Source organism: Curtobacterium sp. 22159, from assembly GCF_052045775.1.
GTDB lineage: Bacteria > Actinomycetota > Actinomycetes > Actinomycetales > Microbacteriaceae > Curtobacterium.
Genome location: NZ_JBQEPN010000008.1, coordinates 107,781 through 153,966 on the forward strand (window position 1 = coordinate 107,781; position 46,186 = coordinate 153,966).

General features: G+C 71.0%; 38 protein-coding genes and 1 other RNA gene (1 of these 39 running past the window's edge). 25 read left to right on the top strand and 14 right to left on the bottom strand.

All coding sequences use genetic code 11. From position 1 onward, the window contains the following. The 5 genes from ACTJKO_RS11105 to ACTJKO_RS11125 form a co-directional block, all read left to right on the top strand. On the top strand, nt 1–68 hold the 3' portion of the coding sequence (locus tag ACTJKO_RS11105; RefSeq protein WP_440688617.1) for a helix-turn-helix transcriptional regulator. It extends 889 nt beyond the left edge of the window; only the last 68 of its 957 coding nucleotides appear in the window; its start codon lies off the left edge, out of view; the stop codon is at nt 66–68. A 24-nt stretch (nt 69–92) separates the two neighbouring features. Further along, nucleotides 93–671 carry an RBBP9/YdeN family alpha/beta hydrolase gene (locus tag ACTJKO_RS11110; protein WP_440688619.1) on the top strand — a complete coding sequence of 193 codons (579 nt, stop codon included), beginning with the start codon at nt 93–95 and terminating at the stop codon, nt 669–671. 115 nt (nt 672–786) lie between these two features. Next, complete coding sequence (locus ACTJKO_RS11115) at nt 787–1,854, top strand: hypothetical protein (RefSeq protein WP_440688621.1); 1,068 nt, start codon at nt 787–789, stop codon at nt 1,852–1,854. Between the two features lie 71 nt (nt 1,855–1,925). After that, nucleotides 1,926–2,771, top strand: a complete 846-nt coding sequence (locus ACTJKO_RS11120; RefSeq protein ID WP_440688623.1) for a Nif3-like dinuclear metal center hexameric protein — start codon at nt 1,926–1,928, stop codon at nt 2,769–2,771. A gap of 2 nt (nt 2,772–2,773) precedes the next feature. Next, nucleotides 2,774–3,508, top strand: coding sequence for a zinc ribbon domain-containing protein (locus ACTJKO_RS11125; RefSeq protein ID WP_440688625.1), 735 nt, complete (start codon nt 2,774–2,776; stop codon nt 3,506–3,508). 212 nt (nt 3,509–3,720) lie between these two features. On the opposite strand, the gene rnpB is transcribed toward ACTJKO_RS11125, so the two are convergent. The 3 genes from rnpB to map all read right to left on the bottom strand — a co-directional run bounded on the left by rnpB (nt 3,721) and on the right by map (nt 5,857). Continuing rightward, nucleotides 3,721–4,081: RNase P RNA component class A (gene rnpB / locus ACTJKO_RS11130), an RNA gene on the bottom strand. Between the two features lie 151 nt (nt 4,082–4,232). Continuing rightward, nucleotides 4,233–4,982, bottom strand: coding sequence for a polyphosphate--glucose phosphotransferase (ppgK, locus tag ACTJKO_RS11135; protein WP_440688627.1), 750 nt, complete (start codon nt 4,980–4,982; stop codon nt 4,233–4,235). Nucleotides 4,983–4,993: 11 nt separating this feature from the next. Beyond that, nucleotides 4,994–5,857 carry a type I methionyl aminopeptidase gene (gene map / locus ACTJKO_RS11140; RefSeq protein WP_440688629.1) on the bottom strand — a complete coding sequence of 288 codons (864 nt, stop codon included), beginning with the start codon at nt 5,855–5,857 and terminating at the stop codon, nt 4,994–4,996. Between the two features lie 40 nt (nt 5,858–5,897). Between map and ACTJKO_RS11145 the strand changes: the two genes are divergently transcribed. Beyond that, on the top strand, nt 5,898–6,077 hold the full coding sequence (locus ACTJKO_RS11145; protein WP_440688631.1) for an SPOR domain-containing protein: 180 nt from the start codon (nt 5,898–5,900) through the stop codon (nt 6,075–6,077). A gap of 65 nt (nt 6,078–6,142) precedes the next feature. Here ACTJKO_RS11145 and ACTJKO_RS11150 read toward each other — a convergent pair whose 3' ends face one another. Further along, nucleotides 6,143–6,388 carry a CDGSH iron-sulfur domain-containing protein gene (locus tag ACTJKO_RS11150; protein ID WP_440688633.1) on the bottom strand — a complete coding sequence of 82 codons (246 nt, stop codon included), beginning with the start codon at nt 6,386–6,388 and terminating at the stop codon, nt 6,143–6,145. Then, nucleotides 6,385–7,452, bottom strand: a complete 1,068-nt coding sequence (locus ACTJKO_RS11155; protein ID WP_440688635.1) for an iron-containing redox enzyme family protein — start codon at nt 7,450–7,452, stop codon at nt 6,385–6,387. The genes ACTJKO_RS11150 and ACTJKO_RS11155 overlap by 4 nt, the downstream gene beginning before the upstream one ends. Before the next feature lie 177 nt (nt 7,453–7,629). Between ACTJKO_RS11155 and glnA (ACTJKO_RS11160) the strand changes: the two genes are divergently transcribed. The 5 genes from glnA (ACTJKO_RS11160) to ACTJKO_RS11180 all read left to right on the top strand — a co-directional run bounded on the left by glnA (ACTJKO_RS11160) (nt 7,630) and on the right by ACTJKO_RS11180 (nt 17,081). After that, on the top strand, nt 7,630–8,967 hold the full coding sequence (glnA, locus tag ACTJKO_RS11160; protein ID WP_440688637.1) for a type I glutamate--ammonia ligase: 1,338 nt from the start codon (nt 7,630–7,632) through the stop codon (nt 8,965–8,967). Between the two features lie 22 nt (nt 8,968–8,989). Beyond that, a complete protein-coding gene (locus ACTJKO_RS11165) occupies nt 8,990–11,962 on the top strand; it encodes a bifunctional [glutamine synthetase] adenylyltransferase/[glutamine synthetase]-adenylyl-L-tyrosine phosphorylase (protein WP_440688639.1) in 2,973 nt (990 codons plus the stop codon). 517 nt (nt 11,963–12,479) lie between these two features. Next, the gene (locus ACTJKO_RS11170) at nt 12,480–14,117 is read left to right on the top strand and encodes a glycosyltransferase family 2 protein (protein WP_440688641.1); all 1,638 of its coding nucleotides are present in this window, start codon (nt 12,480–12,482) and stop codon (nt 14,115–14,117) included. Continuing rightward, complete coding sequence (locus tag ACTJKO_RS11175; RefSeq protein WP_440688643.1) at nt 14,110–15,657, top strand: glycosyl hydrolase; 1,548 nt, start codon at nt 14,110–14,112, stop codon at nt 15,655–15,657. Before ACTJKO_RS11170 ends, ACTJKO_RS11175 begins: the two co-directional genes overlap by 8 nt. Further along, complete coding sequence (locus ACTJKO_RS11180; RefSeq protein ID WP_440688645.1) at nt 15,654–17,081, top strand: UDP-glucose dehydrogenase family protein; 1,428 nt, start codon at nt 15,654–15,656, stop codon at nt 17,079–17,081. Before ACTJKO_RS11175 ends, ACTJKO_RS11180 begins: the two co-directional genes overlap by 4 nt. Nucleotides 17,082–17,758: 677 nt before the next feature. Here ACTJKO_RS11180 and glnA (ACTJKO_RS11185) read toward each other — a convergent pair. Then, nucleotides 17,759–19,183 (bottom strand): type I glutamate--ammonia ligase, encoded by a 1,425-nt coding sequence (gene glnA, locus ACTJKO_RS11185; protein ID WP_111225920.1) that lies wholly within the window; start codon nt 19,181–19,183, stop codon nt 17,759–17,761. Nucleotides 19,184–19,324: 141 nt separating this feature from the next. On the opposite strand from glnA (ACTJKO_RS11185), the gene ACTJKO_RS11190 reads away from it, so the two are divergent. After that, a complete protein-coding gene (locus tag ACTJKO_RS11190; protein WP_440688647.1) occupies nt 19,325–19,771 on the top strand; it encodes an RDD family protein in 447 nt (148 codons plus the stop codon). A gap of 281 nt (nt 19,772–20,052) precedes the next feature. Here ACTJKO_RS11190 and ACTJKO_RS11195 read toward each other — a convergent pair whose 3' ends face one another. Next, nucleotides 20,053–20,781 carry a DUF4191 family protein gene (locus ACTJKO_RS11195; protein ID WP_440688649.1) on the bottom strand — a complete coding sequence of 243 codons (729 nt, stop codon included), beginning with the start codon at nt 20,779–20,781 and terminating at the stop codon, nt 20,053–20,055. 126 nt (nt 20,782–20,907) lie between these two features. Here ACTJKO_RS11195 and ACTJKO_RS11200 point away from each other — a divergent pair, with 126 nt between their 5' ends. Continuing rightward, entirely contained in the window at nt 20,908–21,822 is a 915-nt protein-coding gene (locus ACTJKO_RS11200) for a hypothetical protein (RefSeq protein ID WP_440688651.1), read from the top strand. 119 nt (nt 21,823–21,941) lie between these two features. On the opposite strand, the gene sucB is transcribed toward ACTJKO_RS11200, so the two are convergent. From sucB to ACTJKO_RS11215, 3 genes are all read right to left on the bottom strand, one after another. Then, a complete protein-coding gene (gene sucB, locus ACTJKO_RS11205; RefSeq protein ID WP_440688653.1) occupies nt 21,942–23,438 on the bottom strand; it encodes a 2-oxoglutarate dehydrogenase, E2 component, dihydrolipoamide succinyltransferase in 1,497 nt (498 codons plus the stop codon). Nucleotides 23,439–23,487: 49 nt separating this feature from the next. Then, a complete protein-coding gene (gene lpdA / locus ACTJKO_RS11210) occupies nt 23,488–24,861 on the bottom strand; it encodes a dihydrolipoyl dehydrogenase (protein ID WP_440688655.1) in 1,374 nt (457 codons plus the stop codon). A gap of 154 nt (nt 24,862–25,015) precedes the next feature. After that, entirely contained in the window at nt 25,016–26,497 is a 1,482-nt protein-coding gene (locus ACTJKO_RS11215; protein WP_440688657.1) for a leucyl aminopeptidase, read from the bottom strand. 75 nt (nt 26,498–26,572) lie between these two features. Here ACTJKO_RS11215 and ACTJKO_RS11220 point away from each other — a divergent pair, with 75 nt between their 5' ends. From ACTJKO_RS11220 to ACTJKO_RS11240, 5 genes are all read left to right on the top strand, one after another. Further along, nucleotides 26,573–27,505 carry a proteasome assembly chaperone family protein gene (locus ACTJKO_RS11220; protein ID WP_440688659.1) on the top strand — a complete coding sequence of 311 codons (933 nt, stop codon included), beginning with the start codon at nt 26,573–26,575 and terminating at the stop codon, nt 27,503–27,505. A 136-nt stretch (nt 27,506–27,641) separates the two neighbouring features. After that, nucleotides 27,642–28,967 (top strand): MFS transporter, encoded by a 1,326-nt coding sequence (locus ACTJKO_RS11225; protein WP_440688661.1) that lies wholly within the window; start codon nt 27,642–27,644, stop codon nt 28,965–28,967. A gap of 192 nt (nt 28,968–29,159) precedes the next feature. Continuing rightward, on the top strand, nt 29,160–30,452 hold the full coding sequence (locus tag ACTJKO_RS11230) for an RNA polymerase sigma factor (RefSeq protein ID WP_440688663.1): 1,293 nt from the start codon (nt 29,160–29,162) through the stop codon (nt 30,450–30,452). Nucleotides 30,453–30,456: 4 nt separating this feature from the next. Continuing rightward, on the top strand, nt 30,457–31,716 hold the full coding sequence (locus ACTJKO_RS11235) for a MurT ligase domain-containing protein (protein WP_440688665.1): 1,260 nt from the start codon (nt 30,457–30,459) through the stop codon (nt 31,714–31,716). After that, complete coding sequence (locus ACTJKO_RS11240) at nt 31,713–32,486, top strand: type 1 glutamine amidotransferase (protein WP_440688667.1); 774 nt, start codon at nt 31,713–31,715, stop codon at nt 32,484–32,486. Before ACTJKO_RS11235 ends, ACTJKO_RS11240 begins: the two co-directional genes overlap by 4 nt. 65 nt (nt 32,487–32,551) lie before the next feature. On the opposite strand, the gene ACTJKO_RS11245 is transcribed toward ACTJKO_RS11240, so the two are convergent. After that, a complete protein-coding gene (locus ACTJKO_RS11245) occupies nt 32,552–32,776 on the bottom strand; it encodes a DUF7455 domain-containing protein (protein WP_440688669.1) in 225 nt (74 codons plus the stop codon). Between the two features lie 169 nt (nt 32,777–32,945). Between ACTJKO_RS11245 and ACTJKO_RS11250 the strand changes: the two genes are divergently transcribed. Continuing rightward, nucleotides 32,946–35,063 carry a DNA gyrase/topoisomerase IV subunit B gene (locus ACTJKO_RS11250; RefSeq protein WP_440688671.1) on the top strand — a complete coding sequence of 706 codons (2,118 nt, stop codon included), beginning with the start codon at nt 32,946–32,948 and terminating at the stop codon, nt 35,061–35,063. 263 nt (nt 35,064–35,326) lie between these two features. Here the strand turns inward: ACTJKO_RS11250 and ACTJKO_RS11255 are convergent, their stop codons facing one another. Further along, nucleotides 35,327–37,813 carry a DNA gyrase/topoisomerase IV subunit A gene (locus ACTJKO_RS11255; RefSeq protein ID WP_440688673.1) on the bottom strand — a complete coding sequence of 829 codons (2,487 nt, stop codon included), beginning with the start codon at nt 37,811–37,813 and terminating at the stop codon, nt 35,327–35,329. 26 nt (nt 37,814–37,839) lie between these two features. On the opposite strand from ACTJKO_RS11255, the gene ACTJKO_RS11260 reads away from it, so the two are divergent. Continuing rightward, on the top strand, nt 37,840–38,991 hold the full coding sequence (locus ACTJKO_RS11260; protein WP_440688675.1) for an alkaline phosphatase family protein: 1,152 nt from the start codon (nt 37,840–37,842) through the stop codon (nt 38,989–38,991). 24 nt (nt 38,992–39,015) lie between these two features. On the opposite strand, the gene sepH is transcribed toward ACTJKO_RS11260, so the two are convergent. After that, entirely contained in the window at nt 39,016–40,038 is a 1,023-nt protein-coding gene (sepH, locus tag ACTJKO_RS11265; protein ID WP_440688677.1) for a septation protein SepH, read from the bottom strand. A gap of 265 nt (nt 40,039–40,303) precedes the next feature. Here sepH and ACTJKO_RS11270 point away from each other — a divergent pair, with 265 nt between their 5' ends. Next, nucleotides 40,304–40,603, top strand: a complete 300-nt coding sequence (locus ACTJKO_RS11270; protein WP_198658452.1) for a DUF4193 domain-containing protein — start codon at nt 40,304–40,306, stop codon at nt 40,601–40,603. A gap of 122 nt (nt 40,604–40,725) precedes the next feature. On the opposite strand, the gene ACTJKO_RS11275 is transcribed toward ACTJKO_RS11270, so the two are convergent. Further along, entirely contained in the window at nt 40,726–41,157 is a 432-nt protein-coding gene (locus ACTJKO_RS11275; protein ID WP_440688679.1) for a DUF3093 domain-containing protein, read from the bottom strand. Nucleotides 41,158–41,222: 65 nt separating this feature from the next. Here ACTJKO_RS11275 and dut point away from each other — a divergent pair, with 65 nt between their 5' ends. From dut to ACTJKO_RS11295, 4 genes are all read left to right on the top strand, one after another. After that, complete coding sequence (gene dut / locus ACTJKO_RS11280; RefSeq protein WP_440688681.1) at nt 41,223–41,714, top strand: dUTP diphosphatase; 492 nt, start codon at nt 41,223–41,225, stop codon at nt 41,712–41,714. Further along, a complete protein-coding gene (locus tag ACTJKO_RS11285; protein ID WP_440688683.1) occupies nt 41,711–42,433 on the top strand; it encodes a DUF3710 domain-containing protein in 723 nt (240 codons plus the stop codon). Before dut ends, ACTJKO_RS11285 begins: the two co-directional genes overlap by 4 nt. A gap of 29 nt (nt 42,434–42,462) precedes the next feature. Then, entirely contained in the window at nt 42,463–43,218 is a 756-nt protein-coding gene (locus ACTJKO_RS11290) for a DUF3159 domain-containing protein (RefSeq protein ID WP_440688685.1), read from the top strand. A 128-nt stretch (nt 43,219–43,346) separates the two neighbouring features. Further along, on the top strand, nt 43,347–46,163 hold the full coding sequence (locus ACTJKO_RS11295; protein WP_440688687.1) for an aconitate hydratase: 2,817 nt from the start codon (nt 43,347–43,349) through the stop codon (nt 46,161–46,163). Nucleotides 46,164–46,186: the final 23 nt, after the last annotated feature.

Below are 46,186 nucleotides of genomic sequence, written 5' to 3' on the forward strand. Positions count from 1 at the left end.
TCGGGCGCTTCTCCGGCGCGTACGCCACCCGCTTCGGTGAGTACCCGCGGGACACGCTGCACGGCTGACCACCGCGCCGGTACGCTCCGAGGGTGCGCAGACTCCGACCGTGGGTGATCGTCCCCGGCATCTGGAACTCCGGCCCGGACCACTGGCAGTCGCTCTGGGAAGCCGAACGGCGCGCCGCGGCCCCGGGCAGCGTGTCGCGGATCGAGCCGCGTTCGTGGGACCGACCCGATCCGTCGGACTGGGCTGCAGCGATCGGACGAGCCGTGTCGGCGCACGAGGAGCCACCAGTCCTCGTGGCGCACAGCCTCGGCGTGCTCGCGGTCGCGTCCTGGCTGCAGGACCCGCGGAACCCGCCGGTCGCCGGTGCGTTCCTCGTGGCGCCTCCCGATCCCGCCGCGTCGGGGTTCCCCGAGGCCGCGGGCGGGTTCCGGGAGCCGACGGCGGCCGACCAGGCGCAGGCGTCGGCGCGGAGGGTGCCGTCACGACTGATCGTGAGCGACGACGACCCGTACCGCACGGCCGAGCGAGCGATCGGCTTCGCGGTGGCGGTCGGCGCGGAGGTCGTGCGGGTCGGCGCGCTCGGGCACGTCAACGTCGCGAGCGGGATCGGGTCCTGGCCGGCGGGGCGAGCGCTGCTGGAGGAGTTCAGCGGTCGCCTCTGACCGACGGCACGGCCACTCCGACACGCCGTTCACGTTCTCGGCGATATGGCAGGGACTCCGGCGACACACCGCGGATGTCCGCCCAGATGTGCATCGCGATATTTATCCTCCGAACATGGAAACGCAGTCCGGTGCACGCACCCCTCTCGTCGACCCGTTCGGTCGCGAGCTCGAGGAGTGGCTCCGTGACGCTCCGGCGACGCGCGCCCCGTACCTGTCGGACCTCGTGGTCCCACCGGTCACCGGGCCCGTGCAGCGTCCGGACGCAGCGTCGGAGACCACGGTCGAGCCCACCGTCGCCCGCGACCGCCCTTCCGGTGACGCCGACGTCGTGCCGGCCGACGACGCCGCCTTCCGGCGCCCGCGGGACCGTGCCCGGCACGCCGCGGTCTGCGCGCCCTCGTTCCCCGAGCCGCCGGAACGGCTCGCCCTCCGCATCGAAGACCTCGCCGTGGAGGTGTCGGCGTCGAGCGGCCGCACCACCATCGAGCGCATCGTGATCCTCGAGGACGAGGTCCGCCGTCGGGACGAGGACCTCGCGCGCCTCGCCGCCTGGGAGGCCAGCGTCGCGGACAGCCGCGACCCCGAGGTCGAGGCCGCACGGTCGTTCGCACACACGGTCTTCGCGGACCTGCTCGCCGACGCCGCACGGGAAGCGGACCGCCGGGACCGCGCCGCCGCTCGACGCGCAGCCACCGCGCCCGTCGCGATCGTGCGCGACACCGCGGCGACCTCCGCACTGGTCGACGCGTCGGAGGTCGCGGACGCGATCGACGGCCCCGCACCGGTCGTCACCGACCCGACCACCCCCGAGCTGTCCGGACCCGCGCGACCCGCGCTGCGTCTCCCGGTCGTCTCGCCGGTGTCCGCGAACACGCGGCCCACCCCGCTCGTCCAGCCCGCGACCGGGCCGACCGTGATCGACCGCGCCGCCTTCGTCGCAGCGCTCTCGGCGCACGGCGGCACCGCCAGCACCCCGGTGGCGCTGCCCACCGCCGTCGTGCCGGACGCCCCCGCCGTGCCGGACGCTCGCGCGGTGCCCGACGCCCCCGCCTCGAGCACCGGCGCCCCCGCCGGGCGGACCCGCGCCGACGCCGACGAGCACGGTGCGGAGCACGCGGAGTCGAACGGCTGGTGGGCACGGCTCGTCGCGCGCATCATGCGTGCCCTCGGGCGTCGCTGAACCCGAGATCGCCGGTGGTGCGGTCGTCCACAGGCGCCTCGTCGCGCCGGGTGGCTCGGTAGACTGACGGGATGCCGACGCTCCGCGAACTCCAGGCCGTGATCGAAGACCTGTGGCCGGCCGCCGGTGCGGAGTCGTGGGACTCGGTCGGGCTCGTCGCGGGGGATCCCGCACAGCCGGTCGAGCACGTGCACCTCGCAGTCGACGCCGTCCCCGCGACCGCGCGGGAGACCATCGAGCTCGGCGCGGACCTGCTGCTCACCCACCACCCGCTCCTGCTGCGCGGCGTGACGACGATCGCCGAGTCCACGTACAAGGGCAGCGTGCTGGCGACCCTGGTCCGCGGCGGCGCCGGGTTGGTCGCGGCGCACACCAACGCGGACGTCGTGACCACCGGTACCTCCGCCGTCCTCGCCGACCGACTCGGCCTGACGGATCACCGTCCGCTCGACCCCGGCGCCACTCCCACGACCGGCATCGGGCGCGTCGGCGTCCTCCCCGAGCCGACCACGCTCGGCGCGCTCGCGCGGGTCCTGGTCGACCTGCTCCCCGGCACCGCCACGGGCGTCCGCGTCTCGGGTGCGTTCGACCAGCCGATCCGGTCGGTCGCGCTGTGCGCCGGGGCGGGCGACGCCTACCTCCGACACCCCGCGGTGCTGGACGCCGACGTCTACGTCACGAGCGACCTCCGCCACCACCCCGCGTCCGAGTTCCGCGAGCAGGCGCTGCTCGGGGGCGGTCCGGCCCTCATCGACACCTCGCACTGGGCGACCGAGTGGCTCTGGCTCGACGTCGCCGCCGAACAGCTCCGGCAGGCTGCCGGGGTCCGGGTCACCGTGAGCGACCTCCGCACCGACCCGTGGGACTTCGCCGTCCTGCCGGCGGCCGAACCCACCACCCACACTGAAGGAGTCTGACCATGAAGGCAGCACCCGAGGACCAGGTCATCCTCCTCGACGTCCAACGTCTCGACAACGACGTGACCCGCATCGCGCACCGGATCACCGCGCTCCAGAAGGGTGACCGGCTCACCGAGCTGAGCACGACGGCCGCCGGGCTGCGCGCGTCCCTCGCGGCCGCCACCGGTGACGTCGAGGACGCCGAGCGCGAGCTGGCCCGCCTCGAGTCCGACACCGCGACCGCGCAGGCACGTGTCGAGCGGGACACCACGATGCTGCAGAACGTCGCCAGCGCGAAGGACGCCGCGGGGCTGCAGAACGAACTCGAGTCGCTCCAGCGGCGCATCGGCGACCTCGAGACGGCCGAGCTCGAGGTCATGGAGCAGCTCGACGGCTTCCGCGCCCGGGTCGGGGACATCGAAGCGCAGCTCGCCGAGGTCGAAGCCGCACGCGCCGGTCTGGTGGCCGAGCGCGACGCTGAGATCGCCCGGCTCGAGTCCGACCGCGAGTCCGCCGTCCAGAGCCGTGCCGCGGTCGCCGCGAAGGTGCCGGCGGACCTGCTCGCCCTGTACGACCGGCAGCGTGCCCGGTACGGCTTCGGAGCGTCGCTGCTGCAGGGCGGGGTGTCGACGGCTTCCGGCGTGACCCTGACGAACTCCGACCTCCAGGCCATCCGCCAGGCAGCGCCCGACGACGTGGTGCTCTGCCCGGACAGCGACGCGATCCTCGTGCGGACGCCCGAGTCGGGGCTGTAGGCGCGGGACGACCGGCGACCACCCGGCCGACGGGAGGCGCGGTGCCGGCTGGCACCGCGCCTCCCGTCCGTCCGGGCGCGGGTGCGCGTGGTCGTCACGCGCTGAGCGACACCTCACGGGCGCGACTTCGCGTGAAGTGTCGCTCAGCGCGTGAGGTCGCCGCGCGACGGTGCGGCCTCGGCGGCGCCGCGCGGACCGCGCGGCGGTTGGTGCGAATGGGCCGGCCGTACGCCGGGTTCTGTCCCGCCGCTCGCGCGGCGGTGACGGCCATCTCTCTCGGACCGACGTTGCCGTCGGCCTCCAGCGGTCTACCCGAGGACTCAGCGAGCAGCCTCGACGTCCTCTGTCTGACCTTGCTCCGGGCGAGGTTTACCGAGCGGATCCGGTCACCCGGACCCCTGGTGGTCTCTTACACCACCGTTTCACCCTTACCGACGTCGCCGCCGGCGGTCTGCTTTCTGTGGCACTGTCTCGCGGATTGCTCCGGGTGGGTGTTACCCACCGCCCTGCTCTGTGGAGCCCGGACGTTCCTCGGCACTCCCGGGGGAGTGACGCGACCGTCTCACCGACCCATTCGCGGCTCCGAGTCTACCGGCCCCCGCGCGGCGGGAGGTTCTGGTCGCACGACATGCCGTCGGCGACGGAGTCCGGCGGCGAGTCGTGCGACCGGAACGGAACTGAGCGGCAAGTCGTGCGACCGGAACCTTGCCGGCCCGCGCCGCCGCTACTTGCTCCGCGCCGCCAGGGTCGCCGCGCCGATGATGCCGGCGTTGTTCCGCAGGGTCGCCGGGATGATCTCCGCCTGCAGGTCGAGCAGCGGCAGGAACTCCTCGTACTGCTTCGACACCCCGCCGCCGACGACGAAGAGCTCCGGGGAGAGCAGCGCCTCGAGCGTCGAGTAGTACTTCTGCAGACGCTTCGCCCAGTGCTTCCACGAGAGGTCGTCCCGTTCCTTGGCGGCGAACGAGGCCCGGGTCTCCGCGTCGTGCCCGTCGATCTCGATGTGCCCGAGCTCCGAGTTGACGATGAGCACGCCGTCGTTGATGAGCGCTGAGCCGATCCCGGTGCCGAGCGTCGTGACGATGACGAGCCCGTCCTTGCCCTTCGCCGCACCGAACTGCTGCTCGGCGAACCCGGCGGCGTCGGCGTCGTTGACGAAGTGGATGGAGCGGCCGAGCTCCTTCTCGAACAGCGCCTCGGCCTCGAAGCCGATCCACTTCTTCGACACGTTCGCGGCCGACATCGTCTTGCCGTCGCGCACGATCGCCGGGAAGCAGACCCCCACCGGGACGTCGGCCGCGGGAGCGAGCTCGTCCAGGATGGACGCGGCCACGGCGACGATGTCCTGCGGCTTCCCGCCCTCGGGCGTGGCCTTCTTGATCCGGTCCGTGGTGAGTTCGCCGGTGGAGACGTCGACGATCGCGCCCTTGATGCCCGTACCGCCGATGTCGACGCCGACTGCGAGGGTGGTCATGAGTGTGCCTTTCAGGAGACGGTGAGGAGCTCGGCGCCACGCTCGGTGACGACGAGCGTGTGTTCGAACTGCGCGGTCCACGACTTGTCGCGCGTGGAGACGGTCCAGTCGTCGGCCCAGATGTCCGCCTCGATGCCGCCGAGCGTCAGCATCGGCTCGATGGTGAACACCATGCCGGGCTCCATGACGTCGTCGAAGCGCGGCGCGTCGTAGTGCGGGATGATCAGCCCGGAGTGGAACGCCCGTCCGACGCCGTGGCCCGTGTAGTCGCGGACGACGCCGTAGCCGAAGCGCTTCGCGTACGCCTCGATGGCCCGGCCGATGACGTTGACCTGGCGCCCGGGTGCGACGGCCTTGATGCCGCGTCGCAGCGCCTCTTCCGTGCGCGAGACGAGGTCGCGGACCTCCTGCGTGCCCTCGCCGACGATGAACGTGCGGTTCGTGTCGCCGTGCATCCCGTCCTTGTAGGCGGTGATGTCGATGTTGACGAGGTCGCCCTCCTGCAGGACGGTGTCGTCGGGGATGCCGTGGCAGATGACCTCGTTGAGGCTCGAGCAGAGCGACTTCGGGTAGCCGCGGTACCCGAGCGTCGACGGGTAGGCGCCGTGCGAGACGACGAACTCGTGGCCGATGCGGTCGAGCTCGTCGGTGGTCACGCCCGGACGGATCGCGTCGCCCACGGCGTCGATCGCCTCCGAGGCGATGCGGCCCGCGACCCGGATCCGCTCGACCTCCTCCGGCGTGTACGTGTCGCCGAGGCCGTGCTCGTGCGGTTCGGCCTTGCCGACGTACTCCGGCCGCTCGATGTCCTTCGGGACGGCCCGCTGCGGTGAGATGCGGCCGGCGGTCAGGTGTCCGTGTTCGTCCCGGGGCATGCCCACCACTCTAGCCGCGGGCCCCGGGTACGTTGGCCGCATGAGCGACGAACGCATCGAGTCCCAGTGGTGGTTCAACGAGAAGACGCACGCCGTCGAGCAGGGTCCGCAGTCGCCGCAGCGCGACCGCATCGGCCCGTTCGCGACGCGTGAGGAGGCGCAGCACGCGCTCGACCGCATCAAGGCCAACAACGAGCGCTGGGACGACGAGGACCGCTGACGGTCCGATCCGACGGACGGGAGGCGCGGTGCGGGCACGCACCGCGCCTCCCGTCCGTCGCCCGGTCACGTCGCGGACGCGTCCCGCTCGTCGATGCCGGGCACCTCGGGTTCGGTGCGGAACCCGATGATCTTGTGGGTGCCGTCGCAGTAGGGCTTGAGCATCGACTTGCCGCACCGGCAGAGCGCCACCGTGCGTCGGCGCCGGGGGAGCTCCTGGCCGTCCGGGCCGACGATCCGTACGTCGCCCCGGAGCAGGAACGGGCCGTCCGGGTACGCGACGAGCTCGGCCTCGTCGTCGTGGTCCCTCACGCGGCACCCTCGGTGGTCAGTGCGCGGCGGAGCGAGGTGGTGCCCGCCTCCCACGCGGCGAGCACGTGCGCGCCGACCATGCCCTCGACGACCAGGCACGCGGCGGCGCCGAACAGCACGTCGTCGAGCAGCGTCGGGTCCGCCTCGACGAGCCCGCCGGCGAGGTCCCGCCCGGCGATCTGCTCGTGCACGGCGTCTGCTTCGACGTGCTCGTCGAAGTACCACGTGGCGTCCTCGTCGAAGCCGGCGCGCCGGAACCCGTCGCCGTACAGCTTGCTGGGGATCGACGACGTCATCTCGAACGCGGCGAGGTGTCCGACGATCGCCCCGCGCAGTCGGCGGTGGAGGCCGAACAGGCTCATCGTGTTGAGTGCCGCGAGGGTGATCGCGGGCACGAGGTCCACGTAGGCGCCGTACGAGTCGTCGAGTCCCGCCGCACGGAGCGTCCGGGCGAAGATCGCCGAGTGGATCCGCTTCGGGCGTCCGCCGCCGTACTCGTCCGACTGGATCTCGACGAGTGCCGACTTCGCGCGGCCGGACAGGCGGGGGATGGCCCAGCTGTGCGGATCGGCCTCCTTGAGCGTGTAGACGGTCTTCTGCACGAGGAACTCGCGGATCTGTGCCAGGTCGGCCTTCCGGGCGATCCAGCGCGACAGGCTGGGGCCGCTGTCCTCGCCGGTCAGTGCGAAGAGCGCCGCCGACACGGCCTCGGCAGTCGGTTCGGGCCGCTCCGGCACCGGCACGGCCGCGCGGACCGCTGCCTCGTGCGCCCGCTCGAGGACGGCTCGTGCCGCCAGCAGCCCGGCGTCCCACTCGAGGTCGTCGTCGACGTCCGCGATGCCGCCGTAGTGCAGCTCGTAGAGCACGAACAGGGCGAGCTGCACGTCGTCGTCGGTGAGGACGTCCGCGGCCCGGGCGACGGCGTCCTCCGCGATCGACCGCAGTCCGTCGGTGGATGCACCGGCGGTGAGGGCGTCGAGGACGGCGGCGCTCAGCGGCCCGCGGGCCTCCGGCGCCGGCATCGGGGTCTGGGTGAGGACGTCGGCATGGTCGAGGACGGCCATCGGGGGCTCCGTTCGCAGGTTCGTGTCGTGCTCGGTCGACATTGGTCGGGCAACCTGGAGGCGCTCACGGGAAGCGTGTGCCACGCCGCACGACGCGGCGTCGCGCTCGTACGGGCCGGACCACTAGCCTGTGGTGACGGGACCCTGGCGGCCCGCCGAACACGGGAAAGGTCGTGCATGGACAAGCAGACGGACTTCGTGCTCCGCACCATCGAGGAGCGGGGCATCAAGTTCATCCGACTCTGGTTCACGGACGTCATCGGGACGCTCAAGTCGGTGGCGATCGCCCCGGCCGAGGTCGAGGGCGCGTTCGCCGAGGGGATCGGGTTCGACGGCTCCGCGATCGAGGGGCTCACCCGTTCGTACGAGGCGGACGTCCTGGCCCACCCGGACCCGTCGACGTTCCAGATCCTGCCGTGGCGCGGGGAGATCGACCCGACTGCGCGGATGTTCTGCGACATCACCACGCCCGACGGCCAGCCCGCGGTCGCCGACCCCCGGAACGTGCTGAAGCGGACCCTCGCGAAGGCGAGCGAGCGCGGCTTCACCTTCTACACGCACCCCGAGATCGAGTTCTACCTGCTGAAGAGCCGCGACTGGAAGGACGGCGGCCCGCAGCCGGTCGACCAGGCCGGCTACTTCGACAACGTGCCCGGCGGCAGCGCGCACGACTTCCGGCGCCGCTCCGTCCGGATGCTCGAGGACCTCGGGATCTCGGTGGAGTTCTCCCACCACGAGGCCGGCCCCGGTCAGAACGAGATCGACCTCCGCTACGCCGACGCCCTGACCATGGCCGACAACATCATGACCTTCCGCACGGTGGTGAAGGAGGTCGCGATCGAGCAGGGCGTCTACGCGACGTTCATGCCGAAGCCGCTGTCCGGTCAGCCGGGCTCGGGCATGCACACGCACGTGTCGCTGTTCGAGGGCGACCAGAACGCGTTCTACGAGGCCGGTGGCCAGTACCAGCTGTCCGACACCGCCAAGCACTTCATCGCGGGCGTCCTCAAGCACGCGCCCGAGATCACGGCGGTCACGAACCAGTTCGTGAACTCGTACAAGCGGCTCTGGGGCGGCGACGAGGCCCCGTCGTTCGTCACGTGGGGCCACAACAACCGCTCCGCGCTGGTCCGTGTGCCGCTGTACAAGCCGAACAAGGGCCAGTCCGCCCGCATCGAGTACCGCGGCATCGACTCGGCCGCGAACCCGTACCTGGCGTACTCGCTGCTCCTCGCGGCCGGTCTCAAGGGCATCGACGAGGGCTACGAGCTCCCGCCGGAGGCCGAGGACAACGTCTGGAGCCTCACCGACTCGGAGCGCCGGGCCCTCGGCTACAGTCAGCTCCCCGCGAGCCTCGACCACGCGCTGAGCCTCATGGAGGACTCCGAGCTGGTGGCGGAGACGCTCGGCGAGCAGGTGTTCAACTTCGTGCTGCTGAACAAGCGGCAGGAGTGGAAGGCCTACCGCGACCAGGTCACACCGTTCGAGCTCGACACGAACCTCGGCGCGCTCTGAGTCGACCGACGAGCACCACGGCATGACTGGCAGGACGACGACGTCGCGTTCCGAGCTCGCCCGGCTGGGCTTCGCGGAGCTGTCGGAGAGCCTCGCCCGGATCGCCGACCTGGAGGCGCGGTTCGGCTCCGACCTGCCGCTCCCGTTCACGGGTGCCGACGCGTCCTGGGGGGTCACCGCCGACCCGGACGGCGCGCTGCGCGCGTTGGAGCGACTGCTGGAACGCGCGCCCGACGAGGTCCGGCGCGTCCTGGCGGACGGAGCGGCCACCGAGCGGCTGATCCGCCTGCTCGGCGCGTCGGTCGGCCTGGGGGAGTTCCTCCACCGCCGCCCGGCCGAGATCGCGCTGCTCCTCGAACCCGTGTCCGAGCCGTGGTCGCAGGAGCGGTACACGACGTCGTTGCTCGACGCGGTGGACGGTGCCACCGGCGAGGACGCCCGGCTCCGGCTCCGGGTCCGCTACCGTCGGCACCTCGCCCAGATCGCCCTGTTCGACGTGCTGAACGCCGCGCCGACGGACGCCTTCCCGGCCGTCGCCGCCGGGCTGGCCGACCTCGCGGGCGCCGCGCTGGAGACCGCGGTCGACATCGCCCGGCGCGAGGTCCCGTTCCCGGCGGCGGACGTCGCCGCGACGCCGCTCGCGGTCATCGCGATGGGCAAGGCCGGTGCGCGGGAGCTCAACTACGTCAGCGACGTCGACGTCATCTTCGTCACGGAGCCGACGCTCGACCCGGACGCCGGGACGGGTGTCGGCACCGATCGTGCGGTGCTCGTCGCCACGCGGTTGGCGATCGCGGCCACGCACGTGATCACCGACCTGGCGGCGGAGCCCGCGCTGTGGGAGGTCGACGCGAACCTGCGGCCCGAGGGCAAGGACGGCGCGCTGGTCCGGACCCTCGACTCGCACGTGGCGTACTACGAGCGCTGGGCGAAGGAGTGGGAGTTCCAGGCGCTGCTCAAGGCGCGACCGATCGCCGGTTCGGCGGACCTCGGGGAGCGCTACGCCGCCGCGGTCGCCCCCTTCGTGTGGAACTCGGCGAAGCGGCCGGGTTTCGTGGAGTCCGTGCAGCGGATGCGGGAGCGCGTCACCGAGCACATCCCGGAGGCCGAGGTCGACCGGCAGCTCAAGCTCGGCCCGGGCGGCCTCCGCGACGTCGAGTTCACCGTCCAGCTCCTGCAGCTCGTGCACGGTCGTGACGACGAGTCCGTCCGGGTGCGCTCGACGCTCGAGGCGATGGACGCGCTGACCGCGGCGGGCTACGTCGGGCGTCCCGAGGCCGCGCGCTTCGGCCCGGACTACGCCCTGCTCCGACTGCTCGAGCACCGGATCCAGCTCCGACGGTTGCAGCGCACGCACCTCATGCCCTCGGACGAGGACGAGCTCCGCGTGCTCGCCCGGTCGACGGGTCTCGCGCGTTCGGCGTCCGCGCTGGAGGCCCGCTGGCGCGGCGTGAAGCTCGAGGTCCGCGGGCTCCACGAGCGACTGTTCTACCGGCCGCTGCTCTCCGCCGTGGCAGCGAGTGACGGCGACATCGTCCTCACGAGCGACCAGGCCGCCGACCGACTCGGCGCGATCGGCTTCGCGGACCCCGAGGGCGCGTTGCGACACATCCGTGCGCTCACGCAGGGCACGAGCCGTCGGGCGGCGATCCAGCGGAACCTGCTCCCGGTGCTCCTGCGCTGGATGGCGGAGGGACCCGCACCGGACCGGGCACTGCTGGCGTTCCGGCGCCTGAGCGACACCCTGGGGGAGTCGAGCTGGTTCCTCCGCATGCTCCGCGACTCCTCGGGCGCCGCCCACTCGCTCACCACCGTGCTGTCCGAGTCGGCGTTCCTGTCCGGGCTCCTCGAACGCTTCCCCGAGGCGGTCGCCTGGCTCGACGAACCGGACACGCTGCTGCGCCCTCGCCCGATCGAGTCGCTGCTGGCCGAGGTCACGGCGACGACCGCCCGCCACGGGGACGACGTCGACGGGGCCGCCGCGCTCGTCCGGTCCGCCCGGCGCCGTGAGACGCTGCGACTCGGCATGGCCGCGGTGCTCGGGCACCTCGACGTCGACGCGCTCGGGCCGGCCCTCAGTGACGTGACGGAGGCCACGCTCGCGGGCGCCCTCACCCTGGCCCGGCGCGATGCCCCCGCGGGCCTCGAGTTCGGCGTCATCGCGATGGGCCGCTACGGCGGTCGCGAACTCGGGTTCGGGTCGGACGCCGACGTGCTCTACGTGCACCGCGCCTCCCCGGACCTGCCGGCGGAGCAGGCGTCGCGTGCGGCGCAGGCCGTCGTGCGCGAGCTCACCCGACTGACCGACGACGCGATCCACCCGTTGGAACTCGACACCGACCTTCGTCCGGAGGGCAAGAACGGCCCGGTGGTGCGCACGCTCGAGTCGTACGGGGCGTACTACGCGCGGTGGTCCCTCACGTGGGAGGCGCAGGCGCTGCTCCGTGCCCGCGGGGCGGTGGGGGACCCGCAGCTGCTCCGTGACTTCGAGCACCTGGCCGACCGCACCCGCTACCCCGAGCACATCGACGACCAGCAGGTGCGCGAGGTCCGGCGCATCAAGGCGCGCGTGGAGTCCGAGCGACTGCCCCGGGGAGCGGACCCGGCCCGCCACCTCAAGCTCGGACGGGGCTCCCTGAGCGACGTCGAGTGGTTCGTGCAGCTCCTGCAGCTGCAGCACGCGCTCACCGTCCCGGGGCTCCGGACGACGTCCACGCTCGAGGCGCTGGACGCTGCGACCGCGGCGGGCCTCGTGGGAGCAGAGGACGCCGAACGGCTCGGTGCAGCCTGGCGGTTCGCGTCCCGGGCGCGGAGCGCGCTCGTCCTCTGGTCGGGGAAGACCACCGACGTGCTGCCGGTCGACCGCGTGCAGTTGGAGGGCATGGCGCGTCTCATGGAGTACCCGCCCGGGTCGGCCTCGCAGCTCGAGGACGACTACCTCGGGGTGACCCGACGGGCGCGCCAGGTGTTCGAGCGCGAGTTCTACGGCGCCTGATCGGCGACACCTGCCGCGCACGCGACACGCCCGGGACGACGCGTTCCGCAGCGAGATGACACGTCCTCGGAAGTGAATTCCGGGTTACCGGCGCCGTCCCCCGAACTGGGAACGCGTGTACCCCTCGCTGCGGCGCGAGGATGGCCGTTACCGAGCCGTGATCCGCCGGCGGGACGCTGCGCGATCCTGCATCGATCCCACGTCCCCCGGACGGGGGTGATTGCCCTCTGAACGGGGCTTTCCTGCCTGCTCGCCCCGCGCCTCCAGGGTCCGTCGACCCGGCCCGCGGTCCGCGATCTGTTGTCGGGCGGTCCGCAGGATTGCTGTCGGCAGCAGTGCGGACAAGTCGGCAGCACCGAGAGGGGGACCAGCGTGTACCCCGTAACGCGCCCGTAACGCCCCCGGACGGGGGTCGCGTTGCGAGCACGTCCAGGTTCTGCATCAATGGGGACACCCGAACCGGCCCTGATTCCCCGATGAAGCGGAATCTCCACCTCGAACGTTGAAGCAGGGATCGATGTTCACCTTCATTCTGCAGATCAGGCAGATGGTCGACGGGCACCCCGAGTTCTACCTCTTCGCCGTGTACTCCGCGGTGATCTGGTTGCTCTGGTTGCTCAAGGTCGTCCTCTCCGCCCGCTACCGCCCCTTCACCGGCACCTACACCGGGACCACGAGCGTCGTCGTCCCCGTCGTGGACGAGCCGATCGACCTCTTCCGTGACGTGATCGGCCGCATGGTCGAACAGGGTCCCGGCGAGATCATCGTCGTCATCAACGGCGCGAAGAACGAGGCCCTCGAGAAGGTCTGTGACGAGTTCGCCCCGCTCGTCCGCTGGACCCACACGCCGATCCCCGGCAAGCGCAACGCCGTCAAGGTCGGCACCGAGATGTCCACCGGCGACATCACGGTGCTCGTCGACTCGGACACGGTGTGGACGCCCGGCACGCTCTCCGAGCTGCTGAAGCCCTTCGCGGACGAGTCCGTCGGCGGCGTCACCACGCGCCAGCGCATCCTCGAGCCCACGCGGTCGTGGATCACCCGCTGGGCCGACTGGCTCGAGAACTCGCGCGCGCTGTACTCGATGCCCGCGCAGAGCGTGCTGGGCCAGATCGGCTGCCTGCCCGGTCGCACGATCGCGTTCCGGCGCAGCATCCTCATGCGCGTCATGGACCGGTTCATGCACGAGAAGTTCATGGGCGTGTTCCTCGAGGTGTCCGACGACCGGACGCTGACGAACCTCACGCTCAAGGAGGGCTACCGGACGGTGTACCAGTACACCTCGCTGGTGTACACGGACGCTCCGCTCCAGGTGAAGAAGCTGTTCAAGCAGCAGCTCCGCTGGGCCCGCGGGTCGCAGTACAACACCCTGCGCATGCTCCCGTGGATGCTCGGGCACGCGCCGGTCCTGGCGCTGTTCTTCCTCACCGACATCATCCTGCCGTTCATGCTCTTCGGCGTGATCGCCGGCTGGATCTACCGCGGCCTGACCGGGCAGGGCGAGAACCTCTACCAGGGGATCCTGCACCAGTACGGGTTCTCCACCGGCTTCGTCTACGTGGCCGGACTCATGGTGGTCTCGAGCGTGCTGAGCATGGCGATCCGGCAGATGCGGCACCTGGCGGAGAAGCCGAGCGACTTCTTCCGACTGCCGATGTTCATCATCGTGTCGACGTTCTTCCTCATGCCGATCCGGCTCCTCGGCTTCTTCCGCCTGGCGCACGCGTCGGGCTGGGGGACCCGCGCCGGTGCCTATGCCGGCGGTCCGATGGAGGAGGACCCCGCCGACGCCGCGCAGCCGAGCGCCGCCGCGGTCCGGACGCCGGTGAGCCCGATCGACGCGTTCCCGACCGGACCGATCGACGCCACCGACCGGGCCCGCGCCGTCGTGGCCGGCGACCCGACGATGTCCGACGACCAGCGCGCGGCCGACCGGGCCTTCGACGAGCTGTTCGGTCCGGACGCCACCACCAACTCCACCGCGACCGTGCTCGCGACGCGGCGTTCCGCAGCGACCGCGGCGCAGGCCGCCGCTGCGCAGGGAGCGCCCGCAGCGAAGGCGCCCGCACGGACCCGCCGGTACAACCCGTACGCCGCGATCCCGTACTGCATCGGCTTCGCGATCTTCGCCCTGGAGGCCTTCCTCATTGTCTGACCTCATCCGCTCCTCAGGTGCCTGGTGGGCCCAGTCCAGCAAGCACGCCCGACTCACCGCGGTCGGCACCACGGCCATCGTCCTGGTCCTCGGGCTCATCACCTGGAACGTCTGGGTGTCGCCGTCCGGCCCGGTCTCGACCGCGGTCCACCAGGCGCTCGGCGTGACCCCGCCGAAGAAGAAGGTCTCCGCCGCCGAACTCCAGACGAAGCTCGACGCCGCGCAGCAGCAGATCTGGGCGCTCCAGGGCAAGCTCGACTCGTCGACGGCGCAGGCCGGCTCGCGCGCCGGCCAGATCGCACAGCTCAAGTCGCAGATCGCATCGCTCCAGTCCGAGCTGGGTGCCGCCAAGAGCGGCGGTTCGGGAGGCTCGTCCCACTCCGGCGGGTCCGGCACCTCCGTGCAGGCGGCCGGTTCGAACGGCTCGGGCTCGGCCGGGCACGGTTCCGGCGGCTCGTCGTCCGGCGGCTCCTCGTCGGGCAAGGGCTCGGGGAACCACGGTGTGACGAACCCGAACGGTGGGCCGTCGAAGGACCCCGGGACCACCCCGGTGGCCGTTCCCACCAAGGCGCAGATCCTCGCGCAACCGACACGCTGGTACGGCCTCTACACCGCGCAGGCCCCCTTCAACTGGGCCGAGTACGACGAGGTCTCGCAGCAGGTCGGCAAGGCGACGAACATGACCGGCTTCTTCCAGGGCTTCGACCAGGACTTCAACGCCACCGCCGTCCAGCGCTCCTGGGCGAACGGGCGCCTGCCGCTCATGACGTGGGAGTCCGCGCCGGCGAAGTCGGGCAACGACGAGAAGTACATCGCGGGCTACACGAACGCGGACATCATCTCGGGCAAGTTCGACGCCTACCTGACGAAGTACGCCCAGGCGCTCGCGGCGAACGGGCAACCGATGGTCATCCGTCTCGACCACGAGATGAACGGCTCTTGGTACAACTGGTCCGAGGGCACGGCGCAGCAGAACGCCACCGGCTCCTACGTGGCGATGTGGAAGCACGTGCACGACGTCTTCCAGGCCAACGGCGCGAACCAGTACGTGATCTGGAACTGGGCCCCGAGCCGCATCGACAAGCTCGGCAACGACAAGTACCTGCAGCTGTCCTACACGAAGCAGTACTACCCCGGGTCGGAGTACGTCGACTGGGTCGGCATGAGCGGCTACTACCGCACCGCCTCCGAGACGCCGTCGTTCGACACCACCTTCGGCAAGACGCTGGCCCAGCTGCGACAGATCGCGCCGGACAAGAAGATCCTCCTCAGCGAGATCGGCGCCACCGAGACCGGCACGTCCGTGAACAACGGGCAGAAGGCGAAGTGGATGACCTCGCTCTTCGACGGCCTCGCCGACCCCGCCAACGCCGACGTCATCGGGTTCTCGTACTTCAGCGAGACCGCCACCACGATCGTCGACGGCACCCGCACCACCAACGACTGGCGACTCAACTCGCGCGCCGACAGCCTCCAGGCCTTCGTGGACGGCATCGACCGCACCGACACCGACTACGACCTGCAGGAGGTCAAGCAGTGACCGCTCAGAAGAAGACCCCGTCCGTGTCCGACGGCCGCCCCGCACCGGTGATCAGCGTCATCGGGACCGGCTACCTCGGCGCCACCCACGCGGCAGCGATGGCCGAGATGGGCTTCGAGACCATCGGCGTGGACGTCGACCCGGCGAAGCTCGCCGCGCTCTCCGCCGGCGAGGTCCCGTTCTACGAGCCCGGTCTGCCGGAGCTCATCACGAAGCACGTCGCGAGCGGCAAGCTCCGCTTCACGGCGGACATCGCGTCGGCCGTCGCGGCTGCCGACGTCCACTTCGTGTGCGTCGGCACGCCCCAGCGCGCCGGTTCCCACGCCGCCAACCTGTCCTACGTCGAGAGCGCGACCCGTGGGGTCGCCGAGAACCTCACGCACCCCGGCCTCATCGTCGGCAAGTCGACCGTCCCGGTCGGCACCGCCGAGCGCCTCCGCGGCATCGTCCGGGAGTTCGCGCCGTCGGGCATCGACGCCGAGCTCATCTGGAACCCCGAGTTCCTCCGCGAGGGCAAGGCCGTCGACGACACCCTCCACCCGGACCGCCTGGTCTGGGGCGGTGCGTCGCCGGCCGCCGATGCCGTCATCCGCGAGGTCTACGCCGCACCCATCGCCGAGGGCACCCCGGTCATCACCACCGACCTCGCCACCGCGGAGCTCGTCAAGGTGAGCGCCAACGCGTTCCTCGCCACGAAGATCTCGTTCATCAACGCCATCTCCGAGATGTGTGCGATCACCGGCGCCGACGTGTCGACCCTCGCGGACGCCCTCGGGCACGACGCGCGCATCGGCCGGAAGTTCCTCAACGCCGGGCTCGGGTTCGGCGGCGGCTGCCTGCCCAAGGACATCCGCGCCCTGATGCACCGCGCCAACGAGCTCGGCGCCGGCCGTGTCGTGGGGCTCATGCAGCAGGTCGACGAGATCAACATGGGGCAGCGCGAGCGGGTCATCGACATGACGATCGAGGCGCTCGGCGGCTCCGTGCTGAACCGCCGGGTCGCCGTGGTCGGGGCGGCGTTCAAGCCCCTCACCGACGACGTCCGCGACTCGCCGGCGCTCAACGTGGCCGCGGCGCTGCACCTCCGCGGCGCCCAGGTCACGCTCTGGGACCCGGAGGCGATGGAGACCGCCCGGCGTTCGTTCCCGACCCTCACCTACGCGTCCTCCATGGAGGGTGCGATCGAGGAAGCCGACGTCGTGCTCGTCCTCACCGAGTGGGACGACGTCATCGCCGCGGACCCGGTGGCGCTCGGCGACCTCGTCGGCCGCCGCGTGGTCATCGACGCGCGCAACTGCCTCCCGGTGCAGAACTGGGTCAAGGCGGGTTGGACCGTCCGTTCCCTGGGACGGCCCACTCCGGTCACGGGTGCACCCGTGAGCGTCGCCGCGGGGACGAACGACGCGGTGGCCACCGCGCGGTAGTCGCCCGACGCGAAGCGGGGTCCGTGCCGGGGCGGCGCGGACCCCGCTTTCGTGCGCCCCGCGCGAGTTCACGCGCTCAGCGACAGATCACCGGGCCGTCAGCCCGTGAGGTGTCGCCCAGCCCGCGAAGTGGCGGCGCACCGCCTGGAGGCGCGGCGCGCGCGGCCGAGTCTCGGGCTGGGCGACCGACCTCGTGGCTCGGAGCCCGAGTGGTGTCGCGCAGCGCGAGTCTCGGGCTGACGAGCTTGGCGAGTTCACGGGCTCGGCGACAGGTCACGGGCTGTCGGCCCGTGATGTGTCGGCCAGCCCGTGAAGTGGCGGCGCCTGACCGCCTGGAGGCGCGGCGCGTGCCCGGCGGTCCGGCACCGCGCCTCCAGGCCGTCACCGGGTGGCGGGCGCTGGCCGAGTCTCGGGCTGGGCGACTGATCTCGTGGCTCGGAGCCCGAGTGGTGTCGCGCAGCGCGAGTCTCGCGCCGCCCCCCGGCGAGTTCGCGGGCTCAGCGACAGGTCACGGGGCTGGCGGCGCGTGGAGGGCACGTGACCGCCTGGAGGCGCGGCGTGCGTCCGGCGGGCCGGCACCGCGCCTCCAGGCGGCCACCCTCGTGCTCGCGGACGAAGCGCCGGACGCGGAAGGGCCCCGCACCGGAATGGTGCGGGGCCCTTCTGCTCAGCGAGGATCAGACGCCGAAGTAGAGCTCGTACTCGAACGGGTGCGGGCGCTGGGCCAGCGGGAGGATCTCGTTCTCGCGCTTGTAGTCGATCCAGGTCTGGATGAGGTCCTCGGTGAAGACGTTGCCCTTCGTGAGGAACTCGTGGTCCGCCTCGAGCGCCTCGAGCGCCTCGTCGAGCGAGCCCGGGACCTGGGGGATGCCCTTGGCCTCCTCAGGCGGGAGCTCGTAGAGGTCCTTGTCGACCGGCTCGTGCGGCTCGATGCGGTTCTGGATGCCGTCGAGGCCCGCCATCAGCTGCGCCGCGAAGGCGAGGTACGGGTTGCCCGAAGCGTCCGGCGCGCGGAACTCGATGCGCTTGGCCTTCGGGTTCGTGCCCGTGATCGGGATGCGGATCGCCGCCGAACGGTTGCCGGCCGAGTAGACCAGGTTGACCGGAGCCTCGAAGCCCTTCACCAGGCGGTGGTACGAGTTGATCGAGGGGTTCGTGAAGGCGAGCAGCGCCGGGGCGTGCTTGAGGATGCCGCCGATGTACCAGCGGGCGACGTCCGACAGGCCGCCGTAGCCGTTCTCGTCGTAGAAGAGCGGCTTGCCGTCGCTCCAGAGCGACTGGTGCGTGTGCATGCCCGAGCCGTTGTCGCCGAAGAGCGGCTTCGGCATGAAGGTCGCGACCTTGCCCCACTGGTCGGCGGTGTTCTTGACGATGTACTTGAACTTGAGGATGTCGTCCGCGGCGTGGACCATCGTGTCGAACTTGTAGTTGATCTCCTGCTGGCCGCCGGTGCCCACCTCGTGGTGCGAGCGCTCGAGCTCGAAGCCCGCCTCGATCAGCTTCAGGGTGATGTCGTCGCGGAGGTCAGCGGTCTTGTCGACCGGGGACACCGGGAAGTAGCCGCCCTTGTAGGGGGTCTTGTTGGCGAGGTTGCCGCCCTCTTCCTCGCGGCCGGTGTTCCACGCGCCTTCCTCGGAGTCGACCGAGTAGAAGGACTTGTTCTGCGTCACCGAGTAGCGGACGTCGTCGAAGATGTAGAACTCGGCCTCGGGGGCGAAGAACGCGGTGTCGGCGATGCCGGTCGAGGCGAGGTACTTCTCCGCCTTCTTGGCGACCTGGCGCGGGTCGCGGCCGTAGATCTCACCGTTCCGCGGGTTGTAGATGTCGAAGATCATGATCAGCGTGCGCTCGGCGCGGAACTGGTCGATGTAGGCCGTCGTCACGTCCGGGATGAGCTGCATGTCCGACTCGTGGATCGACGCGAAGCCGCGGATCGACGAACCGTCGAAGAGCTGTCCGACCGAGAAGAAGTCCTCGTCGACCGTCGACGCCGGGATGTTGAAGTGCTGCTGGACGCCGGGCAGGTCCGTGAAGCGGATGTCGAGGAACTTGACGTCCGTGTCCTTGATGAAGGCGAGCACCTCGGAGGAATCGCTGAACATGTGTGTCGATCTCCTGGGGGTTGGGTGATGTCGGCAGGGACCTTTCGGCACCCTCCGACGAGGCTATTGACACCGAGTTTCCCGGACGTGACTGCTTTGTTTCGTGCGTGTTACGTCGATGCGGTCGCCTACGCTGGGACCATGGCTCCTTCGTCCGCACCGTCCGCCGCCCACCCTGACGGTTGGCCCGGCAAGGACCTCGGACTGCCGGAGGAAGGCCCCCGGAGCGTCGGCCGCATCGGTCGGCGGATCGTCGCGCTGCTCATCGACGGTGCCCTGGCCGACCTGGTGGCCTACGTCACGGGCGTGTGGTCGCCGGTGCACGGGTCGGGCGACATCGCCCACTCATGGATCCAGATCGCCATCTTCGCCGCCCTGCAGATCCTGTTCATCTGCCTGCTGTCCGGGTCCTTCGGGCACATCTGCGTCGGGCTCCGCGTGGTACCGATGCGTGGTGGCTACGTGGGGGTGTGGCGTCCCGTGGTCCGGACGCTGTTGCTCTGCCTGGTCGTGCCCGCGCTGATCATCGACCGCGACAGCCGTGGGGCGCACGACCGGATCGCCGGGACGGTGCTCGTCCGGCGCTGAGGTGGTGGCGCGGCTCGCGGGGTTGCGCGGGTCGCGCGGGCTGTTGCGCGGTTCGGGCGTCGGCGCGCGTCACCGGTCGCCGGGCGCTGGCCCGCACGGAGCGTTGCGCGACTTCACGGGCTGGCCGACACGTCACGGGCGCCCCTGCGCGTGAAGTGTCGCTGCGCGCGTGAAGTCCCGGCCCTCGGCCCGCCGGCCGCCAGCACAACGCAGGACGCCCCCGACCTGGCACGGTCGGGGGCGTCCTGCGTGCGGCGTTCGCCGCGCGGGGGTCGAGTCGCTCAGCGGGGACGGCCCGCGCGGGCACGCATCGGATCCATGCCCTTCGGGATGGCGGCCGTCGGGCTCTGCGTGAGTGAGTCGAGACGGTTCGCCACCGCGAGGACCTCGTTGCGGTTGAGCGCCTTCTTGAACTTGTTCATGGCGCGGGGCAGCTTGTGCAGCGTCACGGCATCGTCGCCGTCGCTGTCCTTGCCGGTGCCGACGTGCACGACGTGCACGGGGACGTTCGGCACGATGCGCTGGACCTTTCGGCGCTCCTCGTCGACCTGGCGGTTGAGGTTGCCGCGCTGCCCCTCGGTGATGAGGACGACACCCGGGGTGCCGACGGCGCGGTAGACGGCCGCCTGGGAGCGACCGTGCACGGCGACGGGCATCTCACTCGAACGCCACTGACGGCGGAGCGAGTTCGAGAGCACGGCACCGACAGCGCCGGGCTGGCCTTCGATCTGCGAGTACGCGGCACGCTCGGCGAGGCGACCGAGGACGATGAGGAACAGCAGCACACCGAGCAGCACGCCGGCGACGATCCAGAGGATGATTGCGAGCCAGTTCTGCCCGGGCAGGAGCAGCGCGAGGAGGACACCGAGCACCACGGGGACCACGAACGCCAGGGCGAACCACCAGACGGAGCTCGGGTCCGCCCGACGGGTCATCGTGAAGACCTGGTACATCTGCTTGAGACGACCCGGCTCCTTCGCCGCCGTACCTTGTGAAGTGCTGCGTGCCATGCACCCAGGATACGGCCTGCGCCGACATGTCGAGACCGGCGCCGATCTGGCTGTGGGCGAACAGCGTCCTCCACAGATCGGAGGCGCAACCTGCGCCCGGGAACCTCCGGCGCGAGGCTGTCCGGCATGGAGACGACCGCCGACCTCGACCGCTGGTGTGCCCCGGAGGACGAGCAACCGTTCCTCGCGTGGATCGCCGATCGCGCGTCCCTCGGGACGACGCCGACGGGCCGGCACCTCGCGCCGATCGCCGACGTCGGTCGACTCGCCGACGGGCGCCTCGCGGTCGACGTGCTCCGGCCGACCGGCACGCCCCTCACCGCGGCGCTCGACGTCATCGGTGCGCTCACCGCGGGTGTCGCGGTGACCCTCAGCGTGCCGCTGCTCGAACTCGCCGTCGCCGCGCGGTGCGGTGCCGTGCAGATCGGGAGAGCGGGCCTCGACGACGTGATCGTCGACGACGCTGGCGCGATCGTGCTCTGTGATCGCCCGCCCGGCCGGAAGGCGCCGGTCACGGATGCAGACGGTGCGCGGGACGGCGGCGGGTCGAGGGCACGAGGCACGGGCGCACATGGGACGGACACGTCCGCGTCCGCGCCTCCGTCCGCCCACGCGACGCCCGGCCACGCGACGACCGGCCACCGGCGCTCGGACGAGCCCGGTGACCGCGTCCTGCTCCTGGCCACACGTGTCGTGTGGGAGCGCACGGACGGGCGTGACCCGGGCCGTTCGACGATCGACGCCGCCCTGGCCGATGCCCTCGACGGCGACGCAGACACGGTCCGCACGCTGCTGTCGCTCGTCCGCGCGCACGCCGCACCGAGGCCGGTCCGGTGGGAGCCGCCCGCGTCGGCGCTCCTCTTCGGCGTTGCTCCGCCGGTCGCCCGTGCAGAGGATCAGGGCCTCGTCGCCCTCGTCCGGACGGTCGTCGTGCGTGGTGTCCCGCTCGGTGGTGACCGGCGGCTGCCCGTGCGGCAGGCGCTGGTCGGGCTCGTGGTGGCCGTCGGGGTCGTCGCGGCCGCCGTCTTCGCGCTGGGCTGAGGCGGGGTGCCGGCCGCAGTGCCGACCGCAGTGAGGGCGGGGCGCATCGAGTAGCGCCGGAACGGGAACGGCCCCGATCCCGAGGGACCAGGGCCGTTCGCGTCGGACGGGAGTGGTGCTCAGTACCCCAGGTTCGGGCCGAAGTTGCCCTCCTCGAGGCGGTTCTTCACCGCGACGAGGTAGCGCGAGGCATCGGCACCGTCGATGATGCGGTGGTCGTACGACAGCGCGAGGTAGACGAACGAACGGATCGCGATCGCCTCCTGCCCGTCGACCTTCACGACCGCCGGGCGCTTCGTCACGATGCCCGTGCCGAGGATTGCCGACTGCGGCAGGAACACGACGGGGGTGTCGAACAGCGCGCCGCGCGAACCGGTGTTGGTCAGCGTGAACGTGCCGCCCGCGAGCTCGTCGGGCTTGAGCTGGTTGTTGCGGGTGCGCTCGGCGAGGTCCGCGATCGACTGCGAGAACTGCGCCAGCGTGAGGGAGGCTGCGTCCTTGATCACCGGGGTGAGCAAGCCACGCTCGGTGTCCACCGCGATGGAGACGTTCTCGGTCTCCGGGTAGACGATCTCGTCGCCCTCGACGGTCGAGTTGATCTTCGGGTGGGCCTTCAGCGCCTCGGACGCCGCGAGGGCGAAGAACGGCATGAAGGAGAGCTTCGAGCCGGTCTTCTCGAGGAACTCCGCCTTGTGCGCGTCACGGAACTGCGCGACCTTCGTCACGTCGACCTCGACGACACTGGTGAGCTGCGCGGTCGAGGTCATCGACTGCACGGCACGCTCGGCGACGACCTTGCGGAGACGGGTCATCTTCTCGCGGGTGCCGCGGAGCGGGGAGACCTCGGCGACGAACGGGCCGGACTGCGTGGCGGCGGGAGCCGAACCACCGGCGGCCGGGGCCTTTGCGGCTGCGGCGAGCACGTCCTCCTTGCGGATGCGCCCACCGACACCGGAACCGGTGACGGTCGACAGGTCGACGCCCTGCTCGTTCGCGAGCTTGCGCACGAGCGGCGTGACGTAGCCGGAGGCCGAGGCGTCCTGCGTCGGGTTCGGCACGGCGGCCGACGGGGCGGAGGCGGCGGGAGCGGCTGCCGGAGCGGCCGGCGCCGGCACGGCTGCCGGCGGTGCCGCGGCGGGCGGCGGGACCGGAGCGGCCTGGGGGACCGGCGCGGCGGCGGGCGGCGCGGACGGGGCCTGGGGCGCGGCGGGCTGCGTCTGTCCGGCCGGGGCGGGCTCGGGCTCGGTCGGCTGCGGTGCAGGCGTCTCGGACTCCTGCTCGGTGCTCGGCGCGGCCTCCGGCTCTTCTGCCTCGGCAGCTGCCTCGTTCGAGGACTCGGACGAGTCCGAGGAGCCACCGTCGGACGAGCCCGATCCGGAGCCGTCGCCGATCTTCACGAGGGGGGTGCCGACCTCGACGGTCTCGTCCTCCTGCACGAGGATCTCCTCCACGACACCGGCGATCGGCGACGGGATCTCGGTGTCGACCTTGTCGGTCGAGACCTCGAGCAGCGGCTCGTCGACCTCGACCCGGTCACCGACGTTCTTCAGCCATCGGGTCACCGTGCCCTCGGTGACGCTCTCGCCGAGCGCCGGGAGGTTGACGGATTCGCTCATCGGGTGGACTCCTCTTCGCGGGGGTGGTTCGTGGTGGTGGTCATGGTGTTCACAGGGCGTGCAGCGGCTTGCCTGCGAGGTGCAGGAACGCCTCGCCGAGGGCCTCGTTCTGCGTCGGGTGCGCGTGGATGAGCGGGGCGATGTCCTCGGGGTAGGCCTCCCAGTTCACGGCGAGCTGCGCTTCACCGATGAGCTCGCCCACCCGGGCGCCGATCATGCTGACCCCGACGACGGGGCCGTCGACGACGCGGACGACCTTGATGGAACCGGACGTACCGATGATGTGGCTGCGGCCGTTGCCGGCGAGGTTGTACTCGTACGAGTCGATCTTGTCGGCACCGTACTCGGCCTCGGCCTTGGCCTGCGAGAGACCGACGGACGCGACCTCGGGGTCGGAGTACGTGATCTTCGGGATGTTCTTGTCCTCGATGACCACCGGGTTGAGCCCGGCGATCTCCTCGGCGACGAAGATGCCCTGCTGGAAGCCGCGGTGCGCGAGCTGCAGGCCGGGGACGATGTCGCCGACGGCGTACACGTTCGGGAGGTTCGTGGCGAGGCGCTCGTTCGTCGTGACGAACCCGCGGTCCATCGCGACGCCGACCTCGTCGAAGCCGACGTTCTGCGTGACCGGGCCACGGCCGACCGCGACGAGCAGGATGTCGCCGTCGAAGGTCTTGCCGTCCTCGAGCGTCACGACGACGCCGTTCTCGTGCTGCTCGACGCCCTGGAAGCGGACACCGAGCGAGAACTCGATGCCGCGCTTGCGGAAGGCACGCTCGAGCTGCTTCGACATCGACTCGTCCTCGGCGGGCACGAGGTGGGGGAGCGCCTCGACGATCGTGACCTCTGCGCCGAAGGACTTCCACACGCTGGCGAACTCGACGCCGATGACGCCACCACCGAGGATGACGACCTTGTTCGGCACGTAGTCCATGCGGAGGGCGGTCTCGGAGGTGATCACACGACCACCGATCTCGAGGCCGGGCAGCGACTTCGAGTAGGAGCCGGTCGCGAGGACGATGTTCTTGCCCGTCACGGTCTGGTCGCCGACCTGCACGGTGTTCTGCGAGGTGAGTCGACCCCAGCCCTCGACGACGGTGATGCCGCGGGCCTTGATCAGGCCCTGGAGGCCCTTGTACTTCGAGTTGATGACGCCCTGCTGGTACTCGATGACCTTGGGCACCTCGACACCGGCGAACTCGGCGACGACACCGTACTTCTCGGCGTCACGGGTGCCGTCGGCGATCTCCGCCGCGTGCAGCAGCGCCTTGGTCGGGATGCAGCCGCGGTGCAGACACGTCCCTCCGAGCTTGTCTCCCTCGATGAGCGCGACGCTCATCCCGAGCTCGGCGGCCCGGAGCGCAGCGGCGTAGCCACCACTGCCGCCACCGAGGACCACGACGTCGTAAGTCTGTTCCGTCACCTGGTGCAACTCCCTCGTGCGTGTCGGGGCCGGTCGGACCCCTCTGGACACCGCGGCGGCGGCGTCCGACGGTCGGACCGCATGGTTCCGGCCCCGTCCCGTTGGTTTCCGGCGGGAGCACGACGTGCGCACGCTCCCGCCGGTGTCAAACCTACTACTTGGCCTGGAGCTCTTCTGCGAGCGCGATGAGCGTCCGGACCATGACCCCGGTCGCGCCCTTGCCGAGCCATCCGTAGCCGCCGCCCTTGTTCTCGGACGGGCCCGCGATGTCGAGGTGCGCCCACGGGATGCCCTCGCCGACGAAGCGCTCGAGGAACTTCCCGGCCAGCAGCATGCCGCCCGCCGGGTTGCCGACCGTCGCGTTCACCATGTCGGCGATCTCGGAGGCCAGCCGCGCGTCGAGCTCCTCGGGGAGCGGCATCGGCCAGATCGGCTCCGCGACGGCCTCTGCGACGGCGCGCACCTGGGCGACGAGGTCGTCGCTGCCCATGAGGCCGGTCGTCCGGTCGCCGAGCGCGACGACCTGCGCGCCGGTCAGGGTGGCGACGTCGACGATCGCGTCGGGTTGCTCGAGCGAGGCGGCGGCCATCCCGTCGCCGAGGACGAGGCGGCCCTCGGCGTCGGTGTTCGTCACCTCGACGGTCTTGCCGTTCTTGAGCGTGAGGACGTCGCCGGGGCGCGTGGCGGACCCGGACGGCATGTTCTCGGCGAGGCACAACCAGGCGGTGACCTTCGTGTCGAGCCCCAGGCGTGCGGCGGCGACGGTGGCGGCCAGCACGGTCGCGGCGCCGGTCATGTCCGTCTTCATCCCGAGCATCGCTCCGGCGGGCTTGAGCGAGAGTCCGCCGGAGTCGAACGTGATGCCCTTGCCCACGAGGGCGAGGTGCTTCGCCGCGCCGGCCGGCTCGTAGCGCACCACGACGAGACGCGGCGGACGCTCGGAACCGCGTCCGACGCCGAGGATGCCGCCGAAGCCCTGCTCCTCGAGCGCGGTCTCGTCGAGCACCTCGACGGTGAGGGGGAGGTCCTGGGCGATGGAGGTCGCGACCGCGGCGACGTCGGCCGGGCCGAGGTCGCCGGCCGCGGTGTTCACGAGGTCGCGGACCAGCGTGGCGGCGTCCGCCACGATCGCCGGGCGGACGGTCGCGTCGGCCGCGACGCCCTCGGCGGCGACGACGGTGACCGCCTGGTCGCCGCGGGCCGGTCCGGTGGTGCCGGTGCCCTTGTGCCGGGTGAACGAGTAGGCGCCGAGCGCCGCGCCCTCGAGTGCGGCGTCCACCAGCTCCGCGGAGTCGGTCGGCAGCGCGAGGGCGATCGACGCGGCGGTGGGCAGCTGTCGCACGGCGCTGCCCGCGGCCGATCGGATCGTCGCCGCGTCGGTGCCGCTGCCGAGTCCGATCAGCGCGATGCCGGTCGCTGCGACCCCGGTGCCGGGCAGCCGGACGAGCTGGTCCTTCACACCGGTCGCCCCGATCGAGGCGAGGTCGAGGTCGGCGAGGGCCTCCACGGTCCCCGCCGCGCTGGAGGCGATCGTCGCCGGGCCCCCGTCGCTGCCGGGGCGGACCCCGACGACGAGGACGTCGGCGGTGACGGTGTCGGGGCTGGAAGTGGTGGTGGAGAGCGTCGGTCGGACCATGCGACCACCCTATCCAGCAGGTGTTCGCTGACGGCGTGGGCCGCGCGCGCGGACGGCACGGGCGGCCCGCCTAGCATGGGGACGGTGAACCACCCCGAGGAGCTCTACACCTTCGCCGAGGACGCGCCGACCGTGCCCGCGGGGCTGCACCTGGTCGCCGGCCTCACCGGATTCGCCGACGCCGGATCGGCCGTGGCCCAGGTGACGACCGCGGTCCTGGGCGAGCTCGAGACGGAACTCGTCGCGGAGTTCGACCCCGACGTGCTGCTCGACTGGCGTGCCCGTCGTCCCGTGATCACCTTCGAGCACGACCACATCGCGGCCGTCGAGCCGCCGAGGCTCGCGCTGCACCTCGTGCGTGACGAGATCGGCCAACCGTTCCTGTTCCTCTCCGGGTACGAGCCGGACTTCCAGTGGAACCGGTTCGTCCGGGCGGTCACCGACCTCGCCGCCGACCTCGGCGTCGTCGACACCACGTGGGTGCAGTCGATCCCGATGCCGGTCCCGCACACCCGTCCGATCAGCCTCACGGTCTCCGGGACGCGCGCGGACCTCGTCGAGCAGATGAGCGTCTGGAAGCCCGAGACGCAGGCGCCGGCGAACGTGCTGCACCTCGTGGAGCACCGTCTGACCCAGCTCGGTCAGCAGGTCACGGGGCTCGTGCTGCTCGTCCCGCACTACCTCTCCGACACGGAGTTCCCGGACGCGGCCGTCGCCGCCCTGTCCGGCATCTCGGCCGCCACCGGGCTGATCTTCCCGACGGACGAGCTCCGCGAGGAGGGACGCGAGTTCCGGACGCGTGTCGACGAGCAGGTCGCCGGCAACCAGGAACTGCAGCGGCTCGTCGCCGTGCTGGAGGAACGGCACGACACCTACATGGAGGGGAACCCCATCGCCTCTCCGCTCACCGGCGTGGACGGGCAGGTGCCCACCGCCGATGCGATCGCAGCCGAGCTCGAGCGCTTCCTGGCGGATCGTCGGACGGACGGCGACGCGGGCGGCGACTGAGCCGCACCGACGTCGTGGGGTCGAGCCGCGCCTCCCGACCCGTGGTCCGGACTGGAGGCGCGACCCGACATCCGGGGCCCGTCACGTTCTCCACAGGCGGTCCTGGCGGCGGGGCCGCCCCCGCTAGCCTGGTCGCGTGAACTCCCGCCGCGCCTTCCTCGTGTGGGGCGTCGCGGTGCTCGCGTACGTCCTCGCGGTCGTGCAGCGGTCGTCCCTCGGGGTCGCCGGGGTCGACGCGCAGGACCGGTTCGCGGTGTCCGCAGCCGTGCTCTCGACGCTCGCCGTGGTCCAGATCGCCGTCTACGCGGGGTTGCAGATCCCGGTCGGCATCGCCCTCGACCGCGTCGGACCCCGTCGACTCGTCCTCCTCGGCGCCGCGCTGCTCGTCGTCGGGCAGGCCGTCGTGGCGGTCTCGCCGACGATCGGGCCGGCGATCGCGGGTCGGGTGCTCGTCGGCGCCGGTGACGCGATGACCTTCATCTCGGTGATCCGCCTGGTGCCGATGTGGTTCAGCGGACGGATCCTGCCGCAGATCTCGCAGTGGACGGGCAACCTCGGGCAGATCGGGCAGATCCTGTCGGCGTTCCCGTTCGCCGTCCTGCTGCACACCGCGGGCTGGTCGCCGGCGTTCGGCGTCGCCGCGGCAGCCAGTGCGGTGGGTTTCGTGCTCGCGGTCGTCTTCGTGCGGAACGGTCCGGTGCCCGTGCGGACCGACACCATCCCGCTCCCGCTGCCGCACAGCTGGCGCGGAGCGTTCCACACCTTCGGGCACGCGCTGCGCCGACCGGGCACGCAGCTGGGCTTCTGGTCGCACTACGTGACGCAGTCCTCCGGCACGGTGTTCTCGCTGCTCTGGGGTGTCCCGATGCTGCGCGGGCTCGGGTACTCGCCGTCCGAGGCCGCGGGTTTCCTCACCGTCATCGTCGTCACGGGCTTCGTGGTCGGGCCGGTGCTCGGTGTGCTCTGCGCCCGGTTCCCGCTGCGCCGGTCGAACCTCGTGCTCGGCATCGTGTTCGCCCTCGCCGTGGTGTGGACCGCGGTGCTGCTCTGGCCGGGGCACCCGCCGACCTGGCTGCTCGTCCTGCTCGTGGTCGTGATGGGGATCGGCGGCCCGGGGTCCCTCATCGGGTTCGACTTCGCGCGGTCGTTCAACCCCGTGGGGTCCCTCGGTTCGGCGAACGGCGTGGTGAACGTCGGCGGCTTCCTGGCGGCGTTCGTGATGATGTTCCTCATCGGAACCGTGCTGGACGCTGCGTCGCGGGCGACCGGCCAGACCGTCTTCGCATGGGCGAACTTCCGGCTGGCCCTCACCGTGCAGTACGTCGTGGTCGGCATCGGCGTCGTGATGCTGCTGCACGCCCGCCGTCGGACGCGCCGAGTGCTCCACGCGCAGGACGGAATACGGGTGGGCCCCCTCTGGGTTGCACTCGTTGCACGACTGCGGAAGCGGAGCGTGCAATAATGAGGTCGGACCCGTTCGGGCCTCCTGTGTCTCGGAGCACTCCAGTGCGCCGCAGAACCCGGGGGACTTGACATGGGTCCTAGTGCTGCCCGGAACGGTAGGACCTGATGACGCGCACGGACGCGGCACGGGCCCTGGGCGGCGAGGGAGGCCACGACCCCACGAACGTGGCACGACGAGAGAGGTGATCGCATGGCTGCCCGGAGCACGACGATCGATCCCACGAAAGACACCGAGCCCGAGGGCACCGCGGTGGACGCCGCCGCGGAGACCGAGGGGACGGCAGCGCCGAAGAAGCGCGCCACCAAGACCACCGCCAAGAAGGCGGCTCCGAAGAAGGCCGCCTCGAAGGCGAAGAAGCAGGCCGACGACGACGACGACGAGGAGCTCGACGAGGAGACCCCGGTCGCCGAGGCCGACGTCGACTCGGCCAGCGACGCCGACGACGACGCCGAGGGCGAGGCGGACGAGAAGGACGCCAAGCCGGACGCAGCGGCCGCCGTCGCCGCGGGTGCGCTGGTCATCTCGCAGTCGGACGACGACGAGGCCCCGGTCTACTCGACCACCATCACGGGCGCCACGGCCGACCCCGTGAAGGACTACCTCAAGCAGATCGGCAAGGTCGCGCTCCTCAACGCCGAGCAGGAGGTCGAGCTCGCGATGCGCATCGAGGCCGGCCTGTTCGCCGAGGACAAGCTGCAGCACTCGACCGGTCTGTCGAAGCCGGAGGAGCGCGAGCTCCGCTGGGTCGCTCGTGACGGGCAGCGTGCGAAGTCGCACCTGCTCGGTGCGAACCTCCGTCTGGTCGTCTCGCTCGCGAAGCGCTACACGGGCCGCGGCATGCAGTTCCTGGACCTCATCCAGGAAGGCAACCTCGGTCTCATCCGCGCGGTCGAGAAGTTCGACTACACCAAGGGCTTCAAGTTCTCGACCTACGCCACGTGGTGGATCCGTCAGGCCATCACCCGTGCCATGGCCGACCAGGCGCGGACCATCCGCATCCCGGTCCACATGGTCGAGGTCATCAACAAGCTCGCCCGTGTGCAGCGGCAGATGCTGCAGGACCTCGGGCGCGAACCCACTCCGGAAGAGCTCGCCCGCGAGCTCGACATGACGCCGGAGAAGGTCGTCGAGGTGCAGAAGTACGGCCGCGAGCCGATCTCCCTCCACACCCCGCTCGGTGAGGACGGCGACTCGGAGTTCGGCGACCTCATCGAGGACACCGAAGCCGTCGTGCCGGCCGACGCGGTCGGGTTCACGATGCTGCAGAAGCAGCTCGAGAGCCTGCTCGACTCGCTGTCCGAGCGCGAGGCGGGCGTGATCCGCATGCGGTTCGGTCTCGGTGACGGTCAGCCGAAGACCCTCGACCAGATCGGTGACACGTTCGGCGTGACGCGTGAGCGCATCCGTCAGATCGAGTCGAAGACGATGGCGAAGCTCCGCCACCCGTCGCGGTCGCAGTCGCTGCGCGACTACCTCGAGTAGGCCGATGCGGTTCTTCATCCCGATCCTCATCGGGCGGATCCTCCGCGCCCTCGCACGTGCGCGGGGCGGGGGGTCCGCCTACCCCGGGTACATCGTCCTCAAGCTGGTGCCGGACTTCCTCCAGCACGTGACGAAGCAGTTCCCGAACGGCGTCGTGTTCGTGCTCGGCTCGAACGGCAAGTCGACGACGACGCACATGATCTCGGACATCGTCCGGGCGCACGGGCTCCGCGTGTTCACGAACCCCTCGGGCGCGAACCTGCCGCAGGGCATCGCGTCGGCGCTCCTGTCCGAGGTGTCGTTGACGGGGCGGCTCAAGGCGGACATCGGCATCCTCGAGGTGGACGAGGCCTTCGCGGTCGAGCTCGCCGGGATCCTGTCGCCGTCGACGGTGACGATGCTCAACGTGCAGGTCGACCAGCTCTACCGGTTCTTCGAGACCGAGCGCGTCGCCACGATGATGCTCGACACGGCGGCGCTCTCCAGCGCGAACGTCATCACGAACCACGACGACCAGTTCCTCGACGCCTACACGGCCGTCGACGGGCAGCGCGTGCTCCGTTTCGGTGCGAGCGACGAGGTCATCGCCGCGGCGCCGAACGGCCTGCAGAACGCCGACGACTTCACCCGTGCCGAGCGCGAGCGGACCACGGCGGACGCCGAGGTCATCGCGCACACGGGCGACGGAGCGACGATCCGCTTCGACGGTGCCGAGATCCCCGTGCGGCTGCCGGCCCGCGGGCTCCACTACGCGGTCGACGCCGCCGCAGCCACCGCAACCGCCAGCGCGGCGCTCGGACCGCAGTTCCGCGCGGACGCCGTGACGAAGGCGTTCGGCACGATGAAGCCGGCGTACGGGCGCGGTGAGCGACTGCCGATCGCCGGCGAGTCCGCCGAGTTCACGATGTTCAAGAACGCCGCGAGCCTCCAGCTCAACCTCGACGCCCTGCCGGACCACCCCGAACAGGTCCTCATGGCGATCGACGAGGGCACGCCGGACATCTCCTGGATCTACGACATCGACTTCTCGAAGCTCGACCACGTGGACGTCGTCTCGGGTGACAAGGCGTGGCAGATCGCGATCGCCCTGGAGCACGCCGGTGTCCGCATCGGCCGCGTCGAGCCCGACGTCGAGGCCGCGATCAAGCACATGGAGCAGCTCGGCAGCACGAGCAGCGGGACGAAGAACTTCATCGTCAACTACGAGATCATGATGATCGCCCGCAAGGCACTCGGCCACCCCGACATGGAGAAGACCGCATGACGGCCGACCGGCTGACCATCCTGCACGTCTACCCCCGGCAGATGGGTGTCTCGGGAGACCGTGGCAACGTCGCGGCGCTCGTCCGCCGTGCTGCTGCGGCGGACATCGAGACCGAGGTGCTCGAGTACGCGCCCGGCGACGCGCTCCCGACCGCCGCGGACGTCGTGGTCGTGGGGAACGGGCCGCTCAGCGCGATGCGCTCGCTGGGTGACGACGTCGCCCGGATCGGTGCGCCGCTCCGCGAGTTCGCCGCCGCCGGGGTGCCGGTCGTTGCCGTCGGCGGCGGGTTCGACCTCGCCACGAACGAGGTCGTCCCCACGGACGGTCCGGCCGTCGCTGGCTTCGGGGTGTTCGACGCACGTGCCGTCCGCGGTGCCGAGCGCCGGGTGAACTACTTCGTGCTCGACACCCGGTACCCGCTGCTCCCGGGAGCGCGGACGCGCCTCGGGGGCTTCGAGGACCACGCCACCCGGATCGAACTCGGCGCCGGCGTCGAGCCGTTCGCCGACGTGGTCTCCGGCGGCGGCAACCAGGCCGGCGCTCCCGTCGAGGGCGCGATCGTCGGCAACTCGTTCGGCACCCACACCCAGGGGCCGATCCTGCCGCTCAACCCCCAGCTCACCGACGGTGTGCTCGCCGCTGCCACCGCACGGCTCGGGCGCGCGTACGCGCCGGATCCGCAGCGGACCGCGACGATCGACCAGTACGCGCGGGAAGCGCGCGCGACGGTGGACCGCTACGTCGACAAGGCGTTCAAGCGGATCGCTTGAAGCGGCCACACGAACGACGGGAGGCGCGGTGCCANACCGCGCCTCCCGTCTGCTGTCGGTCGCGACTACTTCGACTCGTAGAGTCGGCTGCTCTCGTCGTGCCACTCGATGGCGGTCGCCGCGAGCTTGTCCTTGAACTCTGCGCCGTGGTGGGCGCAGAAGAGGAGCTCGCCGCTGGCCATGGTGGCCCGGATGTACGCCTGCGCGCCGCAGCTGTCACAGCGGTCAGCAGCAGTGAGCTGGTTGCTGCCGAGTTCGTCGATGGAGAGGTCCTGCACGGTCTGGGTCATTGCTGTGCTCCTCACGGATCGCAGGTGGTGCGGGTTGGTCCACCTATTTCAACACGTGCTGCCTGTGAAGCGTGCATTGCAGGGGGGCCATTTCGCTCAGCGCGGATCGGTCGTCCCCAGTCCGAGTGTCCGCGCGGGTGGTGTCGGTGGGCGTCGCTAGCATCGGACGGTGAGCTCCGACTACTCTGCACGCCATCTCTCCGTCCTCGAAGGGCTCGAGGCGGTCCGCAAGCGTCCGGGCATGTACATCGGTTCGACCGATTCCCGCGGCCTCATGCACTGCCTGTGGGAGATCATCGACAACGCGGTCGACGAAGCCCTGGCGGGCTACGGCGACGAGATCGGTGTCGTGCTGCACGAGGACGGCTCGGTCGAGGTCCGCGACTCCGCGCGCGGTATCCCGGTGGACGTCGAACCGAAGACGGGTCTGACCGGGGTCGAGGTCGTGTTCACGAAGCTGCACGCGGGTGGCAAGTTCGGCTCCGGGTCGTACGCGGCATCCGGTGGGCTGCACGGCGTCGGTGCGTCGGTCGTGAACGCGCTGTCGGAGCGCCTCGACGTCGAGGTCGACCGTGGCGGCAAGACCTACGCCATGTCGTTCCGCCGCGGCGAGCCCGGCACGTTCTCCGGCGACGGTCCCGATGCCCCGTTCTCGCCGTTCACCTCCGGCAGCGAGCTCCGCGTCGTCGGCAAGGTGAAGAAGGGCGTGACGGGCTCGCGCATCCGGTACTGGGCGGACCGGCAGATCTTCACCGCCGACGCGAAGTTCAGCACGACCGACCTCATCAGCCGTGCACGCCAGACCGCCTTCCTGGTTCCGGGGCTCGGCATCACCATCACGGACGAACGCCCGGCGTCGATCGAGGCCGTCGCCGCCCGCGCCGAGGCGACCGGCACCACCGTCGAAGCCGGTCCCGTCGTCGAGCGCTTCCGGTACGAGGGCGGCATCGCCGAGTTCGTCGAGCACCTCGCCGTCGACTCCGCCGTCACCGACGTCTGGCGCATCCAGGGCACCGGCACGTTCACCGAGACCGTCCCGATGCTCGACGACAAGGGGCACATGGTGTCCACGTCGGTCGAGCGCTCGTGCGAGGTGGACCTCGCGCTCCGCTGGGGCAGCGGCTACGAGACCGTGTTCCGCAGCTTCGTCAACATCATCGCGACGCCGAAGGGCGGCACGCACCAGGCGGGGTTCGAGTCCGGCGTGGTCAAGGCGGTCCGCGCGCAGGTCGAGGCGAACGCCCGCAAGCTCAAGGTCGGGCAGGACAAGCTCGAGAAGGACGACGTGCTCGCCGGGCTCACCGCGGTGCTGACCGTCCGCCTGCCCGAGCCGCAGTTCGAAGGGCAGACGAAGGAGGTCCTCGGCACCCCGGCGGTCCGCAAGATCGTCGACCAGGTGGTGTCGAAGCGGCTCACCGAGATCCTCACCTCGACGCAGCGCACCGAGAAGGCCCAGGCAGCGACCCTGCTCGAGAAGGTCGTCGCCGAGATGAAGACCCGCATCTCCGCCCGGGCGCACAAGGAGACCCAGCGCCGGAAGAACGCGCTCGAGAACTCCTCGCTGCCGACGAAGCTCGCCGACTGCCGGTCGCAGGACACCGAGGGGACCGAGCTGTTCATCGTCGAGGGCGACTCCGCGCTCGGCACCGCCAAGCTCGCGCGCAACAGCGAGTACCAGGCGCTCCTGCCGATCCGGGGCAAGATCCTCAACGTGCAGAAGGCGTCCGTGTCCGACATGCTCTCGAACGCCGAGTGCGCGTCGATCATCCAGGTCATCGGCGCCGGATCGGGCCGCACGTTCGAGATCGACCAGGCCCGCTACGGCAAGGTCATCATCATGTCCGACGCCGACGTCGACGGCGCCCACATCCGGACCCTCCTGCTGACCCTGTTCTTCCGGTACATGCGGCCCATGATCGAACAGGGTCGGGTGTTCGCCGCGGTGCCGCCGCTGCACCGGGTCGTCGTGGTGAACCGCGGCAAGGCGAACGACACGCTCTACACCTACTCGGAGCAGGAACTGCAGGCGGTCCTGAAGAAGCTCGAGAAGCAGGGCAAGAAGTACCAGGAGCCGATCCAGCGGTACAAGGGGCTCGGCGAGATGGACGCGGACCAGCTGGCAGAGACCACGATGGACCGCACGCACCGCACGCTGCGGCGGGTGAACATCACCGATGCCGAGAGCGCTGCGAAGGTGTTCGAGCTGCTCATGGGCAACGACGTCGCGCCGCGCAAGGAGTTCATCCTCGCCGGCGAGGGGCTCGACCGCGACCGCATCGACGCGTAGGCGCTGCCGGCGCTCGCGCTGTCGCCGCGAGTCTCGCGCGGGCGGCCCCGAGTCTCGCGGCGGCCGCGGCGAGTCTCGCGCGGGCGGCCCCGAGTCTCGCGCGGGGCGCGGCGAGTCTCGGGGCGGGCGCGGCGAGTCTCGGGCTGGCCGCACCGAGTTTCGCGCTGAGCGGCAGTTCACGGGCTGCGGAGCCCGCGAACTGTCGCTCAGCGCGAAATCTGCACCGCAGCCGCGCCGCCGGCGCGCCGCAGCCGCCGCGCGCCCTACGCGTCGCCGGCGGTGCCGTCGAGCGCCGCGGCGCTCCCGCCGATCGAGCCGATGACCGCCTCGAGCGGCGCCCCCGACCCATCGCGCTTCGACAGCCAGTCCGGCAGGGTCCGAGCAGCGCCGTCCGTCCCGACGGCATGCGGAGGAGCGATGCCCGCCCACGCCACGGTGAGCCCGTCCTCACCCTTGAGGAACGCGTGCGCCCGGACGCCCTGCGTCGCACGACCCTTCGCCGGGAACTCCGACAGCGCCGACACCTTGGCCCGCCCGGTGTCGGTGCCCGGCAGCGCCGAGGACGACGTCGAGACGGTGGCGACCACGGCGTCGTCCGAACGGGCGACGGACCCGAACCAGATCACCGAGGCCCCCGCGGCGAGGGCGACCCCGGCGACACCACCGGCGGGGAGTCCCTGCGGCCGCACGCCGGACGCGGGGAACCGCAGTAGCTGCGCGTTCGAGGTGATGAACACGAGGTCGTCCGTCTCCGGCGCCTGTGCGGCACCGACGACGGTGTCGCCGGGCTTCAGGCCGATCGCGACGAACTCGGGCTTGTCCGGCCAGGTTCCGGGGACCACTCGCTTGACGACACCCTGCGCGGTGCCGATGGCGAGGGAGTCGGACGACGCGCCGGAGAGGTCGACGAGTGCCACCACCGATTCACCGCGGGCGATGCCGAGGAAGTCGGTGACGCGGACGCCGGCGTCGAGCCGGACAGCTGCCGGCGGCACGGCGGGCACGTCGACGGGGGAGAGGCGGAGAACGCGCCCGGTCGAGGTCAGCGCGCCGACCTGGCCACGGACGGAGCTGACGACCTCGGAGCGGACGGCGTCGTGCTTGGACCGCTTCGGGACCCGCACGATGCCGAGTTCCGAGGTCGGGATGTCGACGCGGACGAGTCGGCCGGTGGTGGAGAGCAGCACGCGGCACGGCGCGTCGGCGATCTGGAGCGACTCCGGGTCGACCGCGGCCTTCCGACCACCGCGCACGGGGGCGTCCGCCTCGGTCAGGAGCGTGCGTCGCGGCGTCGCGAACTTGTCGGACACCTCGGTGAGCTCCAGCGCGACCTGCGCACGGAGCCGCTCGTCGGACGCCAGCAGCTCTTCGAGCGCGGCGATGTCGGCGAGGAGCTGGTCCCGCTCGCCCTCGAGTTCGAGGCGCGAGAACTTCGTGAGCCGTCGGAGGCGCAGTTCGAGGATGTACTCGGCCTGCACCTCGGAGAGGTCGAAGACGTCCCGCAGTCGGGTCCGGGCCGCCTCGGAGTCGTCCGAGGAGCGGATGACCTCGATGACCTCGTCGATGTCGAGGATCGCGATGAGGAGACCCTCGACCAGGTGGAGGCGTTCCTTCCGGCGGGCCAACCGGTACGAGGACCGCCGGGTGACCACGTCGAGCCGGTGCTGCACGTACACGTCGAGCAGCTCGCGCAAGCCGAGGGTGCGCGGTGACCCGCCGACGAGGGCGACGTTGTTGATGCCGAAGCCGTCCTCGAGCGGCGTGTGCTTGTAGAGCTGCTCGAGCACGGCCGTGGGGTTGAAGCCGCTCTTGATCTCGATCACGAGCCGGAGCCCGTGGTTGCGGTCGGTGAGGTCCTTCACGTCGGAGATGCCCGCGAGCTTCTTCGACTGGACGCCGTCCTTGATCTTCTCGATCACGCGTTCCGGGCCGACCAGGTAGGGCAGCTCGGTGACGACGAGGCCGACCTTGCGCGGGGTGAGGTTCTCGACGGAGACCTTCGCGCGGGTCCGGAACGAGCCCCGCCCGCTGGCGTAGGCGTCACGCACGCCGGAGAGCCCGACGATCGTGCCACCGCCGGGGAGGTCCGGCCCGGGCACGAACTCCATGAGCTCGTCGAGCGTGGCGTCGGGGTGGAGCAGCAGGTGCTTCGCCGCCTCGACCACCTCGCCGAGGTTGTGCGGCGCCATGTTCGTCGCCATGCCGACGGCGATGCCCGACGCGCCGTTGACCAGCAGGTTCGGGAACGCCGCAGGCAGCACGCCCGGCTGCATGATCTGGTTGTCGTAGTTCGGGACGAAGTCGACGACGTCTTCGCCGAGGCCCTCGGTCATCGCCATCGAGGGCTCGGCCAGGCGCGCCTCGGTGTACCGGGCCGCCGCGGGACCGTCGTCGAGGGACCCGAAGTTGCCGTGCCCGTCGATGAGCGGCACCCGCATGGTGAACGGCTGCGCCATGCGCACGAGGGCGTCGTAGATCGCGCCGTCGCCGTGCGGGTGCAGCTTGCCCATCACCTCGCCGGTGACGCGGGCGCTCTTCACGTGGCCGCGGTCGGGCCGCAGGCCCATCTCGGACATCTGGTAGAGGATGCGTCGCTGCACGGGCTTGAGGCCGTCGCGTGCGTCGGGGAGCGCCCGGGAGTAGATGACGGAGTACGCGTACTCGAGGAAGGAGCCCTGCATCTCCTCGGAGACGTCGACGTCCTCGATGCGTTCACCGTCGGGCAGGCCGACTGCTTCCGTGCGTGCCATGGCACCCTTCTGCGAGACTGGGGGAGATGGGAACAAGCGTACCGACGGCCCCCGACGCCACCGCGAACCTCGCCGACGTCTTCCCGAGTTGCCTCGTCGCGCTCGGCGCCGCGGACGACGCGTGGTTGCGCAGTTCCGGACTGGAGGCGCGGATCGCCCTCCGCCCCGCCCGTTCCGCGGTCGTGGTGCTGGTCGACGGCCTCGGTGCGACCGCGCTGTCGGCACGTGCCGGGCACGCCCGGTGGCTCGCGTCCGGCAAGCGCCGGCTCCGCAGCGGCTTCCCGACGACGACCGCCGCGGCCCTCAGCACGCTGACCACGGGTCGGTCGCCCGGCACGCACGGCGTGGTCGGGTACAGCGGCTGGAACCCGGACACCGGCACGGTGATGAACCTGCTGAGCGGCTGGGACACCGAGGTGCCCGACGACTGGTTCCTCGCGACGACGCTCTTCACCGCGGCCGCGGCGCTCGGCGTCGACCCCGTCGTGGTCGGTCCCGCGCGGTACCGCTCGTCGGGGATGACGGCGAACGTGCTCGGGGGAGCGCGGTACGTGTCCGCGGACTCGATCGCGCAGCGCGTGGACGCAGCCCTGGCCGAGACCGCCACGGGACGCTCGCTCGTCTACCTCTACGTCCCCGAGCTCGACTCCATCGGGCACAAGCAGGGCTGGCAGTCCGACCGCTGGACGGGAGCGCTCGAGCTCCTGGACGGCGAGCTCGCCCGGCTGGAGTCCCGCGCACCCGCCGACGTCGGGATCGTGGTGACCGCCGACCACGGCGTGCTCGACGTCCCCGACCACGCGAACATCGCGATGGACCCGCAGCTGCTGACCGACGTGATCGGCATCGCCGGGGACCCGCGCTGCCGTCAGCTCACGGTCGCCCCCGGGACGGACGTGCGTTCACTCGTGGGCGCGTGGCGTGCCCGCTACGGCAAGAAGGCGTACGTCGCCAGCCGCGACGAGGCGATCGCAGCCGGGTGGTTCGGCGCGGTCGCACCCGAGGTCGTCGACCGCATCGGCGACGTCGTCGTCGTGGCCCGTGGCTCGTGGGCGTTCAACGACGACCGCGCGCTCCGCGACGGCGAGGTGCCCAAACGGATGATCGGCCAGCACGGCGCCATGACCGACGAGGAGGTCCAGGTTCCGCTGCGCCTCGCCGGAGCGTTCGCGCAGTAGCGGCAGGAGCGCAGGTGGCCGGGCTCAGGCGGGGTCGTCGTCCGGGCGCGTGCCGAAGACGATCTCGTCCCAGCTCGGCATCGACCGCCGGTTCCGCTTCTTGCGCTCCTGTCGGCCGCCCTCAGCCTCGGGTGCGGAGGCCGGACGGGCGTCAGGCTGCGGCGCGGTGTCCGACGAGTCGTCGAACCCCTGCAGGGGGATGTCGACCACGCTGATCGAGGTGCCGCGCGGCTCCTCCTGCTGGTCGCTGAACGCCGCCGCCTCCCGCTCGCCGCGGCGGCGCCGGAGTGCCTCGAGGAGGTCGGCGGTCTCGTTGCCGGGTGCGCGCTCCTCGACGGCGACGCCGATGCGGGGGAGCGGCGCACGGAGCGGGCGCTCCTGCACCTCGGGGTTCGTGATCGACTCGTCCGGCTCGTCGACCCGGAACGCCCCGGAGTCGAACCGGGTGCCGTCGGTGTCCTGCTGCTCGAACTCGACCGCACGCAGGCGGGGCGCGATGCCCTCGTCCTCGGTGTGCGACAGACGGTGGGCATCGCCGTTGTCCGGCGTGAGCGTCGAGGTCTTCGGGTCGAACCGCCACTGGGCGTCGTGCTCGACCTCGCCGGCGGTGTAGCGGACGCGCACCTGCCAGCCGCTCTCGACGTGCTTCCACGAACCCCACGCGATCCCGGTGGCCTCGCCGGCCTCGAGCTTCGCGGTGATCGCCTCACCGAACGTGTCGGGCGACTCGTCGTCGACCGGGGTCACCGGCACGCGGTGCGCGGCGTCGAGGATGAAGGCGCGCTCGGCGAGGACGGGGCCCTCGAAGCGTCGGACGTACTCGACGTCGACGTCGAGCGCAGCAGCGACCTCTGCGGCGTCGGCGCCCCCGCGGATGCGTGCCTGCACGTCCTTCGGCGAGACGCGCTTGTGCGGGCCGGACTCGGGGTTCGCCTGCCGGACCTGACCGGGCAGCGACGAGGTCACGGGCAGGCGGAACTCGGTCCCGCCGTCGGTCGCGAGGAGGAGCGCCCCGGACTCCACCCCGATGACTCTCACGTCTTGCATGGTTCCGCCTTCCGAGCGTCGCGTACGGTCGTGCGTCGTACCCCGTGAGTATGCAGCCGTGCGGACGTGATCCGGCGGAGGCGCACGGGCGTGCCGCGGACTGCCGCGGCGACGATCGCCGACGCCGGGAATGCGCGGAGGCGACGACGGGTTGCAGGGCCGTGACGGCTCGCGGGAGACCTCGGTTTGCGCTCTGGCGGGACGTGGTGCAAACTGTCGCCGCCGATCACCGGCGACGACCTCTCGATACGAGAAATGGATGGGCATGGCCACCGATTACGACGCCCCCCGGAAGACCGACGACAACTCCGATTCGGAGTCGATCGAGGCCCTCAAGGAGCGCGTTCCCGACAAGATGTCGGGGGTCGTCGACGATGATTCCGACAACCCCGGCAGCTTCGAGCTCGCCGGACAGGACCTCAGCGACGTCGACCTCGACGTCGTCGTGCTCCCGCCCCAGGTCGACGAGTTCACCTGTGTCGAGTGCTTCCTCGTGAAGCACCGCTCGCAGCTCGACCACGAGTCGAAGCTCGGCCCGGTCTGCATGGAGTGCGCAGCGCTCTAGGGAACGCCCAGGACACGAACGGCCCGCCACCTGCAGAGGTGGCGGGCCGTTCCGCGTGCTGCGCCGTCGGGTCCGGGAGGCGCGGTGCGGGCCCGCGCCGTCCCTCCCGTCCCCGACGTGTCTCAGGACCGCAGGGCCGCGACGACCGCCGACGGGTTGCGGACGCTGACCAGCCAGTACGGCGTCGGGTCGGCGGGGTCCTGCACCTCGACCTTGACGACCCCACGCACGTAGCCGCGGAAGAGCGTCCACGCACGCGCGTCGAGCTTCGGCCCGCGCTGCGTCGTCGCCTCGGCGCCCTCGTACCCGGAGACCTCGCCCACGAGCGTGCGGGGCAGGTGCGCGCGTCCGGCGCGGAACTCGGTGTCCGTGACCTCGATCGTCGGGGCGAGCACCCAGAGGAGCACGAGGACGCCGAGCTCCATGCCGATCGCGACGAGCACGCCAGCGAGCACGCTGATCGGCAGGAACACGAGGAGGCTGGCGGGGATGACGAGCGCGGTCGCCAGGTAGAGGGCGGGCGGAGCCCAGAGTCGTTCGCGGTACAGGGTCACGACACCATTCGACCACGACTCGGACCAGGTCACGGAACGGTCACGGTCTGCACTACCCTCGACACGTGACCGAACCAGTCGACGTGCTCTGGACCGGGGAGAACGCTCCCGGCTACGCCCACCCCGGTGACGCCGGTGCCGACCTCGTCTCCACGGAGGCGTTCGTCCTGCAGCCCGGCGAACGGCGACTCGTCGGCACGGGCCTCCGGATCGCGCTGCCCGACGGGTACGCCGCGTTCGTCGTCCCGCGCAGCGGGCTGGCCGCGAAGCACGGCATCACGATCGTCAACGCTCCGGGCACGGTCGACGCCGGGTACCGGGGTGAGATCAAGGTCGCGCTGCTCAACACCGACCAGTCGGAACCGCACGAGGTGCACGTCGGCGACCGCATCGCGCAGATGATCGTGATGCCGGTCCCGCGCGTGACGTTCAGCCGCGTCGACGAGCTGCCCGACAGTGTCCGCGGCCAGGGCGGTTTCGGTTCGTCGGGCTACGGTGACCGCAGCGGTGTCGTCAGCGGCGCCGCGGACAACGCTCAGGAAGGAACGCGCGCATGAAGTTCGGCCGACGCAAGCGTGACGAGGTCGAGGTGGCGGACGCCGTCGCCGACGACGCGGACGTGGTCGCGACGACGCCGGAGGTCGACATCGCGACCGACGCCGACGCCGACCTGGACGAGGTCGACGCCGTCGCCCCGACCGACAAGTCCGCACCCGCGGACCGTGCCGAGAGCGGCCCGCACGACGAGACCGAGGCGAACCTGGTGCGTCCGTACGTGGACCTCGGCGGTGTGAAGGTGCTCCCGCGCGAGGGCCTGCACCTCCGGCTCGAGGTCGAGGAGGGCTCGCAGCGCGTCGTCGCGGTCGGGCTCGACTACGACGAGTCGACGCTCCAGGTCCAGCCGTTCGCGGCTCCTCGCTCCACCGGCCTCTGGCACGAGATCCGCGCCCAGATCGCCGAGCAGATCGAGCGGCAGGGCGGCGTCGTGAACGAGGTCGACGGGCCGTTCGGCCCCGAGCTGCGCGCCCAGGTGCCGGTCGTCACCGACGGCTCCGGCGTGACGGACGGCGCCCGGCCCGCACGCTTCATCGGCGTCGACGGTCCGCGCTGGTTCCTGCGCGGCGTCATCGCCGGCAAGGCGGCCGAGCAGCCTGACGACGCCGCCGAGATCGAGGACCTCTTCCGCAGCGTCGTCGTGGTCCGTGGGACCACCCCGATGCCGCCGCGCGACCTCATCCCGCTGCACATGCCGAAGTCGACCCAGTCGGCGATCTGATCCGCTCTCCCGACCAGCCTGGAGGCACGGTGCCGGACCACGACGACACCTCCCGTCCCGACGCGGTCGCGCCCGACGACGCGACGCCGTCGTTCAACGAGCAGTTCCGCGCGGCGGTCGCGAACACCGGGCTCGGCAAGGTCGCGCCGGGCGAGGCACCCTCCGGGCACGCGCTCGTCGCCGCGATCGGCGGGGTCCGCGGGCTCGCCGAGTCGGTGCTCCCGGGCCTCGCGTTCCTCGTCGTCTACGCGATCACGAAGGAGCTCGTCCCGAGTGTCCTCATCCCGGTGGCCATCGGCGTCGTCTTCGTGGTGCTCCGGCTGTTCCAGCGGCAGTCGCTCGTGATGTCGCTCGCCGGCATCCTCGGCGTCGCGATCTCGGCCGGACTGGCGCTCATCACCGGTCGTGCGGAGAGCAACTTCATCCCGGGCATCGTCATCAACGCCGTCTGGCTCGTCGGACTGCTCGTGACGCTCGCCGTCCGGCAGCCGCTCATCGGGCTCGTCGTCGGCTTCCTGCTCCCGCCGAACGAGGACGGCAGTCACCAGGACTGGCGCGCGGACCCGGCGAAGCGGCGTGTGCTCACGGTGGCGACGTGGCTGTGGGTCGGGCTCTTCGCGATCCGGCTCGTGATCGAGGTGCCGCTGTACCTGACGGCGCAGGTCGAGCTGCTCGCTGGCATCAAGCTGATCACCGGCGTCCCCCTGTACGCCGCCCTGCTCTGGGTGACCTGGCTGCTCGTCCGCACGGTGTTCAAGCGCGAGGGTGACGCCGCCGCGGTGTAGAGTTGTCTCGACATCGAGATAGTTCCCTCGGCCCTTCCCGGGTCGACGGGTTTAGGTTTGCCTTGCTGGTGGGTCGTGCTGCGGCCCGCTTGGATGGGGGCACACCGATCAACCAGGGAGGCGGCACAGTGGCTGCAGTCAACAGCTTCGGCTCGAAGGACACGCTGTCGGTTGGGGGTGTCGACTACGCGATCCACCGGATCGACACGGTGCCCGGGCACGAGAAGCTCCCGTACAGCCTGAAGGTGCTGCTCGAGAACCTCCTCCGCACCGAGGACGGCAAGAACGTCACCGAGGAACAGATCCGTGCCCTCGGCTCCTGGCAGCCCACCGCCGACCCGGACACCGAGATCCAGTTCTCGCCGGCGCGCGTCGTGATGCAGGACTTCACCGGTGTCCCGTGCATCGTCGACCTCGCCACCATGCGCGAGGCGATGGCCGAGATCGGCGGCGACCCGAACAAGATCAACCCGCTCTCGCCGGCCGAGATGGTCATCGACCACTCCGTCATCGCCGACCTGTTCGGGCGTGAGGACGCGCTCCAGCGCAACACCGACCTCGAGTACGAGCGCAACGGGGAGCGCTACCAGTTCCTGCGCTGGGGTCAGACCGCGTTCGAGGACTTCAAGGTCGTCCCGCCGGGCACAGGCATCGTGCACCAGGTCAACATCGAGTACCTGGCGAAGGTCACCTACACGCGCGAGTTCGACGGCGAGCTGTACGCGTACCCGGACACCCTCGTCGGCACCGACTCGCACACCACCATGGTCAACGGCCTCGGCGTGCTCGGCTGGGGCGTCGGCGGCATCGAGGCCGAGGCCGCCATGCTCGGCCAGCCGGTGTCGATGCTCATCCCCAAGGTCGTCGGCTTCAAGCTGTCCGGGTCGATCCCGGCCGGCGTCACCGCGACCGACGTGGTGCTCACGATCACCCAGGAGCTCCGCAAGCACGGCGTCGTCGGCAAGTTCGTCGAGTTCTACGGCGAGGGCGTCGGCGAGGTCCCGCTCGCGAACCGCGCCACCATCGGCAACATGTCGCCGGAGTTCGGTTCCACCGCCGCGATGTTCCCGGTCGACGACGTGACGCTCGACTACCTCCGCCTCACCGGCCGCTCCGAGGAGCAGATCGCCCTCGTCGAGGCGTACTCGAAGGCACAGGGCCTCTGGCACGACCCGTCGGTCGAGCCGAACTACTCCGAGTACATGGAGCTCGACCTCTCGACGGTCGTCCCGTCCATCTCCGGCCCGAAGCGCCCCCAGGACCGCATCGAGCTGTCGAAGGCGAAGGACCAGTTCGAGGTCGACCTCGCCAACTACACCGAGCCGGCCGGCCAGACCGACCTCGACGACGCGGTGGAGGAGACCTTCCCGGCCTCCGACCCGATCGCCGCGGGCTCGACCACCGGTGACCTGACCACGCACCACCACGACTTCGTGTCGAGCGCTCCGTCGACGGCGTCCGCGCCGACGAAGGTCGCGATGGACGGTGCCGACCCGTTCACGATCGACCACGGCGCCGTCGCGATCGCCGCGATCACCTCGTGCACGAACACGTCGAACCCCTCGGTCATGATGGCCGCCGGCATCCTCGCGCGGAACGCCGCGAAGAAGGGCCTCAAGGCGAAGCCGTGGGTCAAGACGACGCTCGCCCCGGGCTCGAAGGTCGTCACCGACTACTACGAGAAGGCCGGTCTCACCAGCTACCTGGAGGACCTCGGCTTCTACACCGTCGGCTACGGCTGCACCACGTGCATCGGCAACTCCGGCCCGCTGCCGGAGGAGATCTCGCAGGCCGTGCAGGACAACGACCTCGCCGTCACCGCGGTGCTCTCGGGCAACCGCAACTTCGAGGGCCGCATCAACCCCGACGTGAAGATGAACTACCTGGCCTCGCCGCCGCTGGTCATCGCGTACGCCCTCGCCGGGTCGATGCACTTCGACTTCGACAAGGACGCCCTCGGCAAGGACCAGGACGGCAACGACGTCTTCCTGCAGGACATCTGGCCCGACGCGGCCGAGGTGCAGCAGGTCATCGACGAGTCGATCGACACCGCGATGTTCACCCACGAGTACGGCTCGGTGTTCGAGGGCGACGACCGCTGGAAGAACCTGCCGACCCCGACGGGCGACACCTTCGAGTGGGACCAGGAGTCGACCTACGTCCGGAAGCCCCCGTACTTCGAGGGCATGACCATGCAGCCCGACGCCGTCTCGGACATCTCCGGCGCCCGCGTGCTCGCGAAGCTCGGCGACTCGGTCACCACCGACCACATCTCCCCGGCCGGTTCGATCAAGGCGGACAGCCCCGCGGGGAAGTACCTCGCCGAGCACGGCGTCGACCGCAAGGACTTCAACTCCTACGGCTCGCGCCGCGGCAACCACGAGGTCATGATCCGCGGCACCTTCGCGAACATCCGCCTCCGCAACCAGCTCCTCGACGGCGTGGAGGGCGGCTACACCCGCGACTTCACGACGCCGGACGGTGCGCAGTCGTTCATCTACGACGCCTCGCAGCACTACCAGGAGCAGGGCATCCCGCTCGTCATCTTCGGTGGCAAGGAGTACGGCTCGGGCTCGTCGCGCGACTGGGCGGCGAAGGGCACGAACCTCCTCGGCGTCAAGGCGGTCATCACCGAGAGCTTCGAGCGCATCCACCGCTCGAACCTCATCGGCATGGGCGTCGTCCCGCTGCAGTTCCCCGCGGGCGAGACGGTCGAGTCGCTCGGCCTCGACGGCACCGAGGTCGTCTCGATCTCCGGTCTGACCGAACTCAACGAGGGCCGCACCCCGAAGACCGTGCACGTCACGGCGGAGCCGAGCGAGCACTCGCCGGCGGGCAAGCAGACCGTCGAGTTCGACGCGGTGGTCCGCATCGACACCCCCGGTGAGGCCGACTACTACCGCAACGGCGGCATCCTGCAGTACGTGCTGCGGTCGCTCGTCTGACGCGACCACCTGACGGACTGGAG

Coding starts and splice junctions, on each gene's coding strand:
- ACTJKO_RS11230 (WP_440688663.1), top strand. CDS start 29,160: ATGGCTGCCCGGAGCACGACGATCGATCCCACGAAAGACACCGAGCCC.
- ACTJKO_RS11270 (WP_198658452.1), top strand. CDS start 40,304: ATGGCCACCGATTACGACGCCCCCCGGAAGACCGACGACAACTCCGAT.
- ACTJKO_RS11200 (WP_440688651.1), top strand. CDS start 20,908: ATGGAGACGACCGCCGACCTCGACCGCTGGTGTGCCCCGGAGGACGAG.
- ACTJKO_RS11115 (WP_440688621.1), top strand. CDS start 787: ATGGAAACGCAGTCCGGTGCACGCACCCCTCTCGTCGACCCGTTCGGT.
- ACTJKO_RS11220 (WP_440688659.1), top strand. CDS start 26,573: ATGGGGACGGTGAACCACCCCGAGGAGCTCTACACCTTCGCCGAGGAC.
- ACTJKO_RS11170 (WP_440688641.1), top strand. CDS start 12,480: ATGTTCACCTTCATTCTGCAGATCAGGCAGATGGTCGACGGGCACCCC.
- ACTJKO_RS11215 (WP_440688657.1), bottom strand. CDS start 26,497: ATGGTCCGACCGACGCTCTCCACCACCACTTCCAGCCCCGACACCGTC.
- ppgK (WP_440688627.1), bottom strand. CDS start 4,982: ATGACCACCCTCGCAGTCGGCGTCGACATCGGCGGTACGGGCATCAAG.
- sepH (WP_440688677.1), bottom strand. CDS start 40,038: ATGCAAGACGTGAGAGTCATCGGGGTGGAGTCCGGGGCGCTCCTCCTC.
- glnA (WP_111225920.1), bottom strand. CDS start 19,183: ATGTTCAGCGATTCCTCCGAGGTGCTCGCCTTCATCAAGGACACGGAC.
- ACTJKO_RS11120 (WP_440688623.1), top strand. CDS start 1,926: ATGCCGACGCTCCGCGAACTCCAGGCCGTGATCGAAGACCTGTGGCCG.
- ACTJKO_RS11155 (WP_440688635.1), bottom strand. CDS start 7,452: ATGGCCGTCCTCGACCATGCCGACGTCCTCACCCAGACCCCGATGCCG.
- sucB (WP_440688653.1), bottom strand. CDS start 23,438: ATGAGCGAATCCGTCAACCTCCCGGCGCTCGGCGAGAGCGTCACCGAG.
- ACTJKO_RS11240 (WP_440688667.1), top strand. CDS start 31,713: ATGACGGCCGACCGGCTGACCATCCTGCACGTCTACCCCCGGCAGATG.
- ACTJKO_RS11260 (WP_440688675.1), top strand. CDS start 37,840: ATGGGAACAAGCGTACCGACGGCCCCCGACGCCACCGCGAACCTCGCC.
- ACTJKO_RS11190 (WP_440688647.1), top strand. CDS start 19,325: ATGGCTCCTTCGTCCGCACCGTCCGCCGCCCACCCTGACGGTTGGCCC.
- ACTJKO_RS11235 (WP_440688665.1), top strand. CDS start 30,457: ATGCGGTTCTTCATCCCGATCCTCATCGGGCGGATCCTCCGCGCCCTC.
- ACTJKO_RS11255 (WP_440688673.1), bottom strand. CDS start 37,813: ATGGCACGCACGGAAGCAGTCGGCCTGCCCGACGGTGAACGCATCGAG.
- ACTJKO_RS11195 (WP_440688649.1), bottom strand. CDS start 20,781: ATGGCACGCAGCACTTCACAAGGTACGGCGGCGAAGGAGCCGGGTCGT.
- ACTJKO_RS11165 (WP_440688639.1), top strand. CDS start 8,990: ATGACTGGCAGGACGACGACGTCGCGTTCCGAGCTCGCCCGGCTGGGC.
- ACTJKO_RS11285 (WP_440688683.1), top strand. CDS start 41,711: ATGAAGTTCGGCCGACGCAAGCGTGACGAGGTCGAGGTGGCGGACGCC.
- ACTJKO_RS11125 (WP_440688625.1), top strand. CDS start 2,774: ATGAAGGCAGCACCCGAGGACCAGGTCATCCTCCTCGACGTCCAACGT.
- ACTJKO_RS11245 (WP_440688669.1), bottom strand. CDS start 32,776: ATGACCCAGACCGTGCAGGACCTCTCCATCGACGAACTCGGCAGCAAC.
- map (WP_440688629.1), bottom strand. CDS start 5,857: ATGCCCCGGGACGAACACGGACACCTGACCGCCGGCCGCATCTCACCG.
- glnA (WP_440688637.1), top strand. CDS start 7,630: ATGGACAAGCAGACGGACTTCGTGCTCCGCACCATCGAGGAGCGGGGC.
- ACTJKO_RS11145 (WP_440688631.1), top strand. CDS start 5,898: ATGAGCGACGAACGCATCGAGTCCCAGTGGTGGTTCAACGAGAAGACG.